This is a genomic window from Paraburkholderia sp. 31.1 (assembly GCF_014397645.1).
In the GTDB taxonomy this organism is placed as follows: domain Bacteria; phylum Pseudomonadota; class Gammaproteobacteria; order Burkholderiales; family Burkholderiaceae; genus Paraburkholderia; species Paraburkholderia tuberum.
The window spans coordinates 169570-213412 of sequence record NZ_VZQN01000007.1 but is presented as its reverse complement, the minus strand read 5'-3'; the positions used below and the strand labels follow the sequence as shown (position 1 = coordinate 213412).

Below are 43843 nucleotides of genomic sequence, written 5' to 3'. Positions count from 1 at the left end.
TCACGGTCGGCAATCATACGGTTACGCTGCCGGGCATCGGCGCCTACCTGGCGCAGGCGATCAGCGACAAGAACCTGCACGCGATCGGCTGGGTCATCCTCGCGATGACGGTCGTGATTCTCGCCTATGACCAGTTGCTGTTCCGTCCGCTCGTCGCGTGGGCCGACAAGTTCCGCATGGAGACCACGACTTCGGGCAACGCGCCGCAGTCCTGGCTGCTCGACACGATGCGGCGCACACGTCTGATTCATCAGTTGCTGACGCCGGCGGGCGTGATGCTCGCGACCACCGCACGCATTCCGTTCCGTGTGCCTTTCGCGAGCGCGCGACGCGCCAGCGGACCGCGCGGCGAGAAATCGACGCGCGTGGGGGACATCGTGTGCGGCGTGCTCGTATTCGTGCTGACGGTCTATGCGATCTATCGCGTCGTCGCCTATGTGCGTGCCGGCGTCACGCTCGACGAGGTCGGTCACGTGTTCGTGCTCGGGCTCATCACACTACTGCGGGTCGCCGTGCTGATCGCGATCTCCTCGGTGATCTGGGTACCGATTGGCGTGTTGATCGGCCTGCGTCCGGCGCTCGCCGAGAAGGTCCAGCCGCTCGCGCAGTTTCTCGCCGCGTTCCCCGCGAACCTGCTGTTCCCGGTGTTCGTGATCGTGATCGTGCGCTTTCATCTGAATCCGGATATCTGGCTGTCGCCGCTGATCGTGCTCGGCACGCAGTGGTACATCCTGTTCAACGTGATCGCGGGCGCGACCGCCTATCCGAACGACTACCGCGAGGCGGCCATCAATTTCCGCATCCGGGGCTGGCAATGGTGGCGCCAGCTGATGCTGCCGGGCGTATTCCCTTACTACGTAACTGGCGCGATCACCGCATCGGGCGGCGCGTGGAACGCGAGCATCGTGTCCGAGTTCGTCCAGTGGGGCGATACCAATGTGGTCGCGCACGGCCTCGGCGCCTATATCGCCGAGACGACCGCCGCGGGCGACTTTCCGAAGATCATCCTTGGCGTCGCCGTGATGTCGCTATTCGTCACGCTATTCAACCGCGCGCTGTGGCGCCCCCTGTATGCCTTTGCCGAAATCAGGCTGTGACTCGACTAGGAGTGAACCCATGCAAAACGTCATTCAAGCCATTCCCGCCGACCGGCTCCAGTCGCCGCCGCCCGTGGGCGCGCAACTGCTGAACATCGAGCACGTGAGCCGCGGCTTCCATAAAAACCAGAGCGACCTGCTGGTGCTCGACGACGTCAATCTGACGCTGCACGAGGGCGAAATCGTCGGACTGCTCGGCCGCTCGGGCTCGGGCAAGTCGACGCTGCTGCGCATCATCGCCGGTCTGATCCGGCCGACGAGCGGCAATGTGACCTACCTGGGCAAGCCGCTCGACGGTCCCGCCGAGGGTGTCGCGATGGTGTTCCAGACCTTCGCGCTGTTTCCGTGGCTGACGGTGCTGCAGAACGTCGAAGCGGGGCTGGAGGCGCTCGGCGTCGGCGTCGAGGAGCGGCGCACGCGCGCGCTCGCCGCGATCGATCTGATCGGCCTCGATGGTTTCGAAAATGCGTATCCGCGCGAACTGTCGGGCGGCATGAGGCAGCGCGTCGGCTTCGCGCGCGCGCTCGTCGTCGATCCGACCATCCTGCTGATGGACGAGCCGTTCTCCGCGCTCGACGTGCTGACCGCCGAAACGCTGCGCACCGACCTGCTCGACCTGTGGAACCAGGACCGCATGCCGATCAAGTCGGTGCTGATCGTCACGCACAACATCGAGGAAGCCGTGTTCATGTGCGATCGCATTCTCGTGCTGTCGTCGAACCCCGGGCGCGTGGTGGCCCAGACCGTAGTGCCGTTCGCGCATCCGCGCAACCGGCTCGACCCGGATTTTCGCGCGCTCGTCGACGAAATCTACGCGAAGATGACCGCGCGCCCCAGCGACACTGCGGCCAAACGCGAACTCGAACCCGGCAGCTGGTTGCCGAACGTGTCGACCAACCTGATGGCCGGTCTGCTCGAAACGCTCGCTGCAGCGCCCTACAACGGCCGCGCCGACATGCCCGAGATCGCGCGCACACTGCAGCTGGAAGTCGACGAACTGTTCCCGATCGCGGAGATGCTGCAGTACCTCGGCTTTGCCGAAGTCAGCGAGGGTGACGTGTTCCTGACGCCACCCGCGCATCGATTCGCCGAGGGCAGCACGCAGGAGCGCAAGATCATGTTCGCCGATCATCTATTGCAGCGCGTGCCGCTCGCCGCGCGAATCAGAAAGGTGCTCAACGAACGGCCCGGACATCGCGCGCCGCGCGTGCGCTTCGAGCAGGAACTCGAGGACCTGCTGTCCGACAGCGCGGCGCAGGAGACACTCGATGCGGTGATCGACTGGGGTCGTTACGCGGAGATCTTCTCGTACAACGACAAGACGGAGACTTTCAGTCTCGCGGACGTCGAGACCTGAGCGAGTGCCGAAACGAAATGGCCGCGCAGAACCTGAGAGCGGTGGATCGTCTTCACGAGTTGGCGGTTTTTCCAGTCGACCGCCTCAGGCCCACGCGCGCGAGCATGAAACTCGCGCGGCCCATCGATGAAGATTCGGGCTTCCAGGGCGAACGCGAGTACGCCGTCGCGTTATCGCTGCACGACGTGCCGAACCTCGGCCAGCTGCTGCCGGCGTTGCTCGCCCTGCCGCTCCAGCATCCAGCCGGGGTACTCCGCCGGCAGCGCGCTGACTTCGGCCAGCTTCGCGAGCTCATCGGCGGATAGCGCGACGTTGGTCGCCGCGATGTTGTCGTCGAGCTGCTCGATTTTCTTCGCGCCGACGATCACCGTGCTGACGACACGCTGATGCAGCAGCCACGCCAGCGCGATCTGCGCGACCGAGACGTTTTTCGCTGCAGCGATTTCGCGCATCACGTCGATGCAGTCATACGCGCGCTCGCGATCGACAGGCGGAAAATCGAAGTTCGTGCGACGGCTGCCCGCCTCGGCCTGCTGCTCGCGTCCGTATTTGCCGCTCAGCAAACCGCCCGCGAGCGGGCTCCACACCATCAGGCCGAGGCCTTCGCTTTGCAGCATCGGTACGAGTTCGCGTTCGAGATCGCGGCCCGCGAGCGTGTAATACGCCTGCAGCGTTTCGAAGCGCGCGGTGCCGAGCCGCTCGGCGATGCCGAGCGCCTTCGCGATCTGCCACGCGGCCCAGTTCGACACGCCGACGTAGCGCACGTGGCCGTGCTGCACGAGCGTATCGAGCGCGCGCACGGTTTCTTCGATCGGCGTGGCCGGATCGAAACCGTGGATCTGATACAGGTCGACGTGATCGAGTTGCAGACGCTTCAGGCTCGCCTTGATGCCGTCGAGGATGTGATAGCGCGACGCGCCGCGCGCGTTTGCGAACTCGCCGGTCTGGCCGAACACCTTGGTGGCGATCACGACCTTGTCGCGCGGTACTTGCAGATTCTTCAGCGCCTGGCCGGTGATCTGCTCGGACAGGCCGCCCGCGTAAACGTCCGCGGTGTCGATGAAATTGATGCCCGCGTCGAGCGCCCGGCCGACCAGCCGCTCCGCGTCGTTCTGCTGCAGATCGCCGATCTGCCGCCAGATGCCTTCGCCACCGCCGAAGGTCATCGTGCCCAAACACAACTCTGAAACAAACACACCGGTACGGCCCAACTGGTTATATCGCATCGTCGACGCTCCATCGTGGGTGCAGGAAGAGTCGTCAAGCGTACTGCAATTGGCGGAGGTTGGTAGGAGTGGCGCACACGCCGCAAAAGACTACGAATTCCAGCAGCGGCGCGACGCCCGATGGGCCGCGCACGAGCGGCGAAAACCTGCGAGACTGGCGGCTATTGCGCCGTCAGCGTGGAATGACCCACAACCGCCAAAACGGTCGACATTGCCCGGTACCGACTGGATATCCCCCGCGCCGCCCTCATCTGCACAAGCATGACTTCGGCAAAGACTTCCGCCGCACTCGACGCGGCGCCCCGCTCCCGCAAGACCCGCTCCTCCGCGAGCGCGGCGCGCGCCGCCGCGCCAGCCTTACCGCGAGCCCAGCAGGCGCTCGACGGTTTTCACCCAGCCGTCGCCAACTGGTTCCAGCAAACCTTCGCCGCCCCGACCGACGCACAAGCCGCCGCGTGGCCGCAGATCCGGAGCGGCCGCTCGACGCTGGTCGCCGCGCCGACGGGCTCCGGCAAGACGCTGACCGCATTCCTGTCCGCGCTGAACGAGCTGGTCTCGCAAGGCCTCGCGAACGGCGGCACGCTGCCCGACGAAACGCTGGTCGTCTACGTGTCGCCGCTGAAGGCGCTTTCGAACGACATCCGCCTGAATCTGCAACTGCCGCTGCAAGGCATCGCCACCGAACTCGACAGGCTCGGCCTGCCGCCGCTCGACATTCGCACCGCGGTGCGCACCGGCGACACCACGCAGCAGGAACGCAATGCGTTGAAAAAGCGCGCGCCGCACATTCTCGTGACGACGCCCGAGTCGCTGTACGTGCTGCTCGGCTCGGATTCTGGCCGCCGCATGCTGGCAACGGTGCGCACGGTGATCGTCGATGAGATTCATGCGCTCGCCGGCAGCAAGCGGGGCAGTCATCTCGCGCTGAGCCTCGAACGGCTCGACGCCCTCTGCGCCCGGCGCCTGCCGCGCATCGGGCTGTCGGCGACGCAAAAGCCGGTCAGCGCGGTCGCGCGGTTTCTGGTCGGCGGCGCGAGCCTCGAGAGCGACGTACCGGCCGAGTGCGCGGTGATCGACGTCGGCCACGTCCGCGCGCGCGACCTCGCGCTCGAGATCCCGCCGGTGCCGCTCGAAGCGGTGATGGCCAACGAAGTGTGGGAGCGCGTCTACGATCGGCTCGCCGAACTGGTCGCGCAGCATCGCACCACGCTGATCTTCGTCAACACGCGCCGGATGGCCGAGCGCGCCGCGCGTCATCTGACCGAGCGGCTCGGCAAGGACGCGGTCGCTGCGCATCACGGCAGTCTCGCGAAAGAACATCGTTTCGACGCCGAACAGCGCCTGAAACGCGGCGAGCTGCGCGTGCTGATCGCGACCGCTTCGCTCGAACTCGGCATCGATATCGGCGACGTCGACCTCGTCTGCCAGATGGGGTCGCCACGCGCGATCGCGCCGTTCCTGCAACGCGTCGGCCGCTCGGGCCACCACGTCGGCGGCATGCCGAAGGGGCGGCTCTTTCCCGCCTCGCGCGACGACCTGCTCGAATGCGCGGCGCTGCTCGATTGCGTGCGGCGTGGCGAACTCGATGCGCTACGCATCCCGCGCGCGCCGCTCGACGTGCTCGCGCAACAGATCGTCGCGGAAGTGTCGAGCGCCGAGTGGAGCGAGGATGCGCTGTTCGACATGCTGCTGCGCGCAGCGCCGTACGCGGATCTGTCGCGCGAGCAATACGACGCGGTGCTGCGCATGCTCGCCGAGGGCTACACGAGCCGCCACGGTCCGCGCGCCGCGTACGTGCATCGCGATGCGGTAAGCGGCACGCTGCGCGGCCGGCGCGGCGGCAAGCTGGTCGCCGTGACGTCGGGCGGCACAATCCCCGAAAACGCCGATTACGCCGTCGTGCTCGAACCGCAGGCGATCAACATCGGCACCGTCAACGAGGACTTCGCGGTCGAAAGCCTCGCCGGCGATGTGTTCCAGCTCGGCAACGCGTCGTACCGGATTCTGCGAATCGAGAGTGGCCGGGTGCGGGTCGAGGACGCACAAGGGCAACCGCCGAACATTCCGTTCTGGCTCGGCGAGGCGCCGGGGCGCAGCGACGAGCTGTCTTTCGCGGTCGCGAGATTGCGGGAGCAGATCGAGCGTTTGCTGACGGAGGGCGAACCGGCGTCACACGCGGTTGCGTCGGTGCCAATCGCCGCGGCGCAATTCGAAGCAGCCGCAACGCCCGCGAAATCCGCGGCAAAGAGAGGACGCAAAGCGAAAGCTGCCGTGGCGCAGAGCGCGACGCAGAGCACAACGGCGTCCGCAACCGCCGCAGCCACGTTGCCCGCGAGCGAAGCCGAACCCACGACCGCGCGCCTCGACCACGCCATCGCCTGGCTCGCCGACGAGCTCGCGCTCGACGAGCCCGCCGCGCGCCAGATCGTCGAATACCTGGCGCGTGCGCGCGCCGCGCTCGGCGTACTGCCGACGCAGAGCACGCTGGTGATGGAGCGCTTCTTCGACGAATCGGGCGGCACCCAGCTCGTGATCCACTCGCCGTTCGGCAGCCGCGTGAACCGCGCGTGGGGGCTCGCGCTGCGCAAGCGCTTCTGCCGCAGCTTCAACTTCGAGTTGCAGGCCGCCGCCACCGAAGACGCGATCGTGCTGTCGCTGACCGGCAGCCACTCGTTCGTGCTCGACGAGGTCTGGCGCTATCTGCACTCGAACAGCGCCGAACGTCTGCTGATCCAGGCACTGCTCGATGCGCCGTTGTTCGGCGTGCGCTGGCGCTGGAACGCGACGACCGCGCTCTGCCTGCCGCGCTACACGGGCGGCCGCAAGACCGCGCCGCAACTGCAGCGCATGCGCAGCGAAGATCTGCTCGCAAGCGTGTTTCCCGAGCAGGCCGCGTGTCTGGAGAACGTCGTCGGCGAACGCGAGGTGCCGCGCCACCCCTTAGTCGACCAAACCATCGACGACTGTCTGCACGACGCGATGGACAGCGAACGCTGGCTCGCGCTGCTGCGCCGCATCGAGCGCGGCGAGTTGCGGCTCGTCGCGCGTGATCTGCCGGCGCCGTCACCGCTCGCCGCCGAAATCCTGACCGCGAAGCCCTACGCGTATCTCGACGACGCGCCGATCGAGGAGCGCCGCACCCAGGCGGTGCTGAACCGCCGCTGGACGGACCCTGAAAGGGCCGACGATCTTGGCGCGCTCGACGCCGCCGCGATCGACAGCGTGCGCGACGAGGCGTGGCCGCAGGCGCGCAACGCCGACGAAATGCACGAAGCGCTGACGGGCCTCGCGTGCATCACCGGGGCCGAGGCGCTCGCGCACGAGGATTGGCCGACGCTGCTTGCGGCGTTGGCGAAAGCCGGCCGGGCGACGCGCTTGCCGCTGGCCGCGCAAGCCAACGCGAGCACGGGCAACGACAACGCCAGCGCCAGCGACAGCGACAGCGACAGCGACAGCGACAGCGACAGCGACAGCGACAGCGACAGCGACAGCGACAACGCACTGTGGCTGCCCGCCGAACGCCTGACCTGTTTCGAAGCGCTGTACCCCGGCATCGCGCGCAATCGCTACATGCCGCCGCTGAACGCCCCGAAGGGCTACACCGAGAGCTGGAGCGCTGACGACGCGCTCGTCGACGTGTTGCGCGCGCGGCTGACCGGCTTCGGCCCGCTGACGGTCGAGGCGATCGCGCGCCCGCTCGGTTTGCCGGCCGACCGGATCGAACAGGCGCTGATCCGGCTCGAAGCCGAAGGCTATCTGTTGCGCGGCCGCTTCACGCCGCACACGAGCGACGAGGAATGGTGCGAACGACACCTGCTCGCACGCATCCACCGCTACACGGTGAGGCGGCTGCGGCGTGAGATCGAGCCGGTCGAGCGGCACGACTTCATGCGCTTCCTGTTCGAATGGCAGCATCTGACGCCGACGACACGCGCCGAAGGCCGCGACGCGCTCGCCGCCGCGCTCGACCAGCTCGAAGGCTTCCAGGCCGCGGCCGGCGCGTGGGAGGAAGACATCCTGCCCGCGCGCGTGCGTGCCTACACCAGCAGTTCGCTCGATGAGCTATGCCGCGCCGGCAAGCTCGTCTGGACCCGCCTGACCGAGCGGGCGCGCGGCGCCGCCGGTCCGGTCCGCGGCACGCCGATCGTGCTGCTGCCGCGCGCCCAGCTGCGTGCGTGGCGCGCGCTGCTCGATCCGGCGCGCCAGGTCGAGTTGTCGGCGCTCGCGCAAAGCGTGCACGACACCCTCGCGCAACACGGCGCGATGTTCTTCGACGAACTGCTCGCCGAGGTGCGCGTGCTGCGCATGGAGCTCGAAAACGCGCTCGGCGAGCTGGTCGCGGCCGGCCTCGCGAACTCCGACAGCTTCGCGGGCTTGCGCGCGTTGCTGAAGCCGGTCGCCAAACGCAACGCGTTTTCCAGCAGCCGGCGCGCGCGAGCGAGCGCGCTGATCGGCGGCATGGACGACGCGGGGCGCTGGGCGCTCGTAAGCCGTCCGTCCGCCGTCGCGCCGGAAAATCCACCCGAACGGCGGCGCCAGTTGCCGCCCGAGGCGCTCGAACACGTCGCAATGACGTTGCTGCGCCGCTACGGTGTCGTGTTCTGGCGCGTGCTCGAACGCGAGGCCGAATGGCTTCCGCCGTGGCGCGATCTGCTGCGCGTTCTGCAGCGGCTCGAGGCGCGCGGCGTGATCCGCGGCGGGCGGTTCGTCAACGGACTCGCGGGCGAGCAGTTCGCGCTGCCCGAGGCGATTCCGCTGCTGCGCGAGGTGCGCCGGCAGCCGAACGACGGTGCACTTATTTGCGTTGCTGGGACCGATCCGCTGAATCTCGTCGGCACGCTGCTGGTCGGCGACAAGGTGCCGGCCGTGACCGGAAACCGCGTGCTGTATCGCGACGGCGTGGTGGCGGCCACGCTGGTGGCCGGCAAGTTCCGGTTCGACGCGGCGCTCGACGCCAACCCGCCCGAACGCGAACGCGCCCGCGCGCTGCTGGCGCGCCGCCTCTAGCGACGTCATCGTGGCGTCGTTCTGGCGGGTAATAATCGCGCCGCGCGCGGCCGCGCCGGCCCATACTCATGCTTAGCAAAACGTTAATGATTCTTCGCTCGAATTGTCACGCTTAGATACAATGAGGCAGTTTCATTTTAGTATGAGGAAGACTGTCTGCCGCCGCCCGCCTTGATAGGGACCGCCGGCACACTCCGGGGATTCCATGAGCGACCAGCTACACGACCAGGTGCTTCACGCGCGGTTCGGCACGAGCAGCCCTCGCTGGGGCCTGGCGGCGGCCAGCAACATACTGGAACTCGTGCCTGCGCACGGCCACGCGGCTGTCGGCGTCGCCATTTCCCTCACCTCTTCTCAAGCTTCCCAGGTCCGCGCGCTGAGCGGCGTGACCTCCCACGTCGTCGTCGACGTTCAGTTGGACGCCGCGCCGCTGCGGCTGCATCTGGTCGGCAAGAAACTCGATTGTCATCGCTGGGGCGGCACCGCGTCGGCCGATGGCGACACCGAATCCGTCGCGCGAGCGCTGCTGCACGGTCTGTCGTTCGCTGAACAGGTCGTCTCGGAGGTCAATTCGGTCGTCGTGATCGTCGACCGGAACGGCCGGATACAGCGCTTCAACCGGCTAGCCGAGGAGCTGACCGGGCTCAGGGAAGAGGACATCATCGGCCGCAGCGTCTGGACGTTGTTCATGTCGTCCGACGACGACCGGGTCTCGAACGAGGTGAGCGCGAATTTTTTCAATCGTGGCGAACCGTACGAGATCGAACGGCGCATCAAAACGGTGCACGGCGAACGGCTGTTCCTGTTTCGCAACAAATTCGTGCGCAGCGGCAGCGGCATCGAAGAGCAGTTCCTGATCTGCTCGGGCACCGACATCACCGAACAACGGCTCGCGCAGGACCGCCTGATCGAGCAGGCCACCACCGACCCGCTCACAGGCCTCGCCAATCGCAACGCGATCCAGGAGCGCATCCAGATCGCGATCGAACTGGCCGCGCCGGGCGAAACCGTCGGCATCCTGTTTCTCGATCTCGACAACTTCAAGAAGGTCAACGATCACTACGGCCACGTGTTCGGCGACCGCCTGATCTGCGACGTGTCGGACGCGATCCGCGACTGCCTGAATCCGGGCGACTCGCTCGCGCGTCTGGGCGGCGACGAATTCATCGTGCTCGCGGCGAAGGGCTCCGCGCATGAGCTGGAAAACACCGCGCAGCGCATTCTCGATCGTATGCGCATGCCGTTCGCTGTCGGGCTCGTCGAGGTCTATACCGGCTGCTCGATCGGCATCGCGCGTTCGCCCGAGCATGGCGAAACCCTCGAATCGCTGATCCGTTCGGCCGACACGGCAATGTACGTCGCGAAGGACGAAGGCAAGCGCACGCATCGCGTGTTCTCGCCGGACATGAATCGCCGCGTCGCGGAGTTCATGTGGCTCGACACGAATCTGCGCCGCGGACTCGACGAAGGCCAGTTGGCGCTGCACTATCAGCCGAAGCTGAACCTCGCGACGGGCGCCGTGCAAGGCGCCGAAGCGCTGGTGCGCTGGAATTCGCCGGAGCGCGGCCAGATCATGCCGGCGGAATTCATCCGTTATGCCGAGGAATCCGGACTGATCGGCGTGCTCGGCCGCTGGGTGATGGAAACCGCAGCGAAACAGGCGGCCCGCTGGAAAGCGGCCGGCTATGACCTGCGCGTCGCGATCAACGTGTCGGCGCGACAGCTCACGGATACAGCCGTGGTCCGCCATTTCACCGAGGCATTGCAGCACGCGAGTCTCGATCCATGCCTCGTCGACCTCGAACTGACCGAAAGCTGCCTGATCGAAAACGAAGCGGCCGCGATCGAGCTGATCAAGCAGTTCCGCCAACTCGGCGCGCAGGTGCATCTCGACGACTTCGGCACCGGCTACTCGTCGCTGTCGCAACTCGGCCGTATTCCGCTCGACGTGATCAAGCTCGACCGCAGCTTCACGGGCTCGATCCACGCGGATATGAAGGCACAGGCGCTGGTGCGCTCGATGGTCGCCGTCGCGCAGGAGCTCGATTTCCAGGTGGTCGCCGAAGGGATCGAAACCGAGGCGGAAGAAGCCTTCATGAAGGGGCTCGGCGTCGATTACGTGCAGGGCTTCCTGTACGCGAAGCCGATGCCCGCCACCGAGTTCGAGCGCTGGCTGCTCGATAGGCGCAGCAAGCTCAGGCTGATCGCCTGAGCCCTGCCGTCGCGCGCTTCAGCCGAGGCGCGCGGACCAACCACCCACTTCGTCTTCATCCATCCCGACGGCGCGCGCCGCGCAGTGGATTTGCGTCCACGTAGCCGCGTCGATCGGAATGCCGGCGGCCTCGCGCTGCGCGCGCGTCACGCGCTCGGGCTCGCCGGGTTCGTAGATGCGCTCCGCGCCCGCCGCGAGCGGCGACGCCTTCACCCACGCGAGGAACGCATCGGCTTCGGCTTGCGCATCGGGCGCGTCGAATGCGGTGGGATCGATGATCACCGATAGCATGCAGTTGATGATCGCGTGCGTGGTAGCGAGCGTGTCCGCATGCGTCGTGAAGCCGCCCGACAGCGCGCCGCCGAAAATCTCGCAGATCGCCGCGAGCCCGAAACCCTTGTAGCCGCCGAACGGCGTCAGCGCGCCGAACGGCGCTTCGTGCATGACTTTCGGTTCGAGCGTCGGCATGCCTTCGTGATCGATCAGCGCGCCGGGGGGCGTGTGCTTGCCCTGGTTATAAGCGACGCGCGTCTTGCCGAACGCGATCGTGCTGGTCGCGAAGTCGAGCACCAGCGGCGGTTTGCCTGGCCGCGGATAAGCGGCGCAGAACGGATTCGTGCCGATGCGCCGGTCCGCGCCGCCGAATGGCGCGACGAGCGGATCGCCCGCCACGTTGACGAAGTGAAACGACACCAGCCCGGCGCGCGCGCACTGCTCGGCCCAATGCCCGATGCGGCCGATATGATGCGCGCCGCGCAAGCCCACCGCGCAGACGCCGAGCCGCCGCGCGCGCTCGATGCCCCGCTCCATCGCCTCGAACGCGATCACCTGACCGAAGCCCTTGCCGCCTTCGACGGTCAGTACCGCGCCCGCGTCCTTCACGACGTCGGCGTGTCGATTCAGTTGCAGTTGCTGGTCGGCGAGCGATTCGACATAGCGCGGGATCATGCCGACGCCGTGCGAGTCGTGCCCGGTCAGATTCGCGGCCACCAGATGATCGGCCACCAGCTCCGCTTCGCGCGGCGTACTGCCCGCTCGCTCCCAGATCGCCCTGACGTAGGCATGCAGTTGATCGGCCGGAATCCGGGGCGTGGTGGTTTGGGCAGTCTGGGAGTCGGTCATTCAGCGTGTCGGTGAGGTTCGAACGGAAGGAATGAAACGGCGGGAAAAACAGCTGCATCAAAGCAGCATCGATAAACAGCGGGCCCGGGTCACGCCCGAGCCCCACTCAAACGAAACCAGAACTCACGGCGCCGCGGCAATCACTTCGGCAACCGCGGCCGTCAGCTTCTTGCCGTACGGCACGTGCAGGAACTCGTTCGGCCCATGTGCGTTCGACTTCGGCCCGAGCACGCCGCACACCATGAACTGCGACTTCGGGAAGCCCGCCTTCAGCACGTTCATCAACGGGATCGTGCCGCCGAGACCCATGTAGGCCGCGTCGGCGCCGAAGTGCTGACGCGACGCATCGTTGAGCGCGGTGGCGAGCCACGGCGCGACCTCCGGTGCGTTCCAGCCGCTCGCCGCGCCCGCATCCGGCTTGAACGTGACCTTCGCGTTGTACGGCGGATCGAATTCGAGCAGCGCCTTCAGTTCGGCGACCGCCTTCTCCGCTTCGATGGTCGGCGGCAGCCGCAGCGACAGCTTGAACGCCGTGCGCGGACGCAGCACGTTGCCGGCGTCGGCGAGCGCGGGCAAGCCAGCCGCGCCCGTCACCGACAGCGACGGACGCCACGTCGAATTGAGCAGCGCCTCGCGCGGATCCGTCGTGGTGGGCAGCACCTGACGGCCGTCCTGGCCGCACGCCCACGGCATCTTCTTCCAGACGTCATCGCCGAGAACCTTTGCGGCGGCCTCCGCTTCGCGCAGACGATCGGCCGGCACCGTGCAGTGGAAGCCCTTCGGCAGCAGCGTGCCGTTGGCGGAGTCTTCGAGACGGTCGAACAGTTGCCGCATGATGCGGAAGCTCGACGGCACGATGCCGCCGTAGACGCCCGAGTGAATCCCTTCGTCGAGCACCTGCACTTCGAGATCGCCGCCGACGAGTCCGCGCAGCGACGTGGTCAGCCACAACTGGTCGTAATTGCCCGCGCCCGAATCGAGACACACGACCAGCCCGACGTTGCCGAGCCGCTCGCGCAGCGCGTCGACGTAGGGCAGCAGATCGTAGCTGCCCGACTCCTCGCAGGTTTCGATCAGCCCGACGCAGCGCGGACGCTCGACACCCTGTGCATCGAGCGCGGCGAGCGCCGTCAGGCTCGCATAGATCGCGTAGCCGTCGTCCGCGCCGCCGCGGCCGTAGAGCTTGCCGTCTTCGAACTTCGGCGTCCACGGACCGAGGTCGTTGCGCCAGCCATCGAACTCGGGCTGCTTGTCGAGGTGGCCATAGAGCACGACGGTTTCGTCGCTGCCCGAGCGCGTCGCGGCCGTCTCGAAGAAGATCACCGGCGTGCGGCCCGGCAGGCGGATCACCTCGAGCTTCAGGCCGCGCACCGGTTGCTGCTCGGCCCATTGCGCGGCGTCGGTGATCACGCGCTCCAGATAACCGTGTTTCGCCCAGTCGGGATCGAACGCCGGACTCTTGGCCGGCACCGCGATGTAGTCCGTCAGCGCGGGCACGATCTCGTCGTTCCACTTGCGCTCGACGAATTCTCGTAGCGTGTCCGGGTTGAGTTGAGCCTGCTGGGTCGTGTCGTCGGTGATCATGATCGGGTCCGTGAAGTACTGTTCGGTCGAAACGATCATGATAGTCCCGATGCGTGTCGGGCTGAACCCCTTGCGGTGATTGGGGTGGAGACTGGAACGCGCAGGTGCGAGGCGCGCGGCCGCCATTCGCGCGACAATCGCTACATGCATCGCGCATCAGGAGCTTGTATGGGTGGCAACGTGGCCGTTCAGGCCATCGGCGCGGCGTTCGCGCTGGCCTTGTATTTTCTGCCGGCGATCATCGCGGACCGGCGCAAGCGCCGCGACGTGCTGACGCTCGCGCTCTTCAATGCCTGCCTCGGCTGGACCGTGCTCGGCTGGGTGCTCGCGCTGTATTGGGCGCTACAGCCGAATCCGGCGGAGAGCCTCGCGCGGGACGTCGTGGAGACACGCAAGGTGTCGACCTTGCGCGCGTTTTCATCGGCGCTGACGCTGCGCGTGCGGCGACGCCAGGCCGCGCGCGACCGGCCCGAGCGCTGAAACGATTCGGGCGGCTCGAGCAATACGAGCAGCAAATGAACAACAGGAAACCGATTGATTGACGTGCACGGGCGTCACTCAGGGGCATCACTCAGGCCGCGCGCCCGATGCGACTCCACTGTACCGAGCCCGCCGGAATGGAGCGCGGCTCCGCCCGCACGGCTTGCGCGGCAAAGCTTTCGTGGCGCAGTTCGCCGTGTTCGTCGAACCACTCGCAGATCACCCAGTCGCCGGGATTCAGCGCGACCGGACCTGCGTACGTCACGGTCATGCGCGGGCCCCCTTCTTTTAACTTGACGACGTCGCCCACATTGAAGGCGGCGGATGTTGTCTGGAATGCGTCAATGGTAGCGGTCAGCATATTGGGTCCCCCTATCTTGAGCGTTTATTAAGTTGAGCCCGGCTTTATCGACTCCGACCTGTTGAACGTACACTCTAAAGGTAAGACAGATTAACAATCGAATTTAAACGCGGCAAGCGATTTTTTATTGATACCGTTTTCACCAGACCCGGAGTCCATGCTCGCTGGCTAAAGTTCTCGGCATTACCGAAAACAATCATCGCGACACCTTGCGGCTAACCCTATGTGCGCTACCGCACAAACGCAACACTTACTGCAGGCCGTTTGCAGGCCGGTAGAAAATGCGAGGCCGTTTCGTCTGATTACAAAAAGCTGATGCGATGTCGTCGAGCCGTTAATCGGAATGAGCCAGTTTGATCTAAATCAGAATTACCTGTGAACGAGTAGATCGCCGGTAAATACCATGCAGTTCGTTATACCGCTTCGTTCAAATTGAACGATTTTTTTCAGCAAGCTAACAAATGAAAACGATTACCAGCGGATTAATTTCAAACTGCCGGGGCCACCGAGCGCCGCACGCCTTGCTGATGACGTACCAGCAGCACGCTAAGGCCGATACACACGAACATCAGCACGGCATTGATAGCGAGGCTCAGCTGGAACGCGTGCGCATAAGAGGCGGGTGCCGAACTGCCGCCGAGCGCCCCGAAGAACGCGCCGCTGATCGCCGCGGTGCCGAACGCGGAGCCGATCTGCAACGTCGACGAGACCACACCCGATGCAAGCCCGGCCTTCTCGGGCACCACCTCCTGCAGCACGATGCGCATGATCGACGGCAACAGCAGACCATGTCCGACGCCCGCGCACACTAGCCCGCAGTAGAACAGCAGATCGGGCGTCGCGGATTGGGTAGCGGACCAGCCTGTCACCGTGAAGCCCAACGTCATCATCGAGAAACCGAGCGTCAGCACGTGGGCGCCGATGCGCTTGACCACGGCCGGCGACGTCAACGGCCCGATCACGAAGCCGAGCGCGAACGGCATGATCGCGATGCCCGACGCGAGCGGCGTCCAGTGGAGGCCGGTTTGCAGAAAGATGCCGTAGGTCAGGAAGAACGCGCTATTGCAATAGAACAGGAACGCGAGCACGAGACCAAGCGCGAACGCGCGATTGCGGAACAGTTGCAGATCGACGAGCGGATGGCCGCCAGCGCGCTCGAAGCGCCGCTCGGTCGCGACGAACAGCGCGAACACCGGCACCGCGAGTGCGAACATGGCGAAGGTCCACGCGGGCCAGCCGGCTTCACGGCCATGCGTCATCGGATAGATGACGAGCAGCAGCACCGCCGACAGCAGCGCGACGCCCTTCAGATCGACGCCGGTATGCGTGGCCGGCTGGTTCTCCGGCACGAACTTCCATGTGCCGATGAACGCCGCGATGCCGATCGGGATGTTGATCAGGAAGATCACGCGCCAGTCGAGCCCGAACGGGTGATACGTTATCAGCGCGCCGCCGCCGAGTTGCCCGACGATCGACGACAAGCCGAACACGAAGCCATACAGACTCATCACGCGCGTCTGCTGATGCAACGGCACGACCGCACGAATCGTCGCGAGCACTTGCGGCGCCATCACCGCGGCCGCGATGCCTTGCACGATGCGCGAGATCACGAGCATGTGGCCGCTCGTCGCGAAGCCGCACAACGCCGACGCGATCACGAAAGCCGCCATGCCCGTCATGAACATGCGACGGCGGCCGAACAGATCGCCAAGGCGGCCCCCCGTGATTAGCAGCACCGCGTAGGCGGACGCATAAGCCGACACGACGAGTTGCAGTTGCGCGTCGCTCGCGTTGAGGCCCGTGTGAATCGACGGCAGCGCCAGATTGACGATGAAGTAATCGAGCGGCGCGAGAAAGGCGCCGACGAACAGCACGGCAAGCGCGAGCGCCTGGCGCTGAAAGCCCGGCGCCGACGCTTTGGCGGCGACAGCCATGCCGGCCATCGCCGGGCCGGGACCGGTCACGGCTGCGCTCGCCGCGCAGCTGACAGACCCACCGAATGCCGCCGGAGCGGACTTGATTGCCTCAGGTTTCATGACCGATCGTTCAACAATTGGTTAAAAAATTTTGCCCCACTGCCCGCGGACGAGGCGTTACACCAGCGCGCGCATCGCCACATCGACGATACCGATCAGCGCATCTTGCTGATGCGCGACCCGCCCCATGACCCGCAAGCCCTGCATCACGCATAGCAGGAAATCGCCGACGGCTTTTTCGTCGAGCGTCGAATCGAATGCGCCGCTCGCCTGACCGCGGATCACCGCCGCCGCGAGCAAAGTCGCCATGCGGCGCTGAATCGTGGCGACGCGCGCGCGCAGCACTTCGTCATCGGGCTGCATTTCGAGCGTCGTATTCGTAATGAAACAGCTGCGCCGGCCGCTCAATGCGCAGGACACCCTCGCGTAGTGGAGCAGCGCGTCGCGCAGCGCCTGCTCCGGCTCGGCCGTCGCGCTCAGTCGCTGCGCAAGCCGCGCGACCGCGCCTTCCGAGTAATGATCCAGCGCGGCGAGCATGATGCCGTGCTTGTCGCCGAACACGCCGTACAGGCTGCCGCGCAGCAGACCGGTGGCCTTGCACAGATCGTCGATCGACGTCGCGTGGTAGCCGTGATCCCAGAACACCTGGCTCGCGTTCGCCAGCACGGTGGCCGTGTCGAACTCGCGCGGACGGCCGCGCTGACATGTTTCGCCAGCTTTTTTCGCGGCTTGCTTTGAATGACTCAATTGCGATGACCTTGTTGCCTGGTTGCGTCGGTCCGTTGATATTATGACTGGATGTTCAATAAATCAAGGATGGCATTCCGTAGGCCTACTCGCGTCGGGGTCATCCGTTCATGCGACAACCGGCATCAAAAAACCGGCGGCGGACATGGCCCGTCGCCGGCTTCGTTGCGCGCTCACAGTGACAGCAGGGGCTCAGGTCTCGAGCTTCGCATCCATCGTAATCGTTGCATTCAGCACCTTCGACACGGGGCACCCGGCCTTTGCGTCCGCGGTGGCTTTGTCGAACGCGGCCTTGTCTCCGCCCGGAATCTTCACGGTCACGTCGAGATGCACCGCGGTGATCGCGAAGCCGCCGCCGTCCTTGTCGAGCGTGACGGTGGCCGTGGTGCCGATGCGCTCCGGCGTGATGTTGGCCTTGCCCAGCTCCGCCGACAACGCCATCGAGAAACATCCCGCATGCGCGGCCGCGATCAGCTCTTCCGGATTCGTGCCGATGCCGTCCGCGAAGCGCGTCGCGAACGAGTACTGGGTGTCCTTCAGGACGCCGCTGTCGGTGGAAATCGAGCCCTTGCCGTTCTGCAGGCCGCCTTGCCAGACTGCCGATGCCTTGCGCTTCATTGCTCTCTCCTGTTTGTGCCTTGCCGCGCACGCTGCTCGACCAAAGATGATGCCCGCCGCGGCGGTCCGCCCGGATGTGTCCGCGCCTGGGCATCGGTCGCAGGTGCCGCGCGGCTTGCAGGCGCGGGCGTGGACCGGATTTCATCATAGGCGCTTCCGCGTCCCGGCGCGGAAAAGCGCCTTTTTCACTATCTCAAAACTGGCAATAATATTTCGCCAGAAAGCCGCTTTTTTACTGACCTCGTAAGAAATAGACTGCGTTCAACGGATCGGGAAAGCGTTTCACACCGATCCACCACACAATCAATTGGAGGTCGTCATGAAATCGCTTCTTTCCGCAGTCGTCGTCGCATCCGCTCTTATCGTTCCGGCACTGTCGTTCGCCCAGCAGGCAAACGGTCCGGTCACGCGCGCTCAGGTGCGCGCCGAACTCGTAGCCGCGCAAAAAGCAGGCCTCCTGAACCAGAACGACACCACCTATCCGAAGGCCGTGCCCCAGGACTCGACGATCGTCACCGCTGCGGCGCAAGGTTCGCAAGACGTCGGCGGCGCGAAGGCCAGTTCGTCGGACGCGGGCGCGCCGGCGACGGTGCAGCAACGTCTCTTTTCGACGTATCGCGGTAACTGAGCGTGGTAACTGATCGTGATAATTGAGCGCGCAAGTCGTTAATGCAGCGCGCAGTAAAAAGCCCCGGTTGCGAAGTTCGGCAACCGGGGCTTTTCGTTGGCGCGCGCGGCGCTGCTGCGCAGCCGCTCGTTGGCAAAAGCGCTATTCGGGGAACGGCAGGCTTTGCTGCCCCACTGCGCGCATGTCGAACACGTTCAGCGTCATCGCGACCAGCGCGTAGTAGCCGAGCAGGCCGACCAGGTTGATCACGACCTGATGCCCGAAACGCCCGACCGCCTGCGCATACGTCGCGGCCGTCACGCGCTTCGTCTCGTACAGTTCGCTCGCGAAGTCGTAGATCAGCGCGTCGTCGGCATCGGCGAACTCGGGGCGGCGCCCCTGGCGGATCGCCTCGGCGTCCGCTTCGCCGACGCCCGCCTGCAGCGCGATCGGATAGTGGATGTACCACTCCGCCTGGGCCTGCCAGCGCGAAGCGGTCACCAGAATCGCGAGTTCCGACAGCCGCAGCGGCAGCCCGGTCTGGTAGCGGCAAAACGCGCCGAGGCGTTGCGCGTGCTGCGCGAGATCGGGGCTGTGAATCCAGCCGAGGAACGGCCCATTCAGGTTGCCGCGCGGGCCGGACAGGATTTCGTCGAGCACCGCCTTCTGTTCGGGCGTGGCAGTGGACATGTCGAAGTGAGGCAAGCGCTCGGTCATCATCGTTCTCGCAAAAGGCGGTGGGTCGAATCTCAGCGGGCGGCGAGCGACGCGCCGATCGCATCGCTGAGGCGGCTGACGATCTCGTCGATGTCGCGCTCCGTGCAGATGAACGGCGGCGCGAGCAGCACGTGGTCGCCGCTCTCGCCGTCGACGGTCCCGCCCATCGGATACACCATCAGGCCGCGCGCGAACGCTTCGCGTTTGATCGTCGCGTGCAGTTTCAGTTTGGCGTCGAACGGCTCTTTGGTAACGCGATCCTTGACGAGTTCGACGCCGACGAACAAGCCGCGCCCGCGCACGTCGCCGATATGCGCATGTTGCGCATAGTGCTCGCGCAGCCGGCCGCGCAACTGCTCGCCGCGCGCCTGCACGTTCGCCAGCAGATCGTCTTCCGCGATCACGCGCTGCACTTCGAGCGCGGCCGCGCACGCGGTCGCATGGCCGATATAGGTATGGCCATGCTGGAAGAAGCCGGAGCCGCCGACGATGGTCTGATAGATGCGGTCGCTGACCAGCGTCGCGCCGATCGCCTGATAACCCGCACCAAGGCCCTTGGCGATCGTCAGCATATCGGGCGCCACCCCGTCTTCGTCGCACGCGTACAGATAGCCGGTGCGGCCCATGCCCGACATGATCTCGTCGAGAATCAGCAGCACGCCGTAGCGGTCGCACACCGCGCGGATCTTGCGGAAGTATTCGCGCACCGGCGGCACCGCGCCCGCCGTGGCGCCGACCACCGTTTCCGCGACGAACGCCGCGACCGTGTCCGCACCGAGCGCGAGAATCTTCTGCTCGAGTTCATCGGCGAGACGCTGAGCGAACGCTTCTTCGGTTTCGTCCGCGCGCTGCTCGCGATATGCGTAGCACGGGCTCACGTGATGCGCTTCGATCAGGATCGGCAGGAACGGCTCGCGGCGCCATGCATTGCCGCCGATCGCGAGTGCGCCGAGGGTGTTGCCGTGATAGCTCTGCCGACGCGCGATGAAATGGCGCCGCTGCGTCTCGCCCTTCTCGACGAAATACTGACGCGCGAGCTTGAGCGCCGCCTCGATCGCCTCCGAGCCACCCGACACGAAGTACACGTGCTCGAGTCCGGCCGGCGCGCTCGCGACGAGCCGGTCGGCCAGTTGCTCGGCCGGCTCCGTCGTGAAGAACGACGTGTGCGCGTACGGCAACCGTTGGGCTTGCCGCTTGATCGCGTCGATCACGCGCTGGTTGCTGTGACCGAGGCACGACACGGCTGCGCCGCCCGACGCGTCGATATAACGCTTGCCGGTGGAGTCGATGATTTCGATGCCGTCGCCCGCGACGGCCACCGGCAAGGATTGCTTCGGAGAGCGATGAAAAACGGTGGACATGATGTTCAGTTCCTGGTGAGGGCGGCGGGCGCTGAAACGCGGGCCGGTTCGGGCGTCGCGCATGCGACGAAAGTGTCGAACGCGCATTGCTTCTGGCGATACGCTTTCATCGACACACCAGCGTTGCCGATTTCGAACAGCGCGGTGGCGAGGGTGTTTTCGTCGTCGGGATCGTAAGGATCGTCGCGATAGATCGGCAAGCCCGCCGGCGCGCGATCGTGCAGTACGTCGAGCAGGGCCGCCGGTTGCAGCGGGCGGGCCGCGGCGAGGCGATTTCGCCAAGCCGGTAGCCGATGTCGTACGGCTCGCCGCTGACCTGAAAAAACACTGAATTCCTGCATCGACGCCACGGGTCGCACCATATTCAACAATCGGTACGTATTTATACGCCAATACAACATTTGTTGTCAAATACCTTGAACGGCATCGAATGGAGCGCGGCGTGCCTCACGCAATCGCTCAAGGCACGTACGCGCCCTTCGCATGCAACGATTGTTCGGCGAGCGCAAGCTGCTCGAGCGCATCCGCGCCTTCGAGCGCGAGCAAATGCGCGACCAGCGCTTCGGCGATCGCGGTGGCGGCCACCAGCGACGGAAAGAACGACGGGCTTTCGTGCGAGAAGATCAGTACCTTGTCGGCATTCAACGCGATCGGCGACACGGCGCTGTCGGTGAGGGCGATCAGTTTGCTGCCTTTTTCGAGCGCGGCCTCGGCGACGCGCGCGGCTTCGACCGAATACGGCGCGAAGCTGATGACGATGGTCGCGCTGTCGCGCTCGATCGTGCGCAGTTGCATTTCGAGCGTGCCGGCCTCGCCGTTGAGCAGCGACACCGACGGACGAAACAGCCGGTAGCCATAGACGAGACCGAACGCCACCGCGTAACACGAGCGGAAGCCCGCCACGTGCACGTGCGACGCACGCCGCAACACGCGCGCGGCCTCGACGATCACGCGGCCGCTATGCGCGGCGGTCGTTTCGAGATTGTGCTGCTGCGCGACGAGAAGATCGTTCGCGAGCGCATCTTTCGATTTGACCATCGAGCGCGCCCGGCTCGTCAACGGCTCGGGCCGCGTGCGCACGCGCGCGACGAACAGATCGCGCAATTCGTTCCAGCCGGGAAACCCCAGTTGCTGCGACAGCCGCACCAGCGACGCGGGCTGCACCTGCGCGCGCTCGGCCACCTTGCGCATCGACGACACCGCGACCTCGTCGGGATGATCGAGCAGGAAGCCCGCTCCCATCTGGAACTGCGGGCTCAGTTCGGGAAAGCGCGCCCGGATCAGGGCGACGAGCTGATCGAAGCTGTCTGGCATGGTGAGGTGGGTCTGCGCCGAGGTGAGAGATGACAACAAATGTTACCACCGGGCAGGCGCGTTTCAACGGCGCGAAGATGCTCGGTTCACCAGCGCTTCCCGATGCGCGTCGACGAAGTCCGCCATGCTGTCGAAGCGGAAGTCGATGTCAGGCTGCGAGCCCGGGTTCATCGTCGCGCCAAAGCCCGGCTGCGAATGACGGCGGTAAATCCAGCACGATGCCAGGCCGAACTCGTTTGCGGGCTTGTGGTCATGGAAGAGGCTTTCTGCCGTGTGAAGGATTTTTTCCTTCTTGATGCCGTGCTGATCGAGCTTCTGAAGCATGTACTCGAAGTTGCGCGGCGACGGCTTGTAGGACCCGACGTCCTCCGCTGTGATGATGGCGTCGAACTCAACCTGAAGCCTGGCGTTGCTGAAGGTGAAACTTTCGTTGTCGATGTTCGACAGGATGACCAGCTTGTAGTGCCTCTTCAGATATTGCAGCGCGACCGCGGAATCGGCGAATGCCGGCCAGTTTCTGATCGACTGGCCGTACGCCACGCATTCTTCGTGTGTATAGGGCAGGCTCCACTCTTCAGCCATGCGCTTATATACGATGGGAAGCAGTTCCTGATAGCGCTTCGCAGGGGTAAAGTTCTGCTGCGACGACTCGTGGCGAGCGTGCGCTTCGAGAACCTCGTCACGCGTGAGCGGCGTTCTGGCTCGCTCCAGCAGAGGCCTCAGGCCTTCAAGGATGCCACTCTCCCAGTCGATCAAGGTGCCGTAGCAGTCAAAAGTCAGTGTATCGAAATCGCTCAGTTTCACGAGTCCTCCTGTCGGATGGCGTGCTCAAAGGTTGAACCCATGCCGAAGCGCAGCTAATCTGGTCAAACACGGATCCAATACCTGGAGACTATATGCGCCACCCTACGGGCAGTGACATTCAATCGAATAACCCCCAAGGCACACATGAAAATCACTCGCACTATTTCGACAGTCGAGGTCCATACCGGCGGCGAAGCGTTCCGTATCGTGACGAGCGGGCTTCCTCGTCTTCCCGGTGACACCATCGTCAAGCGTCGAGCGTGGCTGAAGGAGAACGCCGACGAAATTCGTACCGCGCTGATGTTCGAACCGCGTGGTCATGCCGACATGTACGGCGGATACCTGACCGAACCCGTTAGTCCCACGGCAGACTTCGGAATCATCTTCGTCCACAACGAGGGTTATAGCGACCACTGCGGACACGGCGTTATCGCGCTGTCTACCGCGGCGGTCGAGTTGGGCTGGGTTCAGCGCCAGATTCCCGAGACGCGAATCGGCATCGACGCTCCATGTGGCTTCATCGAGGCGTTCGTGCAATGGGATGGTGAACACGCCGGCAACGTACGCTTCGTCAACGTTCCGTCGTTCATCTGGAAACGGGATGTCACGGTCGAGACGCCGTCGTTTGGCACGGTAAAGGGTGACATCGCCTTCGGTGGTGCCTTCTACTTCTATACGGACGGTGCGCCGCACGGTCTCGCAGTCCGGGAGTCTTCTGTCGAGGAACTGATCAAGTTTGGCGCCGAGGTCAAAAAAGCTGCAAACGACGCGTACCCTGTTGAGCATCCCGATATCCCGGAAATCAACCACATCTACGGGACCATCATTGCCAACGCACCGCGGCACGAAGGCTCGACGCAAGCCAACTGTTGCGTGTTCGCCGACCGTGAAGTGGACCGTTCGCCCACCGGCTCAGGGACGGGCGGACGCGTCGCGCAACTCTATCTGCGCGGCGAACTGGCGAGCAACGAGACGCTCGTCAATGAGTCCATCATCGGCACCGTCTTCAAGGGGCGTGTACTCAGTGAGACGACCGTCGGCGACTTCAAGGCCGTCGTCCCCGAGGTCCAGGGCAACGCATACGTTTGCGGTTTCGCAACCTGGATCGTGGACGAGCGTGACCCGCTGACTTACGGTTTCCTCGTCCGATAATCGGTTCCTTGCAGTCGCTTTTAGCGCGGAACGCTGTGACAGGCATTCCGCGTTGTTTGATTGGCGAATCGCGCGGCCCGACCGGTAGGTCAAAGCGCGGCTTCGTGCGCGAGGCCAGCGCGTTGGCATCAACTCATCGCCCGTTCTTACCTTGCGTCTTCTTTGCGGTCGCCCTGCTTCGGTTCCGAAGCGCGAAGAACACACCGGCACCGAGCGCGACGAGCAGAACCACGATCAGGCCGCCACTGATGTCGCTCATGCCGGTCATGCCACGAGATTCGCTCTGGCTGGGCGCCGCCGAGGCAGCCATGGGCGCGGAAGCCTCCGCCGCGACGGGCTGCGGAAGCGCCACACCGGCGGCACTCCCTTGACGCACCAGAGAAGCCTCCGATGTCGGCGAGGCCTGGGACACCTGAGATGCATCAGACGCGGATACGACTGGAGGCGCTTCGGGATTGGGACCGACAGGTGCCATCGCCGTTTCCGAGGCCGTCATGACAGGCGCGGCCGGCTGAGGCGCGGCCGCCTGAGGAGCGACGTCGACGGACCGGGCCATCGCTTTCCACTGCGCGAACACGCCATCCACGCAGTGCACATCGATACAGGCGTTTCGCGCCTGCCGCCACTTCGCCAGTTGCGCGGACGAGAGTTTCCCGCTGCTCAGAAGAGCCTGTTGCTGCGCGAAGATGTCGTCGTACTCGTTGTTCAGGATCGCGTGATCGCAAATGACGCGCTCAGCGGGTTGCTGCGAGGTTGCACACTGAATGTCGTTCGCCGATGCCGCGGTCGAACCCAACGCCGCCATGGATAGCAGCAATACTCCGAATCGTCGTGCCAGGTGCACCCGTCCTCCCAGAATGTGAGTGTCAAAGTCCAGGCACCACGATGAATCCGCCTGGCTCGTCACCGTATGTATCGACTCTGCCTTCCAGCAGATAACGTGCCGCCAACGCGCATAGCGCCGCGTCGACGTCGTCGATCGAAGTCAGCGACGCTGTTGCGATACCTTCCCGTTCGAGGATTGCCCGGCGCTGCGGACCCTTTTGCTTCGCGGATGCGACGTCCGTCCCGAGGAAAGCGCACGTGATCGCGTGGGGGAATGTCTCGAAGCACACGCGGCCATTGATTTTTTCGCCGCCGCTGAAAAGCGGAAAGTGCGCGACGAATGCGTCGTAGACGCGCTCGCCGTTGAACATCCATCCGTAGAAGCCGCTTTTGCAGGCGATCGCCGTTTCGCGAGCCGGTGTCGCAAACGAAAAGATTCGCTGCCGCGCGAGCGCCTTCTCGGCTAGTCGTCCCGCGGCGCCTGTTCGCCAACGACACGGCGCATCGATGCCGACCGCCGCCACCTCGAGTGCGCGACACCGTTCGAGCATCTGTTCGGGGGTCGCGTTGCCGAGATGGCTCACGATCTCGGTGCCGCGCAGGACGATCAGATGGTTTCTCTTCCGGTCGCCGCCAACATCGATGCCCGCTACCGTGGTCGGCGTCAAAGCAGCGCCACCACCCTCACATCGCCCTGCTCCGCCGACGCCACCACCTTCTCGCCGATCCGGCGGAACGTGATCGACACCGACGCATCCCCGACCCGCAGATCGCTGACCTCGAGCCAGTCGATACCTTCGGGCAGCATCGGCTGTTCGATCAGCACTTCGCGGCGCTCGGCGTCGATCGTGATGCCCAGACACGCCTCGAGCATCATGAACGGCGAGCCCGCCGCCCATGCCTGCGGCAAACACGCGACCGGATAGGCCGTGGGCGGCTCGCCGCGGCGTCGCGGGAAGCCGCAAAACAGCTCGGGCAAGCGCATGTCGAAATTGACCGCGGCCTGGAACAGCGCCTGCAGCAGCTTCACGGCCGACGCCTTGCCGCCATAGCGTGACAGCCCGCGCGCGCACAGCGCGTTGTCGTGCGGCCAGACCGAGCCGTTGTGATATGCCATCGGATTGAAGCGCGCCTGGCTCGCGGCCAGTGTGCGCACGCCCCAGCCGGTGTGGAACAGCGTCGAGTCGAGCGCCCGCACCACCGCCTCGCCGCGCTCGCGCGTGGGCAGGCCGAACGCCAGCAGATGCCCCGCGTTCGATGCCATCACGCGACACAACTCGCCATGACCGTCGAGCGCGATGCCGTAAAAGCCGACCTCGTCCATCCAGTACTTTTCTTCGACGCAGCGGCGGATCTTCTTCGCGCGCTCCGCGTATTGCGCGGCCGCGTCGCGCAGGCCGCGCAGCTTCGCGTAGTGAGCCATCGTGTCGAACGCGGCGCTCGCATAGGCCTGCACTTCGACGAGCGCGATCGGGCCGTCAGGGAAGCGCCCGTCCGCATGGAACACCGAATCGTGACTGTCTTTCCAGCCCTGGTTCGCGAGGCCGCCATCCGATTCGCGCTGGTAATCGAGCAGCCCGTGCCGGTTTTTGTCGCATACGCCCGCGACCCACTGCGCCGCGCGTTCGAGCGCCGGCCATAGTTCGTCGATCAAGCCGACGTCGCCGGTGCGGGCCGCGTAGGCCCCGGCCAGCACGATGAACAGCGGCGTGGTGTCGACACCGCCGTAGTACAGCGCGAACGGCACTTCGCCGGCCGCGGCCATTTCGCCCTTGCGCATCTCGTGCATGATCTTGCCCGGCGCGGCGTCGCGAAACGGCGAGTTCTCGCGCGCCTGATGCTCGGCGAGAAAGCGCAGCACGCCGGCTGCGAGATGCGGTTGCAGCCACAGCGTCTGCAGCGACGTGATCACCGCGTCGCGGCCGAACGGGGTCGAAAACCATGGGATGCCCGCGTACGGGTACGGGCCGGTCGCGAGATCCGTCGTCAGCAGGCCGAGGTCGGCGAACGAGCGGTCGATCCACGCGTTGAACAGCGGATTGCTCGAACGCACGCGCGCGCTCGCGTTGCGTCGCTCGCGCATCACCAGGTGCGCATCCACCATTGCCGCGCGTACCGCCGTGCGGCCGACGCGCGGGCGCTCAGCATCGATCTGCGAGAGATGCGCTTCGCTCAACGCATGCATCGGCTGCGACACGTCGGCGCCGGGCTTGCCGGTCATCGGCACGACATGCACCGCTATCGACAGATAGATCGACACGCATGCCTGCGCGGGCAGCTTGACGGTGTAGTCGGCGCGGTCGGCGAACAGCTTGTCCGGCTGCGGCGAGAACGCGATCCGCACGTTGCGCGCCACGTCGTCGAGACCGATGTAGCCGAGCAGCACCTCCTGATTCTCGATGCGCGCGGGCTGCACGCGACCCTGTTTGTCGCGCTTCAGGCCGCGCACTTCGAACATATCCCGGAAATCGCTGGAAAACGAAATCGACAGCGGCACGGTCGCATCGTGCGTGCCGTAGTTCGTGAGCTCGATCGCCTCGTTGAGCACGGTGCCCGACAGCACACGCACACGCTCGACGTGGATCACGCCTTCGGGCGTGCTGTCGCCGCCGAGCGGCGGCAGCGGGCGGTTGGTCAGATGCGCGGTGAAACTGGTGTTGTCGCTGCTGACGCTGCCCGACAGCAGCGACGGCGCGCGGCCGCCGAAGGTCAGGCGCAGTTGCGACATCACGCGCGTATCGTTGACGAACAGGCCATCGTCGTGGCCGGTGATATCGCCCAGCGGATCGTTGACGATGAAGGTGTCGCCCGACTTGAGCACGTGCTGCGTAACGCTCGCGACGTTAAGGTTTTCCGTCGGGATGAAAACGCCGTCCTGCTCGGGCTCGCGATGATCGACGCCGCCGGAGTGGGTCAGCCCGCCGAGGGCTTCTGGCTGCTGTATCAAGGTCGCTCCTATGGATTCGCTGCTGCGTTTGGTTGCACTTCGGGTCTCGCCTCGGATCGGCCGCCGGATTGCCCGGTTGGCCCGTCACCCGGACCCCCAGTTGGCCGGCCCCCCGGTGGGCCGGCCCATCCGATTGTAGAGGCTCTTTCCGCGTGAGACGAGCTTATCGCCTCGGAGTTTCGGCTTTTTGGGCCGTTTTTTGACGGCGTTTTCGGTGGCACGGGACGTGCAGGCGGCAGGATGCGCGGAACGTAAAAAAACCCACGGCCTCGTGAGCCGTGGGTTGGCGACCGTCGTTGAACGCGTTGTCGGGCGTCTATCCGGCCTGTTACCGCTTCGCGACCGGCTTCGCCTCGCGCAGCGTCTCGCCGATGAACAGCTGACGCGGACGGCCGATCTTCTGCTCGGGATCGGCGATCATTTCGTTCCACTGCGCGATCCAGCCGACCGTGCGTGCCATCGCGAAGATACAGGTGAACATCGACGTCGGAATGCCCAGCGCGCGCTGCACGATGCCCGAGTAGAAGTCGACGTTCGGGTACAGCTTGCGCGACACGAAATATTCGTCTTCGAGCGCGATCTTTTCCAGCGCCATCGCGAGTTTGAACAGCGGGTCGTCGTGCAGGCCCAGCTCTTCGAGCACTTCGTGGCAGGTTTCGCGCATCAGCTTCGCGCGCGGGTCGTAGTTCTTGTACACGCGGTGGCCGAAGCCCATCAGCTTCACGCCCGAGTTCTTATCCTTCACCTTCGCGATGAAGTCGGGAATGTTGTCGACCGAGCCGATCTCTTCCAGCATGTTCAGCGCGGCTTCGTTCGCGCCGCCGTGCGCCGGGCCCCACAGACACGCGATACCGGCCGCGATACACGCGAACGGATTCGCCCCCGACGAACCGGCGAGCCGCACGGTCGACGTCGACGCGTTCTGCTCGTGGTCAGCGTGCAGGATCAGAATGCGGTCGAGCGCGCGCACCAGCACGTCGTTGACCTCGTACTCCTCGGCCGGATTCGAGAACATCATGCGCATGAAGTTCGCGCTGTACGACAGGTCGTTCTTCGGATACACGAACGGTTGACCGACGCTGTACTTGTACGCCATCGCGACCAGCGTGGGCAGCTTCGCGATCATGCGGATCGCCGATACGTCGCGATGCTGCTGGTTCGTGATGTCGAGCGAGTCGTGATAGAACGCGGACAGCGCGCCGACCGCCGCAACCAGAATCGCCATCGGGTGCGCGTCGCGACGGAAGCCGCGGAAAAAGAAGTGCATCTGCTCGTGCACCATCGTGTGCTGCGTGACGGTGTTCTCGAACTCGGCTTTCTGCTGGGCGTTCGGCAGTTCGCCCTTCAGCAGCAGGTGGCAGGTTTCGAGGAAGTCGGCGTTCTGCGCGAGGTTGTCGATCGGGTAGCCGCGGTAGAGCAGTTCGCCCTTGTCGCCGTCGATATATGTGATCTCGGAGTTGCACGCCGCCGTCGACATGAAGCCGGGATCGTACGTGAATTTGCCGGTCTGGCCGTACAGCTTGCGGATGTCGATGACGTCGGGGCCCAGCGAGCCCTGATAGATCGGCAGATCGATGGTCTGGTCGCTGTCGGAAAAGCTCAGCGTTGCGTGTGACTTCGAGTTCATGTACGTCTTCCTTTTGCTTGATACCGCACTCGCGCCGGCATGCATCGCAGTCGTACGGCGAGGCGCGACATCGGCGCTCCCGAAGACGGGCATGCTCAGGCTCCGCTGCGCATTCTACGGGTCGGCGTGTCGTTGATTGCGTCGATTGATCGCAACAGTCCATCTCCTTGGGCGCAACATTCGTTGTCGGCACGCGGCGGGTGCATCGCGATGCCGTTGAAAGTTGCACGAAAGTCGGAACACCAGCCGCAACAATGTTTTGCCGCCAGCACACTGCGTCGGCGTGGATCAATCTGCGATACTCAATCCGTGCATTGATGCTTGCGGCCCGCGATTCGAAGCGGGTTTTTTTGATCACACAGAAAAGCAGGACGAATACAAATGAATGTCTCTCTCGAAACGCTGTTTCCGGATCACGTCCATACCGAAGACCACACGGTCACCGCGCTGAATCATCAGGATATCGTCGTCGCGTTGTCGGCGGCGCTGAAGACGCAGGACGTCGCGGTGCTGCACATGCTCTATCCGCGCACCGACGCGCGCACGCATCGCAGTCTCGACACGCTCGTCGACGTGCTGCATGGACACGGCCTGCATGAAGTCGCGGATCTGATCGCGCAGGAAGCGCACTATCTATTGTTCAAGGACCCGGTGAAGGCGTGGAGGGTGTTCCACGAAATCCGCAACGACTCGCTCGCGATCGGCGTGCATCTGTACTATCACGGGCTCGTCGGCGAGGCGGCCGAACGCGCGCTCGACAAGGACGCGCATCGCAAGCCCTGATGCAGTAACGGGCGATCGGCGGCGGCGCGCGCCGGACGATCGCCCTTGATCTTCGCTTCACTTGCTCAGCGCGCGCTCATCGCCTGAATGAAATCATCCACGTAACGATTGAACGCGGACGGATGCGCGAGGTTCATGCCATGCGACGCACCGCGTACCGTTTCGCGGCGCGCATCGGGCAACCATCCCTGCAACGCCGTCACCGTGCGGTGGAACATGTCGGGACTCTTCTCGCCGTCGATCAGCAGGACCGGGCAGCGCAGATCGGCCGCGTCCTCGGGCACGTAGGCGGGCAGCGGATCGCGGAATTGCCGCGCGAGCGTGTGCGCGTTGTCCGTCGCCATGCGGCGAAAACCCGGGGTGCTCATCGCCCAGAAGCCGGGGCGGCTCACCGAATCGACGAACAGTTGCAAGCCTGCTTCGACCTCGCCGCTTTCGATCAACCGAGCCGCTTTCGCACGCAATGCGTTGACCGTCTCCGGCACGCTCGCGGGTGGACGTCCGGCGATCTGCAGCGGGCCGCCCGGATCGGCGAGCGTCAGCGTGCGCACGTGTTCGGGATGGCGTCGCGCGAAATGATAGGCGACGCAGCCGCCGCGCGAATGCCCGATCACATGCGCGGGCCCCGCGCCGAAACGCGCGATGAACTCCGCCACTTCATCGGCGTGGCTGCTCCAGCTGAACGGCAGGTCCGCCCGCGCGCTATCGGTCACTGGCCAGTAATGCGTGAGACTGACCGCGACGCAGCGATAGCGCTTCGACAGGCCGGCCAGTTGCGGCTGCCAGTAGCGGTAGTCGCACAACGAACCGTGCACGAACAGCAGCAAGTCGCCCTCGCCGGCCTCGACGTAAGGCATGCGCAAGCCGCTGCGTAGTCCGATGAAGGATGGCGATGACGACAGCGACGAAGCGGAAACGGATTGATTCACGGGTGAGCTACGGGCAGCGCGGCATCGGCGCGCGAATGCGCGCGGAGCCGGCTACAGGCATTGGGAAATGAGCGTACCGGTGTCCCTGAAAACGGGACGCGATGCGTATTGTCACATAAGCGTCAGCGACGCGTCGGGCAGGCGTCTTCATCAAACCACTGACGCGTGGCGACAAGGATATTACTCGCCTGGAGAGAACTTCATCAGTCAGGCCGTTTCCTAAAGATCAACATAACCGGTGCGCCCCATAAAGCACCGTATATTGGGTTTCCCGATATTTTTTAGATGTTCGACGACCTCTTTAAACAGAGGCTCATCTTTGTCTGGCTCCATCATTATTCGCCAATCCTGGTCGCCGTCTCCTTTCATCTTTAAGAAGTGTGCGTCGCCTGGTTCGTCCATATAGGCCCTGACTATATAACTGACATTTCCCTCGACAAATTCATAGATATCGTACTCGTAATAATATTCATACATTCCATTTTCATCGCGGTCACTGCAGTCGATATGGTGGCTCACAATTACTTTCATTAACTTCTCCTGCCGGTCAAAAATTTTGGCATCAAAGCTCAAGATACGCTGTGAGAATGTAGTACGGCATGCCATTGTGGGGTTCGCGCTTTATAAACATTTTAACCTTGCTCAACGGCACGAGTTTCCCTGTTGATCGAGTCATTCCATACCCTGCAGGGGACCCTACGTCATGAATCAGACATAGACGTATGTCATTTGCCGCCGCCCATGCCTTCACCCTCGCAGAGTTGAATTGCATAACCTTTGAAACTGCACTTTCAGCGGCGCGCAAATTCGTAAATGAGGATGCGATGTCAATGCGACTTTCAGCAGCCAGCCTGGCGCGCAATTGCGCCTCGGTTCGTCCCACATGCTTTGCGATTGTATGCCCACCAATCCGGCTGCCAGCTTGCGCCTCATGCTCAATCAGATTGATCCGGCCCATCGTAACGCTGGCGGCGCGTACCGCCCTGATCGAACCGGCAAAGCCGAACGGCACGACCATATCAACTGACAGGCCGATGTTGTTCGCCAAGTCAGGACTGGCCTTCATCGCCTCGGCCAGTTTCGTCGTACCTTGCTGTATCAGCGTGGCCGTATCCCGGCCTGTCCAGATTTGGCGTAGACCGGCCGACGCCGTATCTGAGCCATGCACGCCGAACACGACACACGCGGCCTTGCTGGCCATCGTCGGTTCCGGCAGCACACACAGAGCCGCCGCCCCGACCATTTCCAGCACCCCGCCGACCACCTGCAAACCGCCCCATAGCCGGTTGGAAAGCATCTCCGTGGGGCTGATCGACTGGCGGGAGAGCACTGCCGCCAGTTGCGGCGCACTGAGCACCACCCGCACGCCGTCCGAATCCTGTTGATACGACATTCCGGTGTCCTCTGTAGTTGTTAGGGCTGCTACGCTAGCAGGCATCCACAGGGGTATGGAATGGGCGATGGATGATTTTTGGATTCCGCTTCGGTCAACGAAGTGTCAATATTTGTCCGCGTCGGAGGGTCTCAGTTCACTGGGAAGCGCGTGCGCGGCATTCTGAAACGGGAGCGCTGCGGCGGCAACGCTGGCCGCTTCCTGTTCGCGGTCGCGTTCGTTAATTGAGTGTTTGCCAGCGTCGATCGAACGGCCCATCGCAAGCGCCTTCACGTGCGTCCGCAATAGAGACCTCGGGAGACACGCCGGGCCCGCATCGCGTCGCTTGCCCGTCACAGGGCCGGTAAAGCGGAGCGTCCATTTGCAGCCCGCCTTGCCAAGGGTGTGCAGCAGCCCGGTTACCTTGCCACCGAATGCCGGGTTTTTGCCGAGCTGTAGTGAAGCCCTTATCCACCGCTCACGCGCCCCCGGCTTCGTCCACCCACCCCGCCGCGGCCGCCGCGCCCGCGCCGCGCACCGCGCAGGTCAGCGGTTCGTCGGCGACGTGCACGTCGAGGCCGATTTCCCGGCTCAAACGCCGCCCCAGATTGCGCAGCAGCGCGCCGCCACCGGTCAGCACGATGCCCTTGTGCGCGATGTCCGTCACGAGTTCGGCGGGAGCCAATTCGAGCCCGCGCTTCACCGCGCCGACCACCTGGCTCAGCGGCCCTTCGATCGCCTCCGAAATATCGCGGTTGCTCAACTGCACCGTGCGCGGTAGCCCATCGTCGACGCTGCGGCCGGTTGCGTTCATCTGCTCGAGCGGCACGTCGTGCACGGCCGAGCCGATGGCTCTCTTGACGTGCTCGGCGGTCTGCTCGCCGAGCAGCACGCCATACAGATTGCGCACGTAGCCGATGATCGCCGCGTCGAAATTGTCGCCGCCGACGCGCACCGAGCCACTATATGCGGTGCCGCCCAGCGCGATCACGCCGACCTCGGTGGTGCCGCCGCCGATGTCGACCACCATCGAGCCGGTCGGGTCGCCCACCGGCAGGCCCGCGCCGAGCGCCGACGCGAGCGATTCGCCGATCAGGCTGACTTTCCACGCGCCAGCCGCCTCGGCCGCTTCGCGGATCGCGCGGCGCTCGACGTGGGTCGCGGAGGCCGGCACGCACAGCGTGAATGCCGCGCGCCGGCTGAAGAGCGAACGCGGCCGCGCCATGTCGACGAATTGCTTGATCATGTGTTCGGCGGCGGAGAAATTGGCGATGACGCCGTGGCGCATCGGCCGCACCGCTTCGAGATTGCGCGGCACGCGGCCGAGCAGCTGGCGCGCCTCGGCGCCGATCGCGGCGATCCGCTTCGACCCGCTCGCGGGCTGCGTCTCGAAGCACACGACGGACGGCTGGTTCAGCACGATGCCGCCGTCGTCGGTATAGATAAGGGTGTTGGCCGTGCCGAGATCCACCGCCACGGCGTGGCGGAACAGTCGCTCAAAGAGCGGGTAATGCGGCGTCGGTCTGGCCATATGCAGGCTCTGATGTGTCGTTATGCGCCGTCCAAGGCGGTCTGGAAATGCGCCCCCGGTACCCCGAAGCCGCACGACACGCCCCGCTGGGCGTTGCGCTTCCCGCGCGGCGGGGGTGATTTTCAAGCTATTGCCCGTATGACGGCAAGCCCGTCAGAATCTTTAGGGCCACTTTCTAGTGGATTTGTGTCAATCGCGCGACAGCTCGCCCAGCGCGCGTTCCAGCGCATCACGGCCGAGCGCGACGCCGTCGGCGGTGATCGTGTGGCCGACGCCGGGCAGCACGTAGGCGTCGACCGCATAGCCGGCGGAGTTGAAAGCGTCGGCCGCGGATTCGAGTTCGCGCACCGGGATCACCTCGTCGTTCTCGCCGTGGACGAGCGTGAGCGGCGTCGCGCGGTTCGACGACACGATCGGCGAGGCGAGCCGCCCCGAATACGCGACGACGCCCGCCGCGCCCTCAACGCTCGACGCGACGTGATGCAGCGCCATGATCGAACCTTGCGAGAAGCCGACCAGCGCAAGCCGATCGAAAGACAGCTGCCAATGCGCGAGCTCGGCGTCGAGCACGCGGCGCAGCGCCGGATAGGCGGCGGCGACGCGCGCCTCGCGGTTCGCCGCGCCGACGTCGCGCAGGCTGAACCACTGGCGGCCGCCGAAGCCGCCGTCGAACGGATCGGTGCCGTCGAGCGACACGAACGCCGTGCCGGGCAGGTCCTCGCTCCAGATGTCGGCGAGCGGCATCAGATCGCGCGCGTTGCTGCCGACGCCGTGCATCAGCACGACGAGGCTCGTCGCGGGCGTGTTTTGCGGCGAGCGCCGCCAGCCGTGTTCGAATTGTTGCCAGCTCATGGTGGGGTCCTTTTTTCCGTGGGATTGGGTGTACGTTTCGGCCTTTGCTGACGCAACCTCAGCCGCGAGCATACGCCGCGTGCCGCGTTCGCGCCGTCGGGCGCCGCATCGGCTGCTGCCGTGGCCGGCGCCGGCCGGCGATTGCGGGTATGCTTTTGCGCATCGACGGACCCGCCGACGCGGTGCACGCTCCACGGCATCCTGCGCCGACCATGCATTGCGAATCGCGCGCCCTCGCCGTCCGTCCTCACGCCGTTCGCGCCGTCCGCCGCAAAACCTCCGGAGAACGCCTTTTGAGCCAGCCCAACGCCGCGCCTGATTCCGCGTCGCCGCCGCCTCAGCCACCCGCGCCACCGTCGCCGCCCGCGCCTCTCGAAGGCGGCCGGCTGGTTCTCGCGACGATCGCCGTCGCGCTCGCCACGTTCATGAACGTGCTCGACACCTCGATCGCGAACGTCGCGATTCCGACCATTTCCGGCAACCTCGGCGTCTCGGTCGACGAAGGCACGTGGGTGATCACCGTGTTCGCGGCCTCCAACGCGGTGGCGATTCCGCTGACCGGCTGGCTCACGCAGCGCATCGGCCAGGTGAAGCTGTTCGTCGGCGCGATCCTGTCCTTCACGCTCGCGTCATGGCTGTGCGGCATCGCGCCGACGCTGCCGATCCTGCTGCTGGCGCGGGTATTCCAGGGCGCGGTGGCCGGGCCGCTGATTCCGTTGTCGCAGGCGATCCTGCTCGGCTCGTATCCGAAGGAGAAGTCGTCGACCGCGCTCGCGCTGTGGGCGATGACCGCCACCGTCGGCCCGATCGCGGGCCCGGCGCTAGGCGGCTGGATCACCGACAGTTACAGCTGGTCGTGGATCTTCTACATCAACATCCCGGTCGGCCTGTTCGCGGCCGGCGTCACGTGGATGATCTACCGCACCCGCGAATCGCCGACGCGCAAGCCGCCGATCGACGTGGTCGGCCTCGGCCTGCTGATCACGTGGGTCGCGTCGCTGCAGATCATGCTCGACAAGGGCAAGGATCTCGACTGGTTCTCGTCGCCGGTGATCGCGATTCTCGGCCTCGTCGCGCTGATCAGCTTTGCGTTTTTCCTCGTATGGGAGCTGACCGAGGAGCACCCGATCGTCGATCTGCGGCTCTTTCAGCAGCGCAATTTTCTCGGCGGCACGATCGCGATTTCGATCGCCTACGGGGTATTTTTCGGCAATCTCGTGCTGCTGCCGCAATGGATGCAGGAGTACCTGAACTACCGTTCGATCGACGCCGGCCTCGTCACCGCACCGCTCGGCATCTTCGCGATCATTCTTGCGCCGATACTCGGCCGCGTGCTGCCGCACTCGGACGCGCGCGTGATCTCGACGGTCGCGTTCGTCGGCTTCGCGATCGTGTTCTATATGCGCTCGAAGTACGTGATCGAGATCGACACGTGGCACCTCGTGCTGCCGACGCTGCTGCAAGGCATTCCGATGGCGCTGTTCTTCGTGCCGCTAACGGCGATCATCCTGTCCGGCCAGCCGCAGAGCCGGATTCCGGCGGCGGCGGGGCTGTCGAATTTCGTGCGGGTGTTCTGCGGCGCGGTGGGCACGTCGATCGCGGGTACCGCGTGGAACAACCGCACGATACTGCATCATGTGCGGCTCACCGAGCAGGCGTCGGTCGACAACCCGCTGTTCACGCAGCAGATCGACAACACGCAGTCGGTGCTGCATCTGAATCCACAATCGGCGAATGCGCTGTTCGATTTCACCGTGAACACGCAGGCCGCGATGATGGGCCTGAACGACGTCTTCTTTGTGTCGGCGATCATCTTCGTGCTGATCATTCCGCTGATCTGGATCACGCGGCCGGCCAAGGGCGGAGGTGGACCGGATGCGGCCGGCGCCCATTGAGGCAGATTCGTTTCGCGCGACGGCGACGCTCGCGCGGTGGCCACGAAGCGGCGTCAGCGGAAATAGCGCGCCGGCGTGTCGCCGAACGCATCGCGAAATACCGCGATAAACGACGACACGTCGTTATAGCCGACTTCGAGCGCCACCTGCGTGACGCTCTCACCGGCACCCAGATGTTCGAGCGCGGCCAGCAGACGCAACTGCTGGCGCCATTGACCGAAGGTCTGCCCCGTTTCCTTCGCGAACAAACGCGCGGCCGTGCGCGCGGTCACGCCCGCGGCCGCGGCGAGTTCCTCCAGCACCAGCGATTGCGCGGGATTCGCGCTGAGCGCCTCGGCGATGCGCCGTGCGCGCGGATCGCCCGGCCAGTTCAAGCCAAGCGGCGCGGCGGGCAAGCCGGCGACGCGATCCAGCAGCACCTGCAGCAGACGGCGGGCGGGTTCATCGGGCGTGTGATCGTGCGGCAGATCGGCCGCGGCGGCGAGCAGCGCCTGCACCAGGGTGTCGGGGATCAGCGCGCCGGTCTGCGCGGGCAGCGGCGCGTCGGCGGCGTCGGCGGTGGCGGAGTCGGCGGCGGCGGAGTCGTCGGTGGCGTCCATTGCGGCATCGGTTGCGACGTAGAGCGAATACGACTGCACCGGCCGCGTCGCGTGCAGGCAGTGCAGCGTATTCGCGGCGATCCACAGCGCGCGGGCGGGCGGCACGACCCAACGGCCGGATGCCGTGCGCACGGTCAGCACGCCTTCGCTGACATGAATCAGACGCGCACGCCGATACGCGCGCCACGGCTCGTCCAGCGTCGCATGGCGTTCGCCGACCACGAAGACCGCTTGCTCGATGCCGTCCGGATCGAAGGCTTCCGTCATGGTGTCTGCTCTGACGCGGGACGTCCGCGAAGGGAGCAAGATTAGCACGCGCGCGGGGCGCGGCTGCGAGGCGGGCTAACAGGGTCCGGCCACCGTGAGCGCATCCCGCCTAGAGCGGGCAGCTCAAAAATCTCTCGAAGGCGATGTTAACTTTCTCGGCAAGCCGTTAGCCTTGAGCACCTGAACAACGAGCCCCTTCATCCATCGGGCCAGCCGTAATCAGAGCCTGAACAAGGTTGACAAATGGCGCGATCCCGGCAACGCTGCTCACGCTGCCGGGATCGCCACGAGCCTGATCGCCGAATGGGCCATTGCGACACGCGCAACACGAGCTCGCGCGCTGAGTATATTCAGCTGGGAGCTCGTGTTGTTTTGCTTGGTGAGCATCGCAACTTGCCCACGGGGCATGCCATGGAACGCGCAAAAATCACGATCGCCTACGACTTCATTTGTCCATGGTGCTGGATCGGACATCGAAATCTGGAGGCCGGCAAGGCCCTTGACGATCTTCCCGAATTAGATGTTCGTTATCTTCCGTTCGAATTGAACCCGGAAATACCGCCTCAAGGGATGCACCGGCGCGCCTACCGAAGGCTCGAGTTCGGTAGCTGGACTCGCTCGGAAATGCTGGGCGGACGTGACTTTGCCGTGACGCGCCGCTATTTGAACTTGACGAGATCCTTGAAGATCAGTTGAGCCCAGGTATTCCCCCTGGCCTGGACGAGCGAACCGCCATCCTTGAGCGGTCCTAGCGCAATCGGCGCGAAACCGAGTTGTTCAGCCAGAGCCGCGACCGGTGCCACCGCACTTTCGTCATCACTCGACAAAAACACGACGCGGCTGCCGCCATTCACACTCGGATCAGCGGCCAGAACGGCGGCGGGCAGATGGTTAAAACCCTTGACGAACCTGGACCCGGGAAACGCCTTAGCGACAACTGCGGAGGACGGCAGACCTTGTAGCTCTTCGACGGGAACGCCATAAGCATTTGTCGCGTCGATGACCGTCTTGCCCTTCCAACTCTTGATCTGCTTCGCGACCTCGCGGTGCTCCCAGAAAGGAACCGCCAGGAAGATCGTGTCGGACGCGATTGCATCCTGCAGCGTCCTGGGGACGACGGTAGGGCCGATCGCTCGTGCCTGCTGCATCAACGTCTCGGGAGGGCGCCGACTGGCGACCGTTACGTCGATGTTCTTTCTTGCAAACGCTCGAGCGAGTGCCTGGCCTACCGCGCCAAAACCAATAATCGAATAGCTCATGCGAACTCTCCATTCAGGTGACGTTTTGATCAACCACGGATCCATGGTGATTATTGGCAACCGGGCGCGCGGGAGCGTTGCCCGCGTTAGGCGGCCCGCTGCGCGCGATGCGCCACGCGAGCCACAGCAGACACGCGGAGCCGAGCGCCTTCAACGCCGTTTGCAGCGACAACAGCGCGAGCAGACGTGACAATAGCCGCTGGACAATCACCGAAACCAATCCAGCTTTTCGGCGCGATTTCAGATAGCCGAGAAGCCGCCGTCGACAGACAATTCCACCCCATTCACGAAGCTCGAATCATCTGAAGCAAGAAACAGCGCGACCGTCGCAATTTCCTCAGGACGACCCATCTTTCCCCGCGGGATCAGGGATTCGAACATCCGCTTCGCCTCCTCGGTGAGAACCTGGTCCTGCATCGGTGTGGCGATCGGCCCCGGGCTCAGCACGTTCACCCGGATATTCCTGCCCTTCAGTTCGTTGAGCCAAGTGCGTGCGAATGAGCGCAACGCCGCCTTGCTCGCCGCATACACGCCGTAACCAGGAAAACCTTTCACCGAAGCAACTGACCCGGTCATGAAGATCGATCCGCCATCATTGAACAACGGCAACGCCTTCTGAACCGTAAACAGCGTGCCGCGCGTATTCAGGCCGAAGGTCGCATCGAAGTCCTGCTCGGTAATCTCGCCCAGTGGAACGGCTTCGCCCATGCCAGCGCTCGCGAACAGGATGTCGATCTTGCCCTTTTCACGCCTGACTGTATCGAACAGGCGGTCGAGGTCGTCGAGATTGGCCGCGTCGCTGCGCACGCCGGTCACGTTCCGGCCAATCTGCTTGACGGCTTCGTCGAGCACCTCCTGCCTGCGGCCCGTGATGAAAACATAGGCGCCTTCTTCGACGAACCGCTTGGCGCTCGCCAGCGCCATGCCGCTCGATCCCCCCGTGATGACTGCAACCTTACCCTCAAGCTTTCCCATGACATCTCCTTTCGTGGTGTCGGACAGCGTCTCGGTTCCCATCTGCACAAATGTGCTGTATCTTGTGGATCACTGATCCAGATACAGCTTCATTTTATACGGATCACCGATCCGATTGTCAAGGCGATTTATGCGAGCCGACGCCAGAAAAAATTACAGCCATCTACTTGCGGTCGCGCGTGACGTCGTCACCGAGCATGGCGCCGATGCGTCCATGCGAGATATCGCCCGCCGGGCCGACGTCGGGTTGGCCACACTGTTTCGCCATTTCCCGACACGAGAAGCCTTGTTCGAAGCGTTGCTGCGTATGAACGTGGACGAACTGATACAGCAGGCAGCCAAACTAGAAACGTCGAATCCGCCTGACGAAGCGCTGGTGTCCTGGTTTCGCGAAGGGGTTGCATTCGTTCGTAGCTATAGCGGCATTTGCGCCTTGTTCGCGACCGCGCACGCGGACCCTGACTCCGCGCTTCACGCTTCGAGCACAGCGCTGCGTTCAGCGGGCGCGCGACTACTGCGCCGTGCTCAGGCCGAGGGAACGGCGCGCGCCGATATGGATGGGGTCGACCTGTTCGCCCTGATGTCGGCGCTCGGCTGGCTCGACGGCCAACCCGGATTCGCGCCACGCGGGGATCATCTCTTTCACATTATTACGAGCGCCATCCTGACAAACCGGTCGAGCAACGATGTCGAGAAGGCAACGTGTTGAATCAGATCGCCGACGCATACTTTCCTACCAGGAAAGCCCCGGGGATTCGAACCAGACGGCGCAAAGCTGACTGGAGCCGACAGTCGAATGGCCATTACCGCACTTGATCGATCGGCCGCTTCTGGCCGCGCGGTGACATCCGGGTCAGCCCTCGATCTCTCTATCTCAGCCGGGTTGAAGGTGCTGGCACTCCGTTTGGAACCAATAGTCGACCAGGCGCTGTGCCGCTTGTAGATCATCCGGGTAATACGGATCATCAAACCACGGTGACGGGTCGTAGCCCGCTTTCCTCAAGGCAGCGAGTTCGCTTTGGTGCTGCGCCATCGTAGGGGGCGCGTTTGTCTTGAGCGCGGCCAGGTCGCGGCACTCTGTCGGAGTGAGGTGCGGCCCGGTATACGGCATGCCACCAGCGACACAGCCGGTGAGCAAAATCACCAGAGCGGGAAGTATTGACTGTGTTCCAGGCCGATTTCTCATAGTACGTCTCCTTCCCTGCGCCGCGCCGTGAACCAACTCGTAGTGCGCACCGTTGCCGCTGCGGGTGAAAATGCCCGCCTTCGACGCATGTCACTTCGAAGCCGGAGCCGGCGTCGCCTTCTCACCACCTTGTAGATGCCACGCGTCTGAACCTTCTCGCCCGGTTTGTGCCCTTTGGCCCTATCACGCTCCTTCGGTTGATCCGCCGCGGGAGCAGCAAGCATCGTTCCTCCCGGCTACCGCCGAGCCCACGTCAGGCGTGAACGTCAACTTGTCCTGCGAGGCGCCGTCTGCAAGCCCGCGCCTCTCCACTACAGGCCAACTATCGTCGATCCAGTTGCGCAGGCGCGACGCGGCCCCCTGGCTGGGATCGGTCGCCGTGACGGCGAAACCATGAGCCAGGAAGTGTGCCCCCAACCCGCGCCAATGACATCAGTGCCGACGACGGCGACGTTGACGGCTCGCGTTGTCATCGGTTAGCCCTCCTGGCAGGCAGCGTGGATTGTTTCGCGCAACGGCCGCAGCCCAATGATCTTCCGTGCTTCAGCCGGCGTGGCCGGCTCGTAACCCATCTCGCGGACCAGGCGAACAAGCCGCTCGACCAGGTGAACATTAGTGGCCAACTGACCTTGTCTGTTAGTAGAAGTTGTCTTCGAGTCCGACGCGCACGTCCTCTCCCAGCAACAGCGAGTTCATCGCGGCAGGCAACTGCGCGGCGCCGATAGCCGCTGACGTTGAAGACGGCGTTGCGGGCAGATGATCGATCATCATCTGCAACAGCCGGGGCGTGGAGGGCAACGCGCCCTGGAACGCATTGGCGCCGATCACGATATTGATAAAGTGCGGCGCGTCGTCGAGCCCCTCGTTGATGGCGCGCTGAACATCCTGGACGAAGTCGGCGAGGCTGACCGGCCACAAGGGGACCCTCGACGACGTAGGCTACATCGTCGACATTCGCCATAAGTTTGACGCATGCGGGCGTCTTATCAGTTGTGTCGCGCCGTTCCGGAAGCCGATTGATCGAATCCAGGCGGCGAACAATCTGCGTTCGAATGCGCTATCAGGGATATGACACGCTCTTCGAGACCTCCCGCGTCCGGCTGCAGGATGCTCCGCAACGAGGGCGGCCGAATCCGGTCGGATACTCCTCATTGCATTGCAGCAAAGGCGCCGCCGCCGTCCGCACCGGCAGGCGCGCAGTTCGCCGCTTGCCGATCCCCCGCTCCTTGCCTGCCGCGACGTCACTGGATCAGCGGCACCACGCCGAGCTTTTCAGCCAGCATCCTTTCGTAGACACCAAAGTGCAGATCGACCTCTTCCTGGGTGACCACGGTCACGAAAATAGTGATCTGCGCGGGCTGCAGGCCCAGCACCGTCGCGATCGCCGCTTCCAGCTGGGGCGCGCATAGCCGGTCATCGGCGAACGTGGTGCCGACCGCAATCTCGTAAGCGGACTCCTGCCGGAACACCACTTCAACCAGCCGCGCCCGGGCGCTCATGTTGCTGTCGATCGCCAGCCGGATGACTTCGACCGCCGTGCGCATCGTCTCAGTCGGGAACCCCTTTGTTGAGCGCAACCGGATACGGTGACGCCCAAGAGTGAGCCAATCGTATTCGAATTCCATGGTGTCCTCGCATCGTGTTGCACGGGTGTCGTGAACGTAGGGGTGCGGCAATCCAAATTCAAGAACAAAAAGTCGCCATGGCCCACTTGAAATTTCTGTTTTCAGTCCTATCTTGAATATCGCTCGGGCAGCCGCGCCAGCATGGCGGCGCGCTGCGTGTTTCGATTTGTTTGCCGCAGCATGGCAGACGGACTGGAGCGCGTATGCCGGTTCGTTTCCCTGCTGCATCCAAGGAGGAAACGATCATGAGTGATCTCTACTTCGGGACCGACCTTTTCAGCGAGTTCGACCGTCTGCAACGGCAGATGGCGAGTCTCTTCGGCGGTTTCCCGTCCAGCATCCGCTCGGGGCGCCTGGGCGCCTTCCCGCAGGTCAACATCGGTTCGACCGACGACTCTATCGAGATCGTTGCGTTCGCGCCCGGTATCGATCCGGCGCGTCTCGACGTATCCATCGACAAAGGGCTGCTGACCATCAGCGGCGAGCGCCAGACGGGACAGCCGGAAGCGGCCGGCGACGACGTGCGTACTTATGCGCAGGAGCGGTTCGTCGGCACCTTCCGGCGCGTCATTGAACTGCCGCAGCATGCGGACCCTGACAAGGTCACGGCGCAGTACACCAATGGGTGCCTGACCGTGAGCATCGGCAAGCGGGAGACGTCGAAGCCGCGGGCCATCACTGTTCAATGAAACCGGTCGCAGAACTGAGGAGGACATCATGAACGACACGACAGAACTTGCCAGGAAAGACGAAACGGCGGTGGCCCGTCAAGAAGACGAGCAGTCGCAACGCCCGATCACGCTAACGCCGCCCGTAGACATCTTCGAGGACAGCCAGGGCATCACCCTGTGGGCCGATCTGCCCGGCGTTACAAAGGACCGCCTTGATGTGAAGGTACACGATGGCAACCTGTACATCGAGGCCGAGGCGGTGGTGCCCACGCCGGCGGGGCTGCGCCTGCAACATGCGGAGATCCGCCAGCCGCATTTCGCGCGGGCGTTCGCTCTTGGGGCTGACTTCGACGCAACGAAAATCGATGCGAACCTGAAGGACGGCGTGCTGAAACTGACGATACCGCGCCGCGACGAAGCCCGGCCGCGCCGGATCGAGGTGCGGACGGACTGAAGTCGGCAGGTGGGCAGCAACGACAGGGAGAAAACCGGTGGCGGTCGTCTGGCCGCCACCTACTGACTGCGGAGGCCTGGATGCGGACGTCATACATGAATGCTGGCGCGGACGCACGCTCAGCATACGGCGCGGTGCCGGTACGTGAGCTCAGGACGCGCCGCGGATCGCGAGGCGGCCGTGACGGCGTTCCGCAGATGCAGTCCGGAATGTCGAGGGCAGAGTCGCGACTTCAGCGCAATGACAGGAATCCGGTTCTTCGGCCAGACTGTAGAGGAGGATACGATGAACACCGACCCGAAAA

43 protein-coding genes and 1 pseudogene (1 of these 44 cut by a window edge) are annotated in these 43843 nt (G+C 64.4%); 14 read left to right on the top strand and 30 right to left on the bottom strand.

Features of this window, described 5'->3' with window-relative positions; genetic code table 11:
* Together F6X37_RS07255 and F6X37_RS07250 are read left to right on the top strand one after the other, a co-directional pair.
* On the top strand, positions 1-1097 hold a 1097-nt coding region (locus F6X37_RS07255; RefSeq protein WP_187610806.1), incomplete at its 5' end, for an ABC transporter permease subunit.
* 19 nt (positions 1098-1116) lie between these two features.
* Positions 1117-2454, top strand: coding sequence for an AAA-associated domain-containing protein (locus tag F6X37_RS07250; RefSeq protein ID WP_187610805.1), 1338 nt, complete (start codon positions 1117-1119; stop codon positions 2452-2454).
* Between the two features lie 170 nt (positions 2455-2624).
* Here F6X37_RS07250 and F6X37_RS07245 read toward each other — a convergent pair whose 3' ends face one another.
* Positions 2625-3680, bottom strand: a complete 1056-nt coding sequence (locus F6X37_RS07245) for an aldo/keto reductase (protein ID WP_018425310.1) — start codon at positions 3678-3680, stop codon at positions 2625-2627.
* Positions 3681-3941: 261 nt separating this feature from the next.
* Here F6X37_RS07245 and F6X37_RS07240 point away from each other — a divergent pair, with 261 nt between their 5' ends.
* A complete protein-coding gene (locus tag F6X37_RS07240) occupies positions 3942-8687 on the top strand; it encodes a DEAD/DEAH box helicase (protein WP_187610804.1) in 4746 nt (1581 codons plus the stop codon).
* Positions 8688-8892: 205 nt separating this feature from the next.
* Positions 8893-10899, top strand: a complete 2007-nt coding sequence (gene pdeR / locus F6X37_RS07235) for a cyclic di-GMP phosphodiesterase (protein WP_187610803.1) — start codon at positions 8893-8895, stop codon at positions 10897-10899.
* An 18-nt stretch (positions 10900-10917) separates the two neighbouring features.
* Here the strand turns inward: pdeR and F6X37_RS07230 are convergent, their stop codons facing one another.
* Positions 10918-12021, bottom strand: a complete 1104-nt coding sequence (locus F6X37_RS07230) for a malate/lactate/ureidoglycolate dehydrogenase (RefSeq protein WP_184059918.1) — start codon at positions 12019-12021, stop codon at positions 10918-10920.
* Between the two features lie 123 nt (positions 12022-12144).
* Positions 12145-13605: a M20 family metallopeptidase gene (locus F6X37_RS07225; protein ID WP_187610817.1), complete on the bottom strand. Its 1461-nt coding sequence runs from the start codon at positions 13603-13605 to the stop codon at positions 12145-12147.
* 168 nt (positions 13606-13773) lie between these two features.
* Here F6X37_RS07225 and F6X37_RS07220 point away from each other — a divergent pair, with 168 nt between their 5' ends.
* Positions 13774-14085, top strand: coding sequence for a superinfection immunity protein (locus F6X37_RS07220; protein WP_184047290.1), 312 nt, complete (start codon positions 13774-13776; stop codon positions 14083-14085).
* A gap of 91 nt (positions 14086-14176) precedes the next feature.
* Here F6X37_RS07220 and F6X37_RS07215 read toward each other — a convergent pair whose 3' ends face one another.
* The 4 genes from F6X37_RS07215 to F6X37_RS07200 all read right to left on the bottom strand — a co-directional run bounded on the left by F6X37_RS07215 (position 14177) and on the right by F6X37_RS07200 (position 17787).
* A complete protein-coding gene (locus tag F6X37_RS07215) occupies positions 14177-14446 on the bottom strand; it encodes a YodC family protein (protein ID WP_184039698.1) in 270 nt (89 codons plus the stop codon).
* A gap of 488 nt (positions 14447-14934) precedes the next feature.
* On the bottom strand, positions 14935-16482 hold the full coding sequence (locus tag F6X37_RS07210) for an MFS transporter (RefSeq protein WP_187610802.1): 1548 nt from the start codon (positions 16480-16482) through the stop codon (positions 14935-14937).
* Between the two features lie 57 nt (positions 16483-16539).
* Entirely contained in the window at positions 16540-17169 is a 630-nt protein-coding gene (locus F6X37_RS07205) for a TetR/AcrR family transcriptional regulator (protein ID WP_187610801.1), read from the bottom strand.
* A 192-nt stretch (positions 17170-17361) separates the two neighbouring features.
* Positions 17362-17787, bottom strand: coding sequence for an OsmC family protein (locus F6X37_RS07200; RefSeq protein WP_184039692.1), 426 nt, complete (start codon positions 17785-17787; stop codon positions 17362-17364).
* Between the two features lie 319 nt (positions 17788-18106).
* Here F6X37_RS07200 and F6X37_RS07195 point away from each other — a divergent pair, with 319 nt between their 5' ends.
* Positions 18107-18415 (top strand): DUF4148 domain-containing protein, encoded by a 309-nt coding sequence (locus F6X37_RS07195; RefSeq protein ID WP_187610800.1) that lies wholly within the window; start codon positions 18107-18109, stop codon positions 18413-18415.
* 141 nt (positions 18416-18556) lie between these two features.
* Here F6X37_RS07195 and F6X37_RS07190 read toward each other — a convergent pair whose 3' ends face one another.
* The 5 genes and pseudogenes from F6X37_RS07190 to F6X37_RS07170 form a co-directional block, all read right to left on the bottom strand.
* Positions 18557-19111, bottom strand: a complete 555-nt coding sequence (locus F6X37_RS07190) for a carboxymuconolactone decarboxylase family protein (RefSeq protein ID WP_184059908.1) — start codon at positions 19109-19111, stop codon at positions 18557-18559.
* 32 nt (positions 19112-19143) lie between these two features.
* Positions 19144-20472 (bottom strand): aspartate aminotransferase family protein, encoded by a 1329-nt coding sequence (locus F6X37_RS07185; protein WP_187610799.1) that lies wholly within the window; start codon positions 20470-20472, stop codon positions 19144-19146.
* Positions 20473-20477: 5 nt separating this feature from the next.
* Positions 20478-20723: pseudogene (locus F6X37_RS07180) on the bottom strand (peptidase C45); the annotation flags it as partial.
* Between the two features lie 208 nt (positions 20724-20931).
* Positions 20932-21786: a MurR/RpiR family transcriptional regulator gene (locus tag F6X37_RS07175; RefSeq protein WP_090809694.1), complete on the bottom strand. Its 855-nt coding sequence runs from the start codon at positions 21784-21786 to the stop codon at positions 20932-20934.
* Between the two features lie 63 nt (positions 21787-21849).
* A complete protein-coding gene (locus F6X37_RS07170; RefSeq protein WP_187610798.1) occupies positions 21850-22590 on the bottom strand; it encodes a haloacid dehalogenase type II in 741 nt (246 codons plus the stop codon).
* Between the two features lie 144 nt (positions 22591-22734).
* Here F6X37_RS07170 and lhpH point away from each other — a divergent pair, with 144 nt between their 5' ends.
* Positions 22735-23742 (top strand): trans-3-hydroxy-L-proline dehydratase, encoded by a 1008-nt coding sequence (gene lhpH / locus F6X37_RS07165; protein WP_184012083.1) that lies wholly within the window; start codon positions 22735-22737, stop codon positions 23740-23742.
* Positions 23743-23875: 133 nt separating this feature from the next.
* On the opposite strand, the gene F6X37_RS07160 is transcribed toward lhpH, so the two are convergent.
* The 4 genes from F6X37_RS07160 to gltA all read right to left on the bottom strand — a co-directional run bounded on the left by F6X37_RS07160 (position 23876) and on the right by gltA (position 29141).
* Positions 23876-24559, bottom strand: coding sequence for a hypothetical protein (locus F6X37_RS07160; RefSeq protein WP_410451211.1), 684 nt, complete (start codon positions 24557-24559; stop codon positions 23876-23878).
* Between the two features lie 49 nt (positions 24560-24608).
* A complete protein-coding gene (locus F6X37_RS07155) occupies positions 24609-25235 on the bottom strand; it encodes a DUF429 domain-containing protein (RefSeq protein ID WP_187610797.1) in 627 nt (208 codons plus the stop codon).
* Positions 25232-27511 carry a glycogen debranching N-terminal domain-containing protein gene (locus tag F6X37_RS07150; RefSeq protein WP_187610815.1) on the bottom strand — a complete coding sequence of 760 codons (2280 nt, stop codon included), beginning with the start codon at positions 27509-27511 and terminating at the stop codon, positions 25232-25234. Before F6X37_RS07150 ends, F6X37_RS07155 begins: the two co-directional genes overlap by 4 nt.
* 331 nt (positions 27512-27842) lie before the next feature.
* On the bottom strand, positions 27843-29141 hold the full coding sequence (gltA, locus tag F6X37_RS07145) for a citrate synthase (RefSeq protein ID WP_090809684.1): 1299 nt from the start codon (positions 29139-29141) through the stop codon (positions 27843-27845).
* A 381-nt stretch (positions 29142-29522) separates the two neighbouring features.
* On the opposite strand from gltA, the gene F6X37_RS07140 reads away from it, so the two are divergent.
* Entirely contained in the window at positions 29523-29924 is a 402-nt protein-coding gene (locus tag F6X37_RS07140; RefSeq protein ID WP_187610796.1) for a hypothetical protein, read from the top strand.
* A 65-nt stretch (positions 29925-29989) separates the two neighbouring features.
* Here the strand turns inward: F6X37_RS07140 and F6X37_RS07135 are convergent, their stop codons facing one another.
* The 6 genes from F6X37_RS07135 to F6X37_RS07110 all read right to left on the bottom strand — a co-directional run bounded on the left by F6X37_RS07135 (position 29990) and on the right by F6X37_RS07110 (position 34608).
* A complete protein-coding gene (locus F6X37_RS07135; protein WP_187610795.1) occupies positions 29990-30853 on the bottom strand; it encodes an alpha/beta fold hydrolase in 864 nt (287 codons plus the stop codon).
* Between the two features lie 219 nt (positions 30854-31072).
* Positions 31073-31384 (bottom strand): hypothetical protein, encoded by a 312-nt coding sequence (locus F6X37_RS07130; protein WP_184031263.1) that lies wholly within the window; start codon positions 31382-31384, stop codon positions 31073-31075.
* A gap of 31 nt (positions 31385-31415) precedes the next feature.
* Positions 31416-32246: an RNase A-like domain-containing protein gene (locus F6X37_RS07125; RefSeq protein WP_187610794.1), complete on the bottom strand. Its 831-nt coding sequence runs from the start codon at positions 32244-32246 to the stop codon at positions 31416-31418.
* Positions 32247-32351: 105 nt separating this feature from the next.
* On the bottom strand, positions 32352-32504 hold the full coding sequence (locus F6X37_RS07120) for a hypothetical protein (protein WP_184059881.1): 153 nt from the start codon (positions 32502-32504) through the stop codon (positions 32352-32354).
* Between the two features lie 199 nt (positions 32505-32703).
* Positions 32704-33756 carry a rod shape-determining protein gene (locus tag F6X37_RS07115; RefSeq protein WP_187610793.1) on the bottom strand — a complete coding sequence of 351 codons (1053 nt, stop codon included), beginning with the start codon at positions 33754-33756 and terminating at the stop codon, positions 32704-32706.
* A gap of 189 nt (positions 33757-33945) precedes the next feature.
* Complete coding sequence (locus F6X37_RS07110) at positions 33946-34608, bottom strand: alpha/beta hydrolase (RefSeq protein WP_187610792.1); 663 nt, start codon at positions 34606-34608, stop codon at positions 33946-33948.
* Positions 34609-34901: 293 nt separating this feature from the next.
* On the opposite strand from F6X37_RS07110, the gene F6X37_RS07105 reads away from it, so the two are divergent.
* Positions 34902-36503 carry a DHA2 family efflux MFS transporter permease subunit gene (locus F6X37_RS07105; protein WP_187610791.1) on the top strand — a complete coding sequence of 534 codons (1602 nt, stop codon included), beginning with the start codon at positions 34902-34904 and terminating at the stop codon, positions 36501-36503.
* Positions 36504-36556: 53 nt separating this feature from the next.
* Here the strand turns inward: F6X37_RS07105 and F6X37_RS07100 are convergent, their stop codons facing one another.
* Positions 36557-37369 (bottom strand): AraC family transcriptional regulator, encoded by an 813-nt coding sequence (locus F6X37_RS07100; RefSeq protein ID WP_187610790.1) that lies wholly within the window; start codon positions 37367-37369, stop codon positions 36557-36559.
* Between the two features lie 411 nt (positions 37370-37780).
* On the opposite strand from F6X37_RS07100, the gene F6X37_RS07095 reads away from it, so the two are divergent.
* Positions 37781-38065, top strand: coding sequence for a DsbA family protein (locus F6X37_RS07095; protein ID WP_187610789.1), 285 nt, complete (start codon positions 37781-37783; stop codon positions 38063-38065).
* Here the strand turns inward: F6X37_RS07095 and F6X37_RS07090 are convergent.
* From F6X37_RS07090 to F6X37_RS07080, 3 genes are read right to left on the bottom strand one after another with little or no spacing between them, the layout of a single operon-like run.
* Positions 38029-38628, bottom strand: a complete 600-nt coding sequence (locus F6X37_RS07090) for an NADPH-dependent F420 reductase (RefSeq protein WP_090809673.1) — start codon at positions 38626-38628, stop codon at positions 38029-38031. The genes F6X37_RS07095 and F6X37_RS07090 overlap by 37 nt on opposite strands.
* Before the next feature lie 13 nt (positions 38629-38641).
* Positions 38642-38839, bottom strand: a complete 198-nt coding sequence (locus F6X37_RS37910; RefSeq protein ID WP_410451210.1) for a hypothetical protein — start codon at positions 38837-38839, stop codon at positions 38642-38644.
* A 29-nt stretch (positions 38840-38868) separates the two neighbouring features.
* Complete coding sequence (locus F6X37_RS07080; RefSeq protein ID WP_090810503.1) at positions 38869-39603, bottom strand: SDR family NAD(P)-dependent oxidoreductase; 735 nt, start codon at positions 39601-39603, stop codon at positions 38869-38871.
* Between the two features lie 130 nt (positions 39604-39733).
* Here F6X37_RS07080 and F6X37_RS07075 point away from each other — a divergent pair, with 130 nt between their 5' ends.
* A complete protein-coding gene (locus F6X37_RS07075) occupies positions 39734-40312 on the top strand; it encodes a TetR/AcrR family transcriptional regulator (RefSeq protein WP_090809671.1) in 579 nt (192 codons plus the stop codon).
* Between the two features lie 165 nt (positions 40313-40477).
* Here F6X37_RS07075 and F6X37_RS07070 read toward each other — a convergent pair whose 3' ends face one another.
* From F6X37_RS07070 to F6X37_RS07060, 4 genes are all read right to left on the bottom strand, one after another.
* Positions 40478-40789: a DUF4148 domain-containing protein gene (locus F6X37_RS07070; protein ID WP_184059863.1), complete on the bottom strand. Its 312-nt coding sequence runs from the start codon at positions 40787-40789 to the stop codon at positions 40478-40480.
* 476 nt (positions 40790-41265) lie between these two features.
* A complete protein-coding gene (locus F6X37_RS37905; RefSeq protein ID WP_410451209.1) occupies positions 41266-41412 on the bottom strand; it encodes a 3-keto-5-aminohexanoate cleavage protein in 147 nt (48 codons plus the stop codon).
* Between the two features lie 13 nt (positions 41413-41425).
* Complete coding sequence (locus F6X37_RS37900; RefSeq protein ID WP_410451208.1) at positions 41426-41707, bottom strand: 3-keto-5-aminohexanoate cleavage protein; 282 nt, start codon at positions 41705-41707, stop codon at positions 41426-41428.
* A gap of 323 nt (positions 41708-42030) precedes the next feature.
* Positions 42031-42414, bottom strand: a complete 384-nt coding sequence (locus tag F6X37_RS07060; protein ID WP_090809669.1) for a hypothetical protein — start codon at positions 42412-42414, stop codon at positions 42031-42033.
* Positions 42415-42659: 245 nt separating this feature from the next.
* On the opposite strand from F6X37_RS07060, the gene F6X37_RS07055 reads away from it, so the two are divergent.
* From F6X37_RS07055 to F6X37_RS07045, 3 genes are all read left to right on the top strand, one after another.
* The gene (locus F6X37_RS07055; protein WP_187610814.1) at positions 42660-43103 is read left to right on the top strand and encodes an Hsp20/alpha crystallin family protein; all 444 of its coding nucleotides are present in this window, start codon (positions 42660-42662) and stop codon (positions 43101-43103) included.
* Positions 43104-43131: 28 nt separating this feature from the next.
* Complete coding sequence (locus F6X37_RS07050) at positions 43132-43539, top strand: Hsp20/alpha crystallin family protein (protein ID WP_184059859.1); 408 nt, start codon at positions 43132-43134, stop codon at positions 43537-43539.
* A 285-nt stretch (positions 43540-43824) separates the two neighbouring features.
* Positions 43825-43843, top strand: partial view of an Hsp20/alpha crystallin family protein gene (locus F6X37_RS07045; protein WP_187610788.1) — the beginning only. Its footprint extends 545 nt past the window's final position; 19 of the gene's 564 nt are visible here — the first part of the coding sequence; it begins with the start codon at positions 43825-43827; its stop codon lies off the right edge, out of view.

What these genes read in the sequence shown, in the direction of transcription:
- F6X37_RS07250 (WP_187610805.1), top strand. Translation starts at nt 1,117, where the DNA reads ATGCAAAACGTCATTCAAGCCATTCCCGCCGACCGGCTCCAGTCGCCG.
- F6X37_RS07245 (WP_018425310.1), bottom strand. Translation starts at nt 3,680, where the DNA reads ATGCGATATAACCAGTTGGGCCGTACCGGTGTGTTTGTTTCAGAGTTG.
- F6X37_RS07240 (WP_187610804.1), top strand. Translation starts at nt 3,942, where the DNA reads ATGACTTCGGCAAAGACTTCCGCCGCACTCGACGCGGCGCCCCGCTCC.
- pdeR (WP_187610803.1), top strand. Translation starts at nt 8,893, where the DNA reads ATGAGCGACCAGCTACACGACCAGGTGCTTCACGCGCGGTTCGGCACG.
- F6X37_RS07230 (WP_184059918.1), bottom strand. Translation starts at nt 12,021, where the DNA reads ATGACCGACTCCCAGACTGCCCAAACCACCACGCCCCGGATTCCGGCC.
- F6X37_RS07225 (WP_187610817.1), bottom strand. Translation starts at nt 13,605, where the DNA reads ATGATCACCGACGACACGACCCAGCAGGCTCAACTCAACCCGGACACG.
- F6X37_RS07220 (WP_184047290.1), top strand. Translation starts at nt 13,774, where the DNA reads ATGGGTGGCAACGTGGCCGTTCAGGCCATCGGCGCGGCGTTCGCGCTG.
- F6X37_RS07215 (WP_184039698.1), bottom strand. Translation starts at nt 14,446, where the DNA reads ATGCTGACCGCTACCATTGACGCATTCCAGACAACATCCGCCGCCTTC.
- F6X37_RS07210 (WP_187610802.1), bottom strand. Translation starts at nt 16,482, where the DNA reads ATGAAACCTGAGGCAATCAAGTCCGCTCCGGCGGCATTCGGTGGGTCT.
- F6X37_RS07200 (WP_184039692.1), bottom strand. Translation starts at nt 17,787, where the DNA reads ATGAAGCGCAAGGCATCGGCAGTCTGGCAAGGCGGCCTGCAGAACGGC.
- F6X37_RS07195 (WP_187610800.1), top strand. Translation starts at nt 18,107, where the DNA reads ATGAAATCGCTTCTTTCCGCAGTCGTCGTCGCATCCGCTCTTATCGTT.
- F6X37_RS07190 (WP_184059908.1), bottom strand. Translation starts at nt 19,111, where the DNA reads ATGACCGAGCGCTTGCCTCACTTCGACATGTCCACTGCCACGCCCGAA.
- F6X37_RS07185 (WP_187610799.1), bottom strand. Translation starts at nt 20,472, where the DNA reads ATGTCCACCGTTTTTCATCGCTCTCCGAAGCAATCCTTGCCGGTGGCC.
- F6X37_RS07175 (WP_090809694.1), bottom strand. Translation starts at nt 21,786, where the DNA reads ATGCCAGACAGCTTCGATCAGCTCGTCGCCCTGATCCGGGCGCGCTTT.
- lhpH (WP_184012083.1), top strand. Translation starts at nt 22,735, where the DNA reads ATGAAAATCACTCGCACTATTTCGACAGTCGAGGTCCATACCGGCGGC.
- gltA (WP_090809684.1), bottom strand. Translation starts at nt 29,141, where the DNA reads ATGAACTCGAAGTCACACGCAACGCTGAGCTTTTCCGACAGCGACCAG.
- F6X37_RS07140 (WP_187610796.1), top strand. Translation starts at nt 29,523, where the DNA reads ATGAATGTCTCTCTCGAAACGCTGTTTCCGGATCACGTCCATACCGAA.
- F6X37_RS07130 (WP_184031263.1), bottom strand. Translation starts at nt 31,384, where the DNA reads ATGAAAGTAATTGTGAGCCACCATATCGACTGCAGTGACCGCGATGAA.
- F6X37_RS07125 (WP_187610794.1), bottom strand. Translation starts at nt 32,246, where the DNA reads ATGTCGTATCAACAGGATTCGGACGGCGTGCGGGTGGTGCTCAGTGCG.
- F6X37_RS07120 (WP_184059881.1), bottom strand. Translation starts at nt 32,504, where the DNA reads ATGGGCCGTTCGATCGACGCTGGCAAACACTCAATTAACGAACGCGAC.
- F6X37_RS07115 (WP_187610793.1), bottom strand. Translation starts at nt 33,756, where the DNA reads ATGGCCAGACCGACGCCGCATTACCCGCTCTTTGAGCGACTGTTCCGC.
- F6X37_RS07110 (WP_187610792.1), bottom strand. Translation starts at nt 34,608, where the DNA reads ATGAGCTGGCAACAATTCGAACACGGCTGGCGGCGCTCGCCGCAAAAC.
- F6X37_RS07100 (WP_187610790.1), bottom strand. Translation starts at nt 37,369, where the DNA reads ATGACGGAAGCCTTCGATCCGGACGGCATCGAGCAAGCGGTCTTCGTG.
- F6X37_RS07095 (WP_187610789.1), top strand. Translation starts at nt 37,781, where the DNA reads ATGGAACGCGCAAAAATCACGATCGCCTACGACTTCATTTGTCCATGG.
- F6X37_RS07090 (WP_090809673.1), bottom strand. Translation starts at nt 38,628, where the DNA reads ATGAGCTATTCGATTATTGGTTTTGGCGCGGTAGGCCAGGCACTCGCT.
- F6X37_RS07080 (WP_090810503.1), bottom strand. Translation starts at nt 39,603, where the DNA reads ATGGGAAAGCTTGAGGGTAAGGTTGCAGTCATCACGGGGGGATCGAGC.
- F6X37_RS07075 (WP_090809671.1), top strand. Translation starts at nt 39,734, where the DNA reads ATGCGAGCCGACGCCAGAAAAAATTACAGCCATCTACTTGCGGTCGCG.
- F6X37_RS07070 (WP_184059863.1), bottom strand. Translation starts at nt 40,789, where the DNA reads ATGAGAAATCGGCCTGGAACACAGTCAATACTTCCCGCTCTGGTGATT.
- F6X37_RS07060 (WP_090809669.1), bottom strand. Translation starts at nt 42,414, where the DNA reads ATGGAATTCGAATACGATTGGCTCACTCTTGGGCGTCACCGTATCCGG.
- F6X37_RS07055 (WP_187610814.1), top strand. Translation starts at nt 42,660, where the DNA reads ATGAGTGATCTCTACTTCGGGACCGACCTTTTCAGCGAGTTCGACCGT.
- F6X37_RS07050 (WP_184059859.1), top strand. Translation starts at nt 43,132, where the DNA reads ATGAACGACACGACAGAACTTGCCAGGAAAGACGAAACGGCGGTGGCC.